We start from the raw sequence: 56,030 nt of genomic DNA, 5'->3' as shown, positions 1-56,030 counted from the left end.
CACTCCGGCAACTCCTGGAGGGGAGGGCGCTGGAGCAGTCGTTCCGGGCTGGCGACATGGAATGGGAGGGCCGCGTCGTTGCTGCCCACCATCGGCTTGCCCGAATGGAAGAGCGGATGGCTCAAGGGGACAGATCCCAGACCGAGAAATGGAAGCGCTATGACTGGCAGTTCCATCAGGCGCTCATCTCCGCCTGCGGATCCAAGATGCTGATCGACAACCACGCGGCGGTCTTCGACAAGTACCTGCGCTACCAGATGATCGCCCTGAGCTATCGCGGCGACATCGCGGCCAATGAACATGCCGAGCTTCTGGAGTGCGCCTTGAAGCGGGACGCCGCGCGCGCCTGCGAGGCGTTGACGCGCCACGTGGCCGGGGGTGTCGAGCATGCGCTGGCAACCGGAACCATCAGCTGACACGAGAAGGAGCCGGCCGGTTCGGCACAGGCTCCCGACCGCAACCGAAGAAATGGACCGACGAGCATGCGCACCGCCATCGCCACCGTCTGCCTGAGCGGCACCCTGACCGAGAAAATCGAGGCCATCGCGGCCGCTCAGTTCAAGGGTGTGGAGATCTTCGAGAACGATCTTCTCTCCTTCAATGGCACGCCTGCCGATGCCCGGCGCATGATCGAGGGACTCGGGCTTGAGACGATCACCTTTCAGCCGTTCCGCGATTTCGAGGGCATGCCCGAGCCGCAGCGCTCGAAGGTGTTCGCCCGGGCCGAGCGCAAGTTCGACGTCATGCAGGAACTCGGCTGCGATCTCCTGATGGTGTGCAGCAACGTCTCACTGGACTCGCTCGGCGGGATCGAGCGAGCGGCGGCGGACTTTTATGAACTCGGCGAACGCGCTGCCCGACGCGGCCTGCGGGTTGCCTTCGAGGCGCTCTCCTGGGGACGGCACATCCACGATTATCGTGATTCCTGGGAGGTCGTGCGGCGCGCGAACCATCCGGCGGTCGGTCTGGTGCTCGATTCCTTTCATGTGCTGGCGCGAGGAACGGACCTGTCGGCGATCCGATCCGTCCCGTCGGACAAGATCTTCCTGGTGCAGATGGCCGATGCACCGATGCTTGACATGGATTACCTGTCCTGGAGCCGGCATTACCGCTGCTTCCCGGGGCAGGGCGATCTGCCCATCGATGACTTCATGGATGCGCTTCATGCGACGGGATTCGACGGGCTCCTGTCCCTCGAGATCTTCAACGACCGCTTCCGGGCGGGCTCCACGCGCAGCGTCGCCATCGACGGTCAACGCTCCCTGATCGTCATGCTCGATGAACTCCGCCGGCGCACGGGCGCGGCCCTTTCCGATGTCGAGGCTATTCCGCCCAAACCCGTATGCTCCGGTGTCGAGTTCGTGGAATTCGCCGTAGACGAGCGGAGCGCGGTTGGACTGGAGCATACCTTACACGGTCTCGGCTTTCAGAAAGCAGGCCTCCACCGCTCCAAGGCTGTAACCCGCTGGCGGCAGGGTGACATCAACATCGTCGTGAATGCGGACAAGGAAGGCTTCGCCCATTCCTTCAACATCACACATGGCACCGCCATCTGCGCTCTGGCTCTTCGCGTCGACGATGCGCCAGGCACGGTCGACCGCGCCGGGACGCTCCTCGATCAACCCTTTCAGCAGCCGGTGGGGCCGGGCGAGATGAACATACCGGCGGTTCGCGGTCTTGGCGGTAGTCTTCTGTACTTCGTCGATCAGAAGTCGGGATTGGATCGATTGTGGGAGGTCGATTTCGAGCCGGTCGCTGCAGACGACACGATTGGATGCGGATTGAAATCCGTCGACCACGTTTCGCAGTCGATGCATTACGAGGAGATGCTGACCTGGCTGTTGTTCTATACGTCGCTTCTCGACGTCCGTAAAACTCCGGTTCAGGCAGTGATCGATCCCGGCGGTGTGGTGCAAAGTCAGGCGATCGAGACCCATGACGGCGCGCTCCGCCTGATCCTCAATTCCTCCCAAAGCCAGCGCACCCTGTCTTCGCGGTTCCTGAATGAGCTCTTCGGGTCGGGCATCCAGCACATCGCGCTCGCGACCGACGACATCTTCGGCACCGTCGAGCGCTTCAAGGAACGCGGCGTCGATCTCCTGCCGATTCCGGAGAATTATTACGACGACCTGGAGGTGAGAACCGACCTGTCGGCTGAGGATATGGAGCGGCTGCGCGCCAGCAACATCCTGTATGACCGGGAGGGCGGCGCCGAGTATTTCCAGGTCTATACGAAGACCCTGGAGAGCGGGTTCTTCTTCGAAATCGTTGAACGACGGGACTATCAGGGTTATGGCGCCGCGAATGCTCCGATCCGCCTCGCATCCCAGACGCGTCTAGCCGTGGACGCTGCGGGCTCTGGGCTCTGAACGGACGACAGATTATTGGGGTATCGAAGTATCGGCCAGAGGATGGCTTATCATCCCAATCCGTAAAAGCGTTGTGCCGTGCCTCCGAAAACGGCGCTCTTCTGCTCCGGAGCTAGATGAGCGGTGAGTTCCTGCGCCCACTGCCACCATTGAACATAGGTGCTGCGCAAGGTGCAAACCGGCCAGTCGCTGCCGAACATGAGCCGTTCTGGTCCGAACAGACCCAGAAGAGCCTGGGAGACGGGTTCGAGGGCAGTTCTTGAGGTTTGCTCCCGGCACTCGGTGACGAGGCCTGAGAACTTGCAATGCACATGGGGGATATCGGCCAACTGGGCCAGATCCCTGTGCCAGGCGTGCAGGGGCTCCCCGATCGCCGGCTTGGCACCATGATCGACGACAACCTTCAGGTCCGGGTGGCGCTCGATCAGGCGCAGGACATTGGGCAGGTGTCGGGGGAGAACAAGCGCGTCGAAACGCAACCCGAGATCGACCACAGCCCTGTAGACCGGCGTCAGCTCGGCGTTGAGCATCCAGCCATCGTCCGGGATGTCCTGCAGCATGGGGCGGATACCCCGGAGCAGCCTGTTGGAGGCCAAGCGTTCAAGCTGGTCCACGGCATCAGGCGCCAGCATGTCGATCCAGCCCACAACGCCCCTGACTTTAGGCTCGACTTCCGCGACCGAGAGAAGATAGCGGGTCTCCTCAAGGGTGGGTGCCGCCTGAACCAGGATCGCGTAATCGATGCCTGCCTGCTCCCAGGACGCCCGGACGTCCTCAAAGGTGAAGTCGCGATAGATGGCGGTAAGGTCGGGGGTGAGCCAGCCGTAATCCCCACGCGATAAATGCCAGACATGCATGTGCGCGTCGATGCGTGGTGGATGGCTCATCTTTTACCTACGATTGGCGGCAGGCTACTGCACAGGAAAGCGGGAGAGGAGCAGCCCCTCTCCCGGGAGCGTGATCTCAATCGTAGAGAACGGAAGCGATCTTCGGATCGCTCATGTTCGACTTGTCATAGTAGAAGAAGCCGGTGTCGATCACCTTCTCGAGCTTCTCGCCTTTGAGGGCCTTCACGGCCGCTTCGACCGTCTTGTAGCCGATGCCAACCGGGTTCTGGGTGATGGCTCCCGCCATGAGACCGTCCTGGATCGCCTGCTTCTGCTGCTTTCCGGAATCGTAGCCGATGATGACGATCTTGCGGTTCATCTCCTTGGCGCCGTTGACGACGCCGATGGCCGAACCTTCATTGGCGCCGAAAATGCCCTTGAGGCGAGGATTTGCCTGAAGGATCGATTTCGTGATCTCCGTCGACTTGAGGTGATCGCCGGAGCCGTACTGGACGCTCACGATCTTGATCTTCGGGTACTTCTCCTTGACCCGGTTCACGAAGCCGTCGCGCCGGTCGATGCCCGTGCGGCTGGTCTGGTCGTGGACCACGAGCGCGATGTCGCCTTCCCCGCCGATCAGTTCCGCCATCTTGTCGGCAGCCAGAGCCGCGGCTGCGAGATTGTTCGTGGTGGCTGTTGTCACCGGCACATCGCTGTCGACGCCGGAGTCGAAGGCCACGACCGGGATCTTGGCGGCCTGAGCCTTGCGCAGGAGCGGGATTGCCGCCTGGCTGTCCAGCGCCGCCAAGCCGATCGCTTTCGGGTTCTTGGCGAGTGCAGCCGAGAGCATGTCGATCTGCTTGTCGACCATGGTCTCGCTGTCAGGGCCTTCGAACGTGATGCGCACGTTATGCTCTTTGGCAGCCTGTTCGGCTCCGGCCTTGACGGCCTGCCAGAATTGATGCTGGAAGCCCTTCGAAACGAGGGGAATATAGATCTCCTGGGCCGTTGCCGGACCCGAAAAGCCGATGAGCGCTGCGATGCCGACGGCACCGATCAGATTGCGTCTGCTCCACATCTGTTCCTCCTGGATATCGTTCGTTGTCGGCCCCGATTGTCCGGGGCAGCATTATGACGGTGGACGGGTGCTGTTGCGGGTTCGTCTGCTCCTTCATGATGGTGAGAGGTGAGGGGCTTTAGCTCCTTCGCCGCAGGATGTCGGCATAGACGGCGAGGATGATGATGATCCCCGTCACGACGGTCTGCCATTCCTGGGCGACCGAGAGGATCCGCAGGCCGTTCGTGAGCACGCTGATGATCAGCGCGCCGATGATCGTGCCGAGAATGGTGCCGCGACCTCCGCTGAGCGATGTGCCGCCGATGACCACGGCCGCAATGGCATCGAGCTCATATCCTTGGCCGAGAGCAGGCTGAGCGGAGTTGAGCCGGGAGGCGATGATGAGGCCGGCAATGCCGCAGATCCCGCCCGAAACCGTGTAGACGATGATCTTCCAGAAGTCCGTGTTCACGCCCGAAAGGCGCACCGCCTCCTCGTTGGAGCCGAGGGCGAAGGTATAGCGGCCGAAAGCCGTGCGCGTGAGAACGAGGCTGGAGACGACCGCGACGATGAACAGGATCAGCACCCCGTTGGGAATCGGCAGGAAGGGCAGGACGGCCCCGATCAGGGATTCCTGCGAGATCATCGAGAAATTAGGCGTATCGTTGAAGTAGATCGGCCGGGTTCCCGAGATCACCAGGGCCAGGCCCTTCAGCAGCATCATCATGCCGAGGGTTGCGATGAATGGCGGGATCTTCATTTTAGCGATAAGGGTACCGGAGACCGCCCCGCTGAGGGCGCCCGCAGCAATTGCCGCGAGGATGCCCAAAGGCATGGGCAGTCCCCAGTAGGTCAGGACGACCCCTGCGATGACGGCGCAGAACGTCATCAGGGTGCCGACGGAAAGATCGATGCCACCCGTGATGATGACGAAGGTCGCAGCGACCGCGAGAACGCCGTTTACGGCCGTGGCCTGCAGGATGCCGATGAGGTTGTCGCTCCGCAGGAAGTTTTCCGACGCGATGCTGAAGACGGCCATCAGGGCGATCAGGCTGGCGAAGGCTAGGATCTTCTGCCAAGCCCCCTGGCTCAGCATTGCGGACCTGGCGATGGTCGGGCTATCTTTTTCTACGATGGTCGTCACGTGGTTGCTTCCCCAATCGCCGCGTTCGGGCCGTCTGCTGTCAGGCTGTGTCGTTGTGTTGCCAGGCGCATGATATCCTCCTGGGTCGCTCCGTCGGCCGGGAGCTCACCTGTGAGCCGCCCCTCGCACATCACGGCGATCCGGTGACTCATGCGCAGGATCTCGGGCAGTTCGGATGAAATCATCACGATGGCCCGGCCTTGAGCGGCGAGGGTGTTCAGCAGCTTGTAGATCTCATTCTTCGCGCCGACATCGATGCCGCGGGTCGGCTCGTCGAAGAACAGGATTTCGCAATCCCGCGCCAGCCACTTCGCAATCACGATCTTCTGCTGGTTGCCGCCTGAAAGGAACCGCACCTCCTGAGCATCCGAGGGCGTCTTGATGCGCAACTGCTTGATGTAGGACCGGGCCGTCTCGCGGATCGCCCGCGCCTTGATGATCATGTTCAGGGAAAGGAACTTGCTCAGGCACGGCATGACGATGTTCGCCGCCACATCCATCCCCGTTGCGAGGCCGAAACGCTTTCGGTCTTCGGACAGGTAGCCGATGCCAAGCCGCACAGCATCCTTGGGAGACCGTATCGTCACTGGCCGGCCCCTGACGATGATGTCGCCGCCATCGAGAGGGTCGGCTCCGAATATCGCCCGTGCCACCTCGGTGCGACCGGCTCCCATCAGACCGGCGAAACCGAGGATCTCGCCCTTTCTCAGTTTGAAACTGACGTCCTGAATGGCGTTGCTTCGGCGGAGATTGCGGACCTCCAGCACCACGTCGTGGCTCGACAGGTCCGGAACATCCGTCTTGGTTTCGGTCAGGCTGCGCCCAACCATCATTGAGATGATCGTGTCGACACTCGTGGAGTCGGTTGGGACGGTGCCGACATATTCACCGTCGCGCATGACGGTGACCCGATCCGAAATTTCCTTCAGCTCATCCATTTTGTGGGAGATGTAGACGATGCCCACGCCCTCAGATTTCAGCTGGCGGATGATGCCGAACAGCTCTGCAATCTCCGCCTTGTTCAGGGCGGCCGTGGGCTCATCCATGATCAGGACCCTGGACCTGAAGGACAGAGCTTTGGCGATCTCGACCATCTGCTGCATGGCGACCGTGAGATCGCCGACCTCCGCTCGAGGATCGAGCGCGAGATTCATGCGCGAGAAGATCTCGGCGGTCGCCCGGTTCAGAGCTCCCTCGTCAAGCAGAAATCCCATGGCCTGCTTGGGTTCGCGGCCAATGAAGATATTCTGCGCGGCCGTGAGTTCGTTCATCAGGTTCAGCTCCTGATGAATGATGCTGATTCCGAGGTCCTGAGCAGCCCGGGGCGAAGCGATGTCAGCAGGCTTGCCTTCAATGAGAATCTCGCCTGCGTCCTTCTGATAAATGCCGGCGAGCACCTTCATCAATGTGGATTTGCCGGCTCCGTTCTCTCCCATAAGGGCGTGGACCTCGCCCGGAAGCAGCTCAAAACGGGCTTTCCTGAGAGCCTTCACGCCGGGAAATGACTTGTCGAGATCCCTGATCGTGACGAGCGGCGTCATGCGCAACGCACCAGTAAAGATGAGGCAGCAGGAGAAGAGACAATGCCCGCGAGGTTCGAAGCCTCCGTGCGCAGCCATGCGACGGTGGTTGGGCAGTCCAATTCCCAACTCGTTGCGGACGCCAACAGGACTTCGTCCTGCATCTGCTCCTCCCGACCGCCCCCTGTGACGGCCCGCACCCACGGAGCCATTCTGCGGCGCTCCTTTGGGTCTCGGCTCGGATCGAAAGCTCAAAAGGCTTTTCTTGGGAGGATGATATTCATGAACATCAGGGGCAGGCAACTAAAATGTTAGTGGGAGGAAACGGGCCAATATCGGTATTGCAACAGAGTTTTATTCCTTCTGAAGCGGAGCTCCTGATGTCTCGTCGCTTGCCTGCCCGGGGGCACCGCCATAGGCTTGAACCTATTCCTCGCTGGACTCAAATCGAAGCTGTCGAGAGAACGAAGGGAGTCATCATATGCCCATGGAACCGATTCAGAACACCCCGCTCGGACGCACAGGTCTCTCGGTATCGAGAATCTGCTTCGGCACCTCGTCCTTGGGGGACATGCCCGGCACCTACGGCTATGATGTCAGCGAGGATCGCGCGCGGGAGACCGTGCGGGCCATCTTCTCTGGCCCGGTGAATTTTCTCGATACGTCACGCATTTATGGTTTCGGTCGCAGCGAAGAGCGGATTGGCGATGCCATTCGCGAGCGCGGGGGATTGCCGGACGGATTTGTCCTCTCGACCAAGCTGGATCGCGACCCGGAGACGAACCGGTTCGATGCTTCCCAGGCGCGGCGATCCCTGGAGGAAAGCCTCAAGGCCCTCGGACTCGACCGCCTCGACCTTCTTCATCTCCATGATCCGGAGCACGCCGACTCGCTGGAAGCGACAACAGGCCCTCGGGGAGCTCTCGCTGAATTGTTCAGGATGAAAGAGGAAGGCTTGGTCAAAGCGGTTGGTCTGGCAGCCGGACTGGTGGATGTCATGATGCCGCTCCTGCGTGACTGGGACTTCGACGCGATGATCACGCATAACCGCTTCACGCTGGCCAACCGGAATGCGGACGCCATGATCAGCTTCGCGCACTCGAAAGGCATTGCCGTTCTCAACGCAGCACCCTACGCCGGAGGCGTCCTGGCGAAGGGTTCCGAGTCCTACCCACGGTACGTTTATCAGGAGGCCTCTGAAGACGTTCTAAACCCGATCCGACGGATCGAGGCCATCTGCGCCAGGCACGGTGTTCCGCCCGGGGCAGTCGCCCTGCAATTCTCGATGCGGGACAAGCGGATCACCTCGACGATCTGCGGCGTCAGCAAACCCGAGCGGGTTGCTCAGACGATCGAGTGGGCAAGCTGTTCCATCCCGCAAGCCGTCTGGGACGAACTGGCTTCTCTCTCCTATTCAACCGATGATCCCGAGGCGAGTCGCCAGTACAATCCAGGATAACCTGCCATGCTCAAGAACATCGATCCTCTCCTGTCCCCGGATCTGTTGATGGTGCTGCGCTCGATGGGGCATGGCGACGACATTGCCATTGTCGACGCCAACTTCCCGGCGACCGCCATGGCCCGGCGTCTCGTGCGGCTTGACGGGCTGGCGGCGACGGAGGTCACCCATGCGATCCTGTCGGTGATGCCCCTCGACGATTTCGTCCCGGAGGCGGCTTGGCGCATGGAGGTGGTGGGTGATCCTCAGGCGGAGCAGCCGATCTTCGACGAGTTCCGCGCCATCATTGCGCGTCATGAAGGCGCGAACTTCCGCCTCGCAAGCCTCGAGCGCTTCGCCTTTTATGAGCAGGCCAAAGCTGCCTATGCGATCGTTTCAACGGGTGAAAGAAGGCTCTACGGCAATATCATCTTGAGGAAGGGTGTTGTCCGCGATCGATGATGTCGGCTGCTCTCCCACCAAGCACCTGAGTAGGCAAATGAGCAGGTGAAAGCGCTATCAGCCGATCTTCTCGAATTCCATCGTGGCAATCTGCCGGACAGCCCTGTCGGCATAAAGCTGAAGTTCCGCCTTATCGCCGCGGGAGAAGGAGCGGGGTTTCGTATCGATCAGGCACAAGGCGCCCAGCCGTATGTTCTTCAGGAAGATCAACGGAGCCCCGGCATAGAACCGGATGAAGGGTGCTCCCGTCACTAAAGGGTTGTCCCTGACACGGTCGTCCACCGAGGCGTCCTCGATGACGAAGACCTCGTCGCTCAGGATCGTATAGTTGCAGAAGGCCACGTCCCGCGGCGTCTCGCCGGGTTCCAGGCCTTGCGCCGCCTTGATGCGCTGCCGGGCTTTGTCCAGCAGGGTGAGCGCGCAGATGGAGACTTCGAAATGCTGTCGGGCCTCCTCGCAGATCATGTCGAGCACGGGATCCGCCGTGGCATCCAGAGCGCCCGTTTCGAGAAGAGTTCTTAAGCGCTCCTCCTCATGAGGACCTGTAGGGAAGGACATTGCTGTGGATACCAAGTGCTTCTTTCCGGAAGCGAAGTCGAGCGAGAGGTTACTGGAGGGTTGGAATTCCGGTGTTCAGTTAGTGTAAAGGCCGCCCTATGGTGGACGGGAATTGCCGGCATTGACAGTAACCCATTGGTGTTAATCAGTTCCTATGCGGTGACCGGAGGAACGTGCGCCATCTTGGCGCGCGTTCAGGAGGACACCTCTGACCTCATGCCAAGCCGGCTTTCTGCGGATTGCGCGATCGAAGAGAAGCGGCCGCTGAGGGGCACCGTCGGTCCGGGGCCTGAAGCCGTTCAGCCAAGTCCGGTCGTCGGACAGCCCCCATGTGCTCACGGCAAGGACCTCCGCCTCCTCGAGGACGAGATCGAGATAGGTCCGGTAGGTCTCGGCCACGATGGCGTCGCGCTGCCTCCGGTCTCGGGGGCAAAGGTGATCCGACACGTCCATTTCGGTGATCATGACGCTCAATCCCATGGCCCGGACCTCCCGAAGAAAAGCTCGAAGCTCCGGATGATCCCGGGGTTGCTCCAGGGCAGTGAGGTGAGACTGGAGCCCTAAGCAGGCGATCGGGGTGCCCCTGGCTTTTTCCCGTTCGAGCAGGGTGAGCATCTGCCGGCGCTTTCGCTCAGCCGCAGGTGAGTCGTATTCGAGCCCCATCTCGTTGAGAACCAGAAGCGCCTTAGGATCCCAGAGCGCTGCCTCCCGGAAGGCGGTCTCGATGTAATCGGGGCCGAAGGCCGCGAGAAAGCGCGTCTCGCGCAAGCCGTCACTTCGGCCATGGTCAGGCTCCACGGGTTCGTTCACCACATCCCAGGAACGCAGCTGTCCATCATAGCGGGCCACCGTGCGCGTCAGATGGTCGAGCGCAGCATCCCGAAACTGCTGATCCGAACTCTTATCGAAGCTTGGCGGAACAGCCTCATGCCACCAGAGAGTGTGCCCATGAACCGCCAGAGCATGGTCGGACGCAAAAGCGATCAGCTTGTCGGCGGCCGAATAATCAAGGTTGCCTTGGCTCCGGCAGACAGCATCCCATTTCAGCTCGAACTCTGGCGTAATAATAGAACAATCTCTCAGGATTGCTCTGGTCGAACGCTGCGACAGAAGGTCGGAGGTGCAAAGAGCCGTGCCGAAAAGCACACCGTTTTGAGCCGCGGCGCTCGACAAGCTGCTGTTCTTCGGCTCATGGTGCATTCTTCATTCCTTACCTCGAATGATATCACAGGCAACTTCCCGTCCAACGCGATCCGCTGTAGTCCCCATCTATGAAGATCCGCCACATCCTGTTGATCCTGACGGCATTCCTCGGTGCTGCCTTGCTGGTCGCCGTCGCGTTCCAGATTCGTGACGAGCTGCTCGAATACCAGACGGCGGAAAGGATGGTGGCATCGAACACGGTACGGGAACGGCTTCTGCTCGGGACGGACGCCCTCGCGAACGAACGCAGTCAGACATACGTGCTGTTGATCGGGCAGAAGAACGAAGCCAGCGGCCTCATGGAGTTGCGCGATGTCCGGCGTCAGGTGGACGATCTGCTGAATACGGCCGAGCGTGAGATCACGGTCACCCAGGCATCCTTGAGCAACACCAACAGCAGCCTGGCGACAGTGTCGCGCATCCGCCGGGAAATCGGGACCTTGCGGCAGCAGGCAGATAGGTTGCTCGGACCCGCAGAGGGCGTAAGAGGCGAACAGTTCGCTCCGCGCTGGTTCCAGGAGGCCACCCGCCTTGTGGAGGAGTTGCAATCATCCCGGATGACCATTCTGCAGCGGGAAAGGCCGCTCGACCCGGTCCTCAGAACCGAGGCCAATCTGAGAGCATTTGGGGCCATTCTCAGTGAGAGCATCGCGCGGAACCAAGCTTTGATGAGCCGGGCCCTTGAGAACTCATCCGAAATCGGAGGGCTTGAGACTGACGCGATCAGTCAAAATGCTGGCCGCGCGGCACTGGCCTGGGAGCTCATCGACGGCCAAATGGTCGTGCCGCTGAGCGAGAGCGTCAAGGCGGCCGTCTCAAAAACCCATGAGAACTACAGCTCGACCTTCGCGCCGCTGCAAAGGTCTCTGCTCGCGGCACTCTTTGGGAAGGTGCCGCCCACCCTGGGCCCCGAGGAATGGTACGACTTGACCGGGAGGACGTTGAGCAACATCGCTGTGATGCAGCGGGAACTCCTGCGCAGCACGCGGGAGCGGCTTGAGGCGGAGCTCAGCCGTGCTCGCCGGTCAGTTGCCCTGTGGTCGGCCCTGCTCCTGCTGGGGGCTACCGCCGTTCTCGCCAGCATCCTGGTCGTGCGCCGGAGGGTGGTCCGCCCTCTGGAAGGGCTGAGCCAGGCCATGCTCAGGCTGGCGGACAACGACCTGGAAATTTCCTTGCCGCGCCTGACCCGGGGTGACGAGATCGGCGCTATGAACGATGCGCTGCGAGTCTTCAAGGCGAACGCCATTCAGCGGCAGAGAACCCAGAACGAGAAGCAGGTCCTGCATGCCCGTCTCCGGGATGCCTATAGCCAGCTCCGCAAGGATCTCGAGGCCGCCGCCGTCATCCAGAGGACGATGCTGCCGCCGTCCGCGCGGATCGACGGAGTGGAGTATCACGGTCTGTTCCGGCCCTCGAGCCTCATTGCCGGCGACACCTATAACGTGGTGCGGCGTACCGATGGCGCGGTCGGCTTCTTCCAGGTCGACGTTGCGGGCCATGGAGCGGCGGCCGCCCTGGTGTCTGTCGCCTGCCACCATGCTCTTTCGCAGGCGATCCTGACCAGAACTCAAGGGACGCCGCTGGAGGAGATCGTCGTGCAGATCAACGATGATTGGCCGGAGGATCTGCCGTACTTCACGATGATTCTCGGCGAGATCGACTCCCGCTCCCAGCGCGCCAGCATCATCCAGGCCGGTCATCCGTCACCGCTGGTGATCCGCTCCGATGGCACCGTCGAGATGATCGGCGAGGGGGGCTTTCCCGTCGGCATGCTGCCTGCCGCCTCTTACGAAAGGTTGGAGTTCGACCTCGGCCCGGGCGATCGCCTCTTCATCTACTCCGATGGGCTGGTCGAGGCCGAGGACCAGGCTGGCGAGCAGTTCACCGAAGACCGGCTGTGCGCGCTTGTGCGCGAGGCCGCCGCAGAACCAAGTGCCGCTCTGCTTGACAAGCTTGACGACGTCTTGCGGAACTGGCGAGGCTCTGAAACCCTGGATGATGACTTGAGCGTTCTTATGCTGGAGCGCTCAGCCGAAAGGATGCCTGCGAATGCTGTCCACTGATCTACGCAATAATATTCTCGTCGTCCGAGTGGAAGAGAAGCGGATCGATGCCAGCAAGGCTCCGGCCTTCAAGGATCAGATGTCACAGTGCATCGAGGCCGGGCAGAATCAGATCGTTCTCGACCTGAGCCAAGTCGACTTCATCGACAGCTCCGGCCTGGGCGCTCTCGTTTCCTGCCTCAAGCGTCTCGGGCCGAGGGGCAGCCTCGCTGTTGCGGGAGCCACGGGAGCCGTCAGCCGCCTTTTCACTCTTACCCGAATGGACCGCGTCTTCGCCCTTCATCAGAGCGTTGACTCCGCGGTCGAACAGCTATCCGCCTGATCCCCCGCCGCCAGAGCGCAGAAAGAGCCACGATGGTTTCCTCCATCAGCCTCTCAATCGACAGTGACCTCGACAAGGTGTCGCTCCTCGCCCGCGCCGTTCGGGCCCTGTGCGCGGATCTGCTGAGCCCGGAGGACCAGGATGCGGTGGAACTCAGCCTCGTCGAGGCCATCAACAACGTCATCAAGCACGGTTATCATGGGGAACGGGGAAAAGACGTGCAGGTGGCGGTCGGGCTTCAGGCCGATCAGGTGGTGATCGAGATCATCGACCATGCGCCGCCCATGCCGGCTCAGGTGCTGGAGAATGTCCCGGAGGACACATTCGCGTTCGACGAAACCGATCTGGCCGATATCCCGGAGGGGGGCATGGGCTTGGCGCTCATCCGCATGAACATGGATGAGGTCCAGTACCATTCGAGCGAAGCCGAGAACCGCCTTCGCATGATCAAACGGATCGGCGGCCCCGGCTCACGGGGCTGAAGCCAAGCCTGCGATCCTATCCTGCAAAGTCGGAAACGCCACCGCTGCGGCTCCCAACGCGGAGACGAGCACGGGGGTGACCTCGCCCGTCTGGCGCTCCATGTCGGCAATGACCCTCTGCGCCCGCGCGAACCCGTCCTCAGGCCTCAGGATGCTGAGCTGAACGGCAGATGCGAGGGATGTCAGCAAAGCCGCTCGCGAAGCCGAAACATTCGGATCCCTGGAATAAGCCTCTTCCGACCGCTGAAGGTTGGCTTTCACCTTTGCCTCGACCGCAGGCGCAATGCTCGGGGGAGCATTGCGCTGGCGTGCGAGTTCGGTCGCAACGCGGCCCTGAATCCGCGCCTCCGTATCGAGTGTCTCGAGATAGATGATGATTCCCGTCGAGATCGTCAGTGCCGCAATGAAGGTGATCTGCCCTCGGGCCTTGAGGAGGCCTTCTCTGAAAGTCAACGTTGAGCCTCCGGTAAGCTTGGTACGCGATACGACACGGCTTTGCCGTGGGAAGAGGTTGGAAACCTAATCGTCCTCAGCCCGACAAAGCAAGAGAGATGCGCAGGAGGAGCGAGAGAGAGTCCCTTGTCTTTTTGAAGCATAGTAACATTTACCGTTCGGTCAAAATATCATCATCTGCATCTGCATTCTGGTGCCATCCTCCCAAATCGGGTTAATCCGTCCGGGACGATTCGTCTGTCGGGCCGGTGGGGAAGCTCCCCGAGTTCAGCTTCGGCAGAAGGGTCGGACGAATTGAGTGAAGTAGGCCTGTGAACGTTCCTGTGTTTGGACCATCCCTTTTCATCCAGCCGCATTACGATGATGTTCCGTTGTCGTGTGGCGGGACCTTGGCGCTCCTGGCGGAGGGCGGGCATGAGCCGCGCATGGTCACGGTGTTCGCCAGCGAGCTGGTCGACGAGATGGTCGGTGAGTTCGCTGCCTGGAAGCATGAGCGGTGGAAGGTCAAGGATGCGGAGCAGGTCCTTGCGGTTCGCCGTCAGGAGGATGCGGAGGCTGCCCAGGCTCTTGGCTCCTCTGTTCGCTGGCTCGGGTTGCCGGATGCCATCTACCGTGGGGAGCGCTACAAGTTCGATCCCGAGCTTTTCGGGGCATTGAAGCCCGAGGAACTGGAACTCGCCGCTCATCTTGCAGAGGAAGTGCGCCAGCTGCCGGAATGGCGCGACGACATGCAGGTCTTCGTTCCGTTGGGCATTGGCTCTCATGTGGATCATCAACTCGTCTTCGAGACCGGCCGCCACCTCGCGGCTGCGGGCGTCAGGGTCTACGCCTATGAAGATTGCCCTTATGCGATCCACACGCCTGCCGGTGTCGAAGCGCGCCTGACGGCTCTCGGAAATGCGGTCGGAAAGCCCGTGATTGTGCCCATTGCGAAGACCCTCCAGAGGCGCCTCGACTCGATTGCCTGCTACCGATCCCAGGTTCCCGTGATCTTCCGCTTCACATCTGATTTCAGGAAGACCGTCACAGATTTTGCGCTAAAGACGGGCGGGGGTGCCGGGCCCGCTGAGCGGTTCTGGCCTGTTCATGCGTATGGTGGTGCAAGATGATTGTTGAGATGGAACAAACGGCCCAGGGGTTTGCTCTTGTCCGCCTGTCCGGACGACTGGACGCCGCTGCCGCTCCCCAGATCCTGGCCCGTCTGAAGGACGCTGTCGCTGACGGGAAAAGCCGGCTTGCCGTTGATCTGTCCGAGGTCTCCTTTATCGACAGCACCGGGCTCGGCACCCTGGTGTCAGGCCTCAAGGCCGCCCGCAAAGCCGAGGGCGATCTGCGCCTGATCGCGCCGAGCCCTCAGGCGCAGCGTCTGCTGCGCCTCACGACACTTGATCGGGTGTTCGTCACGTCCGATACCCCTGACGATGTTTGGGCTTAAGCCGCCTGCGACGGCAGGGCACCTTCCACGATGGCAGTCTCGAACTCAGGATCGGGTTGCCAGTAGGCCGCCCGGATTACCGGGAGCATCGACAGGGCATTGCTGAACCCCCAGAGGGTGTTGGCGATCATCGCTCCGAGCGTATAGCCCTCACGTCCCATGCCATAGGCCGCCCAGCCCCAGGCCAGACCCGTCATGGTAACCGCGACCAGGGCGATCTGCCATCTGACGAGACGGCCATAGGTTCCAATCTGACGATCCTTGGGCGTGACGGGGAACGAGATCTTTTTCCCTCGCACGACGGCCCAGAGCGCCTGCATATTCAGCGGGAACATGGCGAGGTACCAGGCACGGCCCTTGGTGTTCGAATTGCCCCACATGGCAACGAGCTGCGACAGCTCGTTGAGCAGCAGGAACGGCGCGATATGCACGAAGAAGTCGAGGGAATAGCCTGAAACCGGAGCGACGCCTGAGAACAGGAACACGATGGGCGAGATGAGGAAGACGATGTTCCAGATCGGGGACAGGTACGAATAGAAGGTCGATCCGTACATGAGCTTCTGCGGCAGCGTCAGCCCGCGCCGGAACAGCGGATTGTCGTGGGCCAGAATATCCAGGGTGCCGCCCGCATATTTGAACCGCTGGATCGTCCAGCTGAGGAGATCGTTCGGCGACAGCATCCTTGCCTGGACCACCGGGTGGAGAACCGACTTCCACCCGCGTTCCCGATCGCTGTGCAGGACGATGGACGTGTAGATGTCCTCGGAGACGTGGAACTTGTAGGGCTGGAACTCCTCTTCCAGCGCACTCTGCCAGCGCATCACATCGCTGATCGAATCGGTGATGGCCTGCTCGCCGGTGAGCTGGCGGGCCGCCTTCTCATTGCGCCCCGCTGCTGCCGCGACCTGATCGGACCATTGTCGAAGAGCCGCCTCCATGACGGCTTCACGCCGGTGGATCGAACCCGCGCCGCAGCAGAAACTCGCATTCGCCCAATTGCGGCGGCGCAGAATGACGTCGAAGAAAAGCTGTGGATCGTTGGCGAACGGATCCTCGCCGATCTGAACCGGCCCGAAAGCGCGCTCGAGCGCCCTGCCGATTCCTCTGCCCACTGCTCCAAGACGCCGTCCGAGCGCAGCCGGCAGCGGTATGCCCGGAGGGATGTCATAGAACCAGTGCGGGGTTTGCACCCATGCCACTTTCGGATCCCGGAAATAGCCGAGCGTCTCTTCCAGGAATGTGGGGAACGGATGCATGTCGGCATCGCAGATCAGGATGAAATCCCCTGATGTGGAGGACATGGCATTCCTGAGATTGCCGGCCTTGAAGCCCACATTGTCCGAGCGGGTGAGGTAATTCACTCCTTCTTCGCGGGCGACAGCTTCCATGGCCGGACGCTTGCCATCGTCAAGGACATGAATCTGCACATTGATCGGATGCGGATAGGTAAGCTTCTTGGCCGCCTGCAGTCCGACGCGCACGAGTTCCGGATCCTCGCTGTAGGTCGCGAAGAAAACATCCACGGAAACCGGCCTGTCGGGCACATCCGCATCAGCGGTGCAGTCGCGGACGCTCACCGGCAGGGGAGCGCGCACCGGCGATTCTGCGCTCCAGAGATTCGCGGTGAACAGGACAAGGCCGATAAAGGAGCCCGTTTCGGCGATCAGGAGAGGGATCGAGAACCAGAGAGCGTCATAGTTGATGGAGTAGAGCCACCGCCAGCCGATATACCACGTTCCAAAGACGAGGCTGGCCACGCACAGAAACTGCCACAACGTTTCGTGCCATGGGGAAAACGGAAGCGGGGTCCAGGGCGTCTGACTCTGAAAGCGGGACATAGGACGTGACAAGAAAGACGTCTCCGGAGATAGGCTGGAGGCAAGATGCCTCTGGTCTGGGGATAAGAATAGGCTATTTTCCAGGAAAGAAAGTTAGGAGCGGCGAGCCTCTCGCCAGATCCGATCTTTACCTGCCATAAGGGTAAAATCCAGATACTGCCCCTCCTGAATTTGTGATTCGAGACTCTGAGACGATGCATAAGCGTAGGCTTGCCCTTCGTATCCGGTTTGCAAGCCTCGTTTTCCTCTGTGGGTTCGGGCTAGCCGCGTCACCGGCTCTGGCCCAATCGGCCCAGGAGGTCGTGGAGCAGGCCCGGCAGGCTGCTGCCACCAACGAAAACCAGGAGGCCGCTCGTCTCTTCGAGCAGGCGATCAATCTCGCACCCGAGCGCCGCACCGAACTCCTGCTCGAATATGCGGATCAGGTTGCCTATTCCGGCCGCCCGGCTGATGCCGTGCCTCTCTATCGCGAGCGTCTGAACGATCCTGCTCTCGATGCCGCCAATCGCGAACGCGCCGACCGTGGGCTGGCCTTCGCGCTGCTGTGGGGCAGCCGGTTCCAGGATGCCATTCCCGCCTGGGAGGCCCGCCTCAGAGCTGACCCTGCTGGCGACGAAGCCAGGAAGGCATTGTCCGACGCTCTGGTCGGAGCGGCCCGACAGGCTGGCGAGCGTTCCCAGAATGCAAACGCCAGGACGTTTTTCGGCCGTGCCATCGAGACGGCGCCGCAGCGCCGCCAGGAGCTGCTGCCGGAATTCGCCGACCAGACAGCCTATGCCGGCCAGCCCGATCAGGCTGTGCCGCTCTATCGTGAGGCTCTGCGGGACGGCAGCCGCCCCGAGGATCAGCAGCGCCGTCTGAGGCGGGGGCTGGCCTTCGCATTGCTGTGGAGCGGCCAGTTTCCGGCTGCCGTCGCGGCCTTGGACGATGTGCTTCGGGCAACTCCGGACGACGCTCAGGTCCGGCAGGGATTGGCAGAGGCCCGAGCCGGTATCGAAAGAGGCCGTGCACAGGCAGCACAGCCTTCGCAGGCTGCTCCATCCCAAGCGCCATCTCAACAAGCACCCGCTGCCGCTCCGGTCTCGCCCGCCGATGCGGCCATTGCGTCCGCCCGCGAAGCTGCCGGTCGCGGCGCCAACAAGGAAGCGGCTTCGCTGTTCGAGAGGGCGATTGCGCTCGATCCGTCCAAGCGAGCACAGATCGGTCGCGAATACGCCGATCAGCTCGCTTTCTCCGGAGAGCCGGGCAGGGCCGTTCCTGTCTACCGCGAGGTTCTAGCCCGCCGGGATCTGCCGCAGGCGGAGCGTCAGCAGGCGACCCGTGCATTGGCCTTCGCGCTTCTGTGGAGCAGCCAGTTCCAGCCCGCGATCGACGCCTGGGGCAAAATCCTGCAGGCCGACCGGAGCGACGCGGAGGCGCGCAAGACGCTTTCCGACGCCTATGTGGGGGCCGCCCGTCAATCGGCGGAGCGCACCCGCAACGCCGATGCTGCGTCCTTCTTCCGCAGGGCCATCGAGACCGCCCCGCAGCGACGGCAGGAACTCTTGCCCGAGTACGCCGATCAGACGGCCTATTCGGGCAATCCCGCGGGCGCGGTGCCCCTTTACCGCGAAGCCCTGCGCGATGGCCAGCGCTCGGAGGCGGAGCGCCGGCGCGTGCGGCGCGGCCTTGCCTTCGCGCTCCTCTGGAGCAACCAGTTCCGCGAGGCCATCGCCGCCTGGCAGCCCCTGTTCCGGGAGAACCCGCGCGACGAGGAGGCCCGCAAGGCGTTCTCTGATGCGCTCGTCGGCGCAGCACGACAGGCCGCCGGGCAAACCCGCAACGCCGAAGCGGTAAACCTCTTCGAGCGCGCATTGGCCGTCATGCCGGGGCGCCGCCGGGAGCTGCTGCGGGAATATGCCGAGCAGGTGCTTTACGCAGGCCAGCCATTGAGAGCCATCCCGCTGTTCCAGGAGGTGCTTCAGCGCGCCGACCTGAACGCGCAGGAGAGGCGAGATGCCCGGCTCGGGCTCGCCCGTGCCCTGGCCTGGAGCGGACAGCAGAAGCTCGCGATTCCGGTTTTCAGCGAAATCCTGGCGTCGAACGCCAACGACGTCGATGCCCTCATCGGGCGCGGCAACGCCCTCAACGACATCACGGACCACAGGGCGGCCCTGGCCGACTTCGAGGTGGTGCTCTCGCTCCAACCCAGCAATGTGGAGGCAATCCGCGGAGCTGCGACGGCCGAGAGGTCCATGGGGTTGCCCCAGGCAGCCTTGGCCCGGCTCGAACCTCTTCTCGCCAGCGGCGACCGGAATCCCGCCACTCTGTTCATCGTCGCCCAGGCGCGGCGGGAAATGGGGCGGCCGGATCTGTCCGAGGATTACGCTAAGGCTGTTCTGGCGCAGAAGCCCGGTGACCCCGGCGCCCTGGCGCTGCTCGATCAGCTCTATCAAGAACGCCGGCCTCTGACCCGCATCGAGAGCTGGTATGCCCGCCGCTCCGACGATCTCGCGATCTGGTCGCTGCAGGCCTCCCACGAGCTGACCTTCAACGATGGCCTGACGAAGTTCGGGCCTCAGGCCCGGTTCATGCGCTATCGAGGCGACGATTTCCCGAGCGTCGACATGTCGAGCATCGGCATCGCGGGGCAGCACAGGTTCGGTGACCACGTCGAATTCAAGTCATCGCTGTTCCTGAACCTGGAGGACGAATCGCGGCGCATTCGTCCCGACGGAGAAGATGATCAGGACGTCACGCTCACGCACGACACGACTTTGAGTGTCATCCCGTCCGATCTGCTCCGATTCGACCTGAACTTGGTGCGGCGCTACGCGGACGAGAACACCCGCTCGATCGTGAACGACGTGCTGGCGAACGATTTTGGCCTCAAGCTTCTCGTGACGCCGGACAATGCGACGCGCTTCGCCGCTCAGGCGATCTACAGCCACTACTCCGATGGCAATGAGCGCGTCTGGGGGCAGGTCGAGTTCGCCAAGCGTTTCACCGCCAACCCGTATTTCTGGCTGGGCGCGCGCTATACGGCTTTCGAGTTCGAGGAGGTGGTCGACAACGGCTACTGGAATCCTGAGCGCTACCAGTCCCTGGAGGCGAGCGTCCATTTCTATGGGCCGCTGGCCGAGAGATGGTGGTTCGATCTCCAGGGGGCTGCCGGATATGGCTGGAGCGAGCCCGGCGAAGGGGGCTTCGTCTCCTATGCCTCCGCGCGCCTGAACTACGATTTCACCTCGCAGGCGACCTTTGCCCTCTATGCAAGCCACCTCGTCTCCTACGCCCGCTCGTCGGAGGACGACGGCAACTTCGATGCCGGAGGGGACGACGAGCCATTCAGCCGCTGGTCCTTGGGCGGGGAGCTGAGGATCCGGTGGTAGGCGGGTTGCGCGCCACCCCTCAGGAATTTTCGCGGCATCCCTCGCAGAGAGCGAGGGGAGCGACTATTTTCGCCCCATGACAGACTCACGCGACTGGTTCCCCTCAGCCGAGGAACCCAACCCCATGCGGGCCGCCCAGGCCGGCATGAAGCCCACCCTGCCGAAGCGCTTCTACAAGGAGGCCGGCGTCGAGGAGCGGGACGGCCTGTTCCACCTCACCCTCGACGGCCGTACGGCGAAAACGCCGAGCAAGCAGGCCTTGGCCGTGCCGACACGGGCGCTGGCCGAAGCCGTGGCCGAGGAATGGCAGGGGCAGGGGGGTGAGATCGATCCCTCCACCATGCCGGTCACCCGCATCGTCAACTCCGCCATCGATGGGGTCGCGCCTCGAAAGGCCGAGGTGATCGACGACCTCGTCCGCTACGCCGGGTCGGACCTCGTCTATTACCGGGCCGGGGAGCCCGAGCGCCTGGCCAAGTCCCAGGATGACGCCTGGAGCCCCGTGCTCGAGTGGATGAAGGAGACCCACGGCGCCCGCTTTGCCCTCGGTGAGGGCGTGATGCATGTGACGCAGCCGGACGAGGCGGTCGCGGCGATCCGCCGGGCCATCGAGCAGATCGGATCGCCCTTCGCGCTTGCCGCACTGCATGTGATGACGACCCTGTCCGGCTCTGTGCTGATCGCGCTCGCCCATGCGGCAGGTCAACTCGATGTGGATCAGGCCTGGGCCGCCGCCCATGTGGACGAGCTTTACCAGGAGAGCGTCTGGGGCGAGGATTACGAGGCCATGGAGCGCCGCCGTCGGCGCGAGGCCGATTTCAGGGCCGCGTCCCTGGTCTATCGCCTGACGCAGGCATGAAAAAGCCGCCGGTGCTCTGGGCACCGGCGGCTTCTGAACCTCACACCCTTAGGCGCGCTGGAAGGTGATCCCGCACTTCTTCTGGATCGAAGCAGCCTCGATGGCCTGCATCTGGCCCTTAAGGTTGGCGAGTTCCGCGGTCTTGGCATTGTCGCCGCCCACGAGGAAGGCTGCCGGCCAGAAGATGACGACGGCGGCCGTCGTGGCGACCGCATCCTTGGTCCGCTGGGAGTCCTGAGCGCCGGCAGCGGCGGCAGCCGCGCTGCTGACCCGCTGAGCCTCAAGGCTCAATTCCTTGCAGTTGTAGCTCTGGTAGGTAACCGGCGACACATAAGCCGCTCCCACGTCCTCAGAGCGGCTGGCGCAGCCGGCCGCCAGGAGCGAGAGGGACACGGCGACAGCCGCAAGCTTGGTCTTGTTCATGTTCAGCCCCGTTGTAACGTAACAGTGCTTCAGTCCTAAACGGCTCCGCCCGGTCTGTGAAGTGCTGTGGAGCACACACCCATAGTGGGATTTTGACACAGCCACGGCTGTGCTAAGCGGGGGATCATTTTCCCCGGGAGTCAGGGTCCAGCCATGAAAGACATGCTCGAACGGCTTGAGGAGCGGCGCGCACAGGCCCGCCTCGGCGGCGGCGCAAAGCGCATCGAAGCGCAGCACGCCCGTGGCAAGCTCACCGCCCGCGAGCGCATCGAGCTCCTGCTCGACAAGGGTTCCTTCGAGGAGTTCGACATGTTCGTGGAGCACCGCTCCACCGATTTCGGCATGGACAAGGCCAAGATCCCGGGCGATGGCGTCGTGACCGGCTGGGGCACGGTCAACGGGCGGACCGTCTTCGTCTTCGCCAAGGATTTCACCGTCTTCGGCGGCTCGCTCTCCGAGGCCCATGCCCAGAAGATCACCAAGATCCAGGACATGGCGCTGAAGATGCGCGCGCCCATCGTCGGCCTGTTCGATGCGGGCGGCGCCCGCATCCAGGAGGGCGTCGCGGCGCTCGGCGGCTATGGCGAGGTGTTCAAGCGCAACGTGATCGCCTCGGGCGTGATCCCGCAAATCTCGGTGATCATGGGCCCGTGCGCGGGCGGCGACGTCTACTCGCCGGCCATGACCGACTTCATCTTCATGGTGCGCGACCGCTCCTACATGTTCGTCACCGGCCCCGACGTGGTGAAGACCGTCACCAACGAGACCGTGACCTCGGAGGAGCTCGGCGGCGCCAAGGTCCACACCACCAAGTCGTCGGTGGCCGACGGCGCCTATGACAACGACGTGGAGGCGCTGCTTCAGGTGCGCCGCCTCATCGACTTCCTGCCCGCCAACAACATGGACGGCGTGCCGGAGATCCCGAGCTTCGACGATCCGGCTCGCGTCGACGACAGCCTCGACACCCTGATCCCGGACAACCCGAACAAGCCCTACGACATGAAGGAGCTGATCCTGAAGGTCGTGGACGAGGCCGACTTCTTCGAGATCCAGGAAGCTTACGCCAAGAACATCATCACCGGCTTCGGTCGCGTCGAGGGCCGCACGGTGGGGATCGTGGCCAACCAGCCCATGGTTCTGGCCGGCGTGCTCGACGCGGATGCCTCCCGCAAGGCGGCCCGCTTCGTGCGCTTCTGCGATGCCTTCAACATCCCGATCGTCACCTTCGAGGACGTGCCGGGCTTCCTGCCGGGCACGGCTCAGGAATACGGCGGCCTGATCAAGCACGGCGCCAAGCTGCTCTTCGCCTATTCCGAAGCCACCGTGCCGCTGGTCACCGTGATCACGCGAAAAGCCTTCGGCGGCGCCTATGACGTGATGGCGTCAAAGCACATCGGCGGCGACGTGAACTACGCCTGGCCCACCGCGCAGATCGCCGTGATGGGCGCCAAGGGCGCGGTGGAGATCATCTTCCGGCAGGACATCGGCGATGCGGAGAAGATCGCGGCCCGCACCAAGGAATACGAGGACCGCTTCATGTCACCCTTCGTGGCGGCCGAGCGGGGTTACATCGACGAGGTGATCATGCCGCATTCGACCCGGCGGCGTATCGCGCGGGCCTTGGCGATGCTGCGGCACAAGGAGACCGAGCGGCCCTGGAAGAAGCACGACAACATTCCGCTCTAACGCACTAAAAAGCCCCGGCTTTTAACCGGGGCTTCTTTGCAGAGGTGTCCTAACACCTCTTACTGCGATGCCCCGTTCACGAGTTCAGGCCGCCTGACCGTCTGAAACACGTAGCGCATCGCATCAGGCAGGAGCTGCTTGAACGTATCCCAGTTGTGCGCACCGTCGATCACCCGGAGTTCGGCAGGAATCTTGTTGTCACGCCAGACCTTATAGAGGTTGGTGGCGTGATACTCGATCTGGAACTCGTCATGGTCGCCTGAGCTGAAATGCACCGGCATGCTGATCTTCTTCGCCAGGAAGGCATCGATCAGCGTCGGGTAGTTCAAGGACTTCCAGGTCTCGGGGTCGTATTGCTGCTCACCGAACACGCCGACCCGACGGGCCGAGGACGTTTCCGGCGGTTCCGGAACATAGATGGCGGGGCTCACCAACGCGACGGCCGCGAACATCTCCGGGTTCTTGAGAGCGAAGCGGAGCGAGCCGTAGCCGCCCATGGAGACGCCGCCGATGACGCGGCCCATGCGGTCGTTCATGATGCGGAACTTGCCTTCGACCTCCGGCATCAGGTCCTTCATGAAGGCCGTCTCCATCGGCTCTTTACGATCAACATACCAAGTGGTCGTGGCCGAGGGGAGGATCACGACCGCCGGGGGCATCAAGCCGTCGGCGATGAGCCGGTCGATGGTCTTCTGAGCCTCGCCCTTGGCGACCCATTCGTTTTCATCGCCGCCATTGCCGTGCAGGAGATACATCACCGGATAGCGCAGCCTGCCACTCTCGTAGCCGTCCGGAAGGTAGACGTTGTAGACCCAATCGCGCTTGAGCGTGGGAGACTGGAACTTCTGCGACACGACGGTGCCTGCATCGGCCGTCCAGGCGGCCATCGTCGCGGCCAGCGCAACGGCAATCCTGCTCAGGGCTTGTGGTAGTCTCATGGCGTCCTCACGGCTGGTTTGGTAGGACACTGAAACCTAGCGCCTGATGACGTTGGGGCAATCGTAGCATTCGAATGATGCGTGTTATGGGTCAGTCAGGTCCTTGCGTCGCTGCCCGGTCCCACTTACCAAGCGTTCCATGAACACGTCCTCCACCCGCTCCTGGGTCTCCACCGCCATCCAGATCATCGAGGCGGATTTCAACCGTTCGTCGGATACGCATCTGCTGCGCGTGCCGCTGCCGGCGGTGCCGGGTGTCGAGCTCTATCTCAAGGATGAATCGACCCATCCCTCGGGCAGCCTGAAGCACCGGCTGGCGCGGTCGCTGTTTCTGTATGGGCTGTGCAACGGCTGGATCGGGCCGGAGACGACGATCATCGAGGCGTCGAGCGGGTCAACCGCGGTGTCGGAGGCCTATTTCGCCCGCATGCTGGGCCTGCGCTTTATCGCCGTGATGCCGCGCTCTACTTCCGCCGAGAAGATCGCACAGATCGCCTTCTACGGCGGCGAGAGCCATTTCGTGGATTCACCTGCCGAGATGTATGCGGAGAGCGCGCGGCTGGCCGAGGAACTCGGCGGGCATTACATGGACCAGTTCACCTATGCTGAGCGGGCGACGGACTGGCGCGGCAACAACAACATCGCCGAATCCATCTTCAGCCAGATGGCCCATGAGGAGCATCCGATCCCGAGCTGGATCGTCGTGGGAGCGGGCACCGGCGGCACTTCGGCGACGCTCGGGCGCTACATCCGCTACCGCCGCCTACCGACGCGGCTGTGCCTGGCCGATCCCGAGGCCTCCGTGTTCCACCGGCATCTGGCGGACCGGCAGGTCTGCACCGTGTCAGGCCCTCCTTCTGTGATCGAGGGCATTGGCCGCCCACGGTGCGAGCCCTCCTTCGTGCCGGACCTCATCGACCGCGCTTTTGCAGTGCCTGATGCGGCGAGCATCGCGGCGGCGCGGGTGCTCTCGCGCCGCATCGGCCGCTCCTGCGGCGGCTCCACGGGCACCAATCTCTGGGCCGTGGCGCAGATCGTCGGTGAGATGGTGAAGAACGGCGAGACGGGCTCCGTCGTGACGCTCCTGTGCGATTCCGGCGAGCGCTACCGCAGCACGCATTTCGACGACGCCTGGCTCGAATGCCGTGGCATCTGCATCAAGGCCGCCGAGGAGGCGATGGAACGGTTCTTCGAGACGGGGATTCTTGCCGCGTCCTAAGACGTGGATGGCCGGGACGAGCCCGGCCATGACGGTGGACAGCATGCCTCACTGTCATTCCGGGGCCGCGTAGCGGAGCCCGGGATCCATAACCGCTAACGGTGCAAGGAATAGTGCGACGCTAATCGTCTTTTTCTGACACGTCGTGTTTATGGATTCCGGGCTCGCCTGCGGCGCCCCGGAATGACAGTGGAACTCTAACAGTCGCTATTCGGCAAACCACCTCGCCAGCAGCTGCAGATCCGTCTGCGACAGGTTGTGACCTGAAGGCAGGATCTCGTGCTGGACCTCGGCGCCGCATGCAGACAAAGACGCGGCGAGGCGCTTCGCGTTCTCCGCCGGAATGATCGGGTCCATGGCGCCCGAGATCATCAGCACCCGCTTGCCCGCAAGATCAACGTCGGGAGCCTGGGACAGCGGCACTATGGCCCGCAGCAGCGCCGCGCCGGCCAATGTCTCCGGACGCAGCATCAGCATGGCGGCGGCGATGTTGGCGCCATTGGAGAAGCCGACCGCGATCGGGGCCTCAAGCCCGTAAGCCTTGCGCGCCTCGGCGACGAAATCCGCAAGCTCGTTCGCGCGAAAACGCACGTCCTCTTCGTCGAACACGCCCTCGGCGAGCCGTCGGAAGAAGCGAGGCATGCCGTTCTCCAGGATCTTGCCGCGCGGGGAGAGCAGGGCGGAGCCGGGGGAGATCATGCGGCCGAGACCGAGAAGGTCGTTCTCGTCGCCACCCGTGCCGTGGAGCAGCAGGAGAGGCGGACGGGACGGGTCCGCGGCGGGTTCGTAGCGGTGGATGAAGGACAGTTCGGTCATGGGGTTCTCCTTTCCCTCTCCCCGAAGCGGGAGAGGGTGCCCTGCGCAGCAGGGTGGGAGAGGGGCTGTGTGTTTGTCATCAACTGCCCCTCTCCCGGCTCGCTTTGTTCGCCACCCTCTCCTGCACCCAAGTCGGATGTTTCCGACTTGGGCACTTGGAATGTCCAGATCGGGAACACCCGATCTGGAGTGGGGAGAGGGTTTCTGGCGGCTCACGCCAACTCAGGCAGCCGAGCCTCGATATCGCTCCGGCGCGCTTCCAGGAACGCCGGAAGCTTCAGCTCGGCACCGAGACGCTCCTGCGCCTCGTCTGCGGCGAAGCCCGGCTCGTCGGTGGCGATCTCGAACAGGATGCCGCCCGGCTCGCGGAAATAGACGGACCGGAAATAGTTGCGGTCCTTCTGCTCCGTGGTCTGGAGGCCATGGGCTTCGGCAAGCTTTCTCACCATCTCCTCCTGGTCGGCATCGTCCTTGGCGCGGAAGGCCACGTGATGCACGGAGCCGCCGCCCATCCGGCCCGGCAGGAAGCCGCCGGCCGAGCGGATGTCGACCGTGCTGCCCATGAGCGCATCGGTCTTGTAGCGCACGAGGGAGCCCTCACGGGCTGTCTCGGCAAAGCCGAACACATCCGTCAGGATTGCGCCCGTCCGCTCGCCGTTATCGACGAGGAGAGTGACGCCCTCCAGCCCGCGGATCGCATGCTCGGCCGGGATGCCGTCCACGTTCCAAGCTTCCTCGGTCTCGGCATTCGGAATGCCGACGAGGGAAAGGCTCGTGCCGTGCGGGTCCTTGAAGGTCAGCACGCTCTGGCCGAAGCGCTTCTCCACGGTGCCGTGCTCGACGCCCTGCTCGATGAAACGGTGCATCCAGAACCCCAAAGAACCCTCAGGAACACGGAAAGCCGTCTCCTGCGTGGTGCCGACGCCGTTGCGTCCCGGCGCCACGTGCTCCCAGGGGAAGAAGGTGAGGATCGAGCCGGGCTGGCCGAGGCTGTCGCCGAAATAGAGGTGGTACGTGCCGGGATCGTCGAAGTTGACGGTCTTCTTGACGAGGCGCAGGCCGAGCGCGCGGGTGTAGAAATCGAGGTTGCGACGGGCAGGGCCTGCAATGGCGGTGACGTGATGAATGCCGTGGTGCCGCATAGGTGCGTTCCTTAACGGGCAAGCGCGGATTGCGCTGCGTTGACAGGGAAATATGTACTACCGGGCCGCGATGAAGTGTGGAAAGGGCGACCTTGCGGGAATGCAAAGCTCGGAGGACCCTCCTGGCAAATCCGCGCAAACGTTGAGAAATCCGATCCGTCAAGATTCCGGCAACCAAAGAGTCTCAACAAGGCTTAACCTCAACGGCGATTCAGCATGTCGCGTTAACGGTTTAGCCCTGCCGCCCATGTGAATGTCATCCCGCACAAGCGATCAGCCGGCGTTGTTCAAAAGAAAAGCCGGCGGGAGTCAAAACGGATGTTGAAGGATCAACTTCGCGATTTCATCGACAGCCTCACCGAGAGAGGACATGTCTGCGATGATGACGTGGCGATGCTCCAAGACGAGATCCTGTCCGGGGGAATTACGAGCCGTCTTGAGGTCGAATCCCTGCTGGCCCTCGACCGCATCGTCACCGCCGTCGAGGGTTGGGGTGCGGCGCTGACCAGGCTCGTGGCCGATTTCGTGGTCTGGAAGCGTGCCCCCCACGGCGCGGTCAGCAACGACGATGCTCTCTGGCTCGCGACTCTCCTGGAGGTCAGCGGGCCGTCTCCCAATGCCATGGCCATCGCCTATGCCATCCTGGACGAGGCCGGCCATGTGGACGTGGCGCTCCTCGACTTCATCATGCGCGGACGCCAGCAGGCGAGGCTGTCCCAGATCGCCGCCTGACCTATCTTCTAAAGCTAAATGCTGAACCAGGCCCCGCTTCCCCAAGGCACCGATGTGCAGTAACGGAGGTGGGGCTTAGTTTTTGGGTGGAGCGTTCGAGGGTTCATGTTCGACAAGATCCTGATTGCCAACCGGGGCGAAATCGCGTGCCGGGTCATCAAGACCGCCCGGCGGATGGGCATCAAGACGGTTGCCGTCTATTCCGATGCCGACCGAGATGCGCTGCATGTGGAGATGGCCGACGAGGCCGTGCATATAGGCCCGGCCGCTGCCGCCCAGTCGTACCTGGTGATCGAGAAGATCATCGAGGCTTGCAAGGCCAGGGGCGCCCAAGCGGTCCATCCGGGCTACGGCTTCCTGTCCGAGCGCGAGGCCTTCCCGAAGGCCCTGGCTGAGGCCGGCATCGTGTTCATCGGCCCGAATCCCGGCGCCATCGCGGCCATGGGCGACAAGATCGAATCGAAGAAAGCGGCGGCGGCCGCCAAGGTCTCGACCGTACCCGGCTATCTCGGCGTCATCGAGGGGCCTGAGCAGGCGGTGACCATTGCCGATGAGATCGGCTATCCGGTCATGATCAAGGCGTCTGCCGGCGGCGGCGGCAAGGGCATGCGCATTGCGTACTCCTCCGATGAGGTGGCCGAGGGCTTTGCCCGCGCCACGTCGGAGGCGGCAAGCTCGTTCGGCGACAGCCGCGTGTTCATCGAGAAGTTCATCACCGATCCGCGTCACATCGAGATCCAAGTGCTGGGCGACAAGCACGGCAACGTGATCTATCTCGGCGAGCGCGAATGTTCGATCCAGCGCCGCAACCAGAAGGTCGTCGAGGAGGCGCCGTCGCCGCTCCTCGACGAGGAGACCCGCCGCCTCATGGGCGAGCAGGCCGTCGCGCTCGCCAAAGCCGTGGGCTACGATTCCGCCGGCACGGTGGAGTTCGTGGCAGGCCAGGACAAGTCCTTCTACTTCCTCGAAATGAACACCCGCCTCCAGGTGGAGCACCCCGTCACCGAGATGATCACCGGCATCGACCTCGTGGAGGAGATGATCCGGGTGGCCGCCGGCGAGAAGCTGCGGCTCTCGCAGTCGGACGTGAAGCTCAATGGCTGGTCGGTGGAAAGCCGCATCTATGCGGAAGACCCCGTGCGCAACTTCCTGCCCTCCACGGGTCGTCTCGTCACCTACCGACCGCCGAACGAGGGTGTGCAGGGGGGCGTGACGGTGCGCAACGACACCGGCGTGTATGAGGGCGGCGAGATCTCGATCTACTACGATCCGATGATCGCCAAGCTGGTGACCCATGCTCCGACACGCCTTCAAGCCATCGAGGCCCAGGCGACGGCGCTCGACGCCTTCGCCATCGAGGGCATCCGCCACAACATCCCGTTCCTCACGGCCCTGATGCAGCATCCGCGCTGGCAGTCGGGCAAGCTCTCCACGGGCTTCATCGCCGAAGAGTTCCCGCAAGGGTTCAAGGCACCGGCACCGGAAGGCGAGGTGGCCCTGCGCATGGCGGCGGTGGGTGCCGCCATTGACCACATCCTGAACGAGCGCAAGCGGCACATTTCAGGTCAGATGCGCTCTGCCGCCAGCCTGCGCTTCGAGCGCGAGCGCGTGGTCATGCTGGGCAAGGATCGCCATGAGGTGACGGTTGAGGATATCGACGGCGGCTTCGCTGTCGTGATCGATGGAAAAGCCTGGCCGATCGTCTCGGACTGGGCGCCGGGCCAGCCGGTCTGGACCGGCACAGTAGGCAATGAAGCGATTGCCGTGCAGGTGCGGCCGATCCTCAACGGCGTCGCGCTGTCCCACGCGGGGGCATCCGCCGAGGTCAAGGTTTATACCAGGCGCGAGGCGGAACTCGCCGCCCTGATGCCGGAACGGCTTGAGGCCGATACGGGCAAGCAGCTGCTGTGCCCGATGCCGGGTCTGGTGAAGGCGATCAGCGTCGCCCAGGGCCAGGAGGTCAAGGCCGGCGAGCCGCTGTGCATCGTCGAGGCCATGAAGATGGAGAACGTGTTGCGCGCCGAGCGCGACGGCACCATCTCCAAGATCCACGCCAAGGAAGGCGACAGCCTCGCGGTCGATGCCGTGATCCTGGAATTCGCCTAAGGGTTCAGGCTAAACCGGATGCCTCTCTACTTCGCCTATGGGTCCAATATGGACCAGGCCGCTATGCTCGGGCGCTGCCCGGGCTCGAAGCCGGTCGGCACCGGGCGGCTCATGCGCCACCGGTTCATGATCTTCGACGAGGGCTATGCCACCGTCGTTCGCGACCCGCAGCGGGCGGTCTGGGGCATCGTGTGGAATCTGGCGCTGGCCGACGTGCCGGCCCTCGACCGCTACGAGAGCCTCTCGACCGGCCTCTACACCAAGGTCGTCCAACCCGTCGTGACGGCGCAGGGGCCGCGCCGGGCGATCGTCTATGTGGGCCGCAGCGCCAAGTCCGGCAAACCGCTTCCCGGATACATGGAAGGCGTTGTCGAGGCAGCAGAACATGCAGGCCTGCCCGAAGACTACATCCGGAGCCTGAGCGTGTGGATGCCGAAGACCCAAGCCTCGGCGCCGGCTCCTCAAGAGCCCAAGAAGGTCCGCCCGCTCTGGGGCGCTCCCGGAGGATCAGCTCTGCCCATCCGGCGCCGGTGAGGCATCGTCGTCGAGACGAGGCACGACCGAGATGGTCACATCGTGCAGGCGCCAGTTCATCCCCTTGGCATCATCGATGGCGCTGGCCACACGCTCCGGCAGATTGTCCGTTCGGCTCGGCACGACATAAACCTCGCCGAGCACGATGTGCCCGCTTTCGCGAAGGCGCACCTCGGCCTCCTTCACCCAGTCCAAACCCTCTATCTTGCGCCGCAGGTCTTCCGGCAGGGTCTCATAGCCTGAGCGGTCGGTCTTTTTCGGCCGCCGCTCCATCAGGTCGGCGATGACAACTCCAAGGTTTGAGACACCGTCCTTGAGGATGTCGATGGCGATGATGCCGGCAGCCAGAGGGTCGATCCACCAATAGCCGAAGCCCGCTCCGAGGACGCCGATGGCCGTAGCGCTTTCCGCCATCCAATCGGCCTTCATCATCTTGGCGTCCGCATAGAGGATCTTGTCGTGGATCTTGGGCGCCAGCTTCAGCTTCATGTGCCCGAGGATAACGCTCGGAATGCCCGTATAGGCAATGGCCGCCAGCATGGGCCAGCCGGCCCAGATCGTCTCCCCGAAGATGTGCATGCCGCCGATAGTCGTGCGCTCGCCCGAGAGAAACTTGCTGGCGGACTCGATGATCAGGAACAGGCCCATGCCCACAAGAGCCACCGACGAGATGAGATAGCCGATGGAAACGGCCCCGTGATAGCCATAGGGAAAGTTGCGGTTCGGGGGCCAGAGGGCGATGCGGCTGCAGATGAGGAAGACGATGGCCGGGATGACGCTGATCACATCCTCGAAGAAGCTCGCCCGCATGGCCTGCGACGAGCCCATCGTGATGTACAGGGCCGTTGCCGCCGAGGCGATGTAGAGGACGGTGATCACCTCAAGACGCTTGGCGCGCTTGAACAGGGCTTGCTTCTCCTCGGGAAACTCGAAGTTCTCGATCGGCCTCATCGCAACGCCTCCGTGGCCTTGTCCTTGAGGCTCTCCTTGTCCTGCGCCTGCAGGAACTGGTCGAGCGAGAGAAGCAGGGCGCCCTCGCCTGGAATGACGGCCATGACCCGATTTTCCGTCGAAAGCTCATCCTCCGTCGGCTTAAGGCCGCGCCGTTCAAGCTCGAAGTCGTAGCCAGCCATGATAGGCGCTGGCGGTCCTCCTTCGTCAAGAGGCACGGGCTCGGCTTCCAGTTCCCTGACCTGAGCTACGAGGGTGAGACGCTCCGGATCCACGGCGATGCGTTGCCCGGTCCAATCGGCCAGGGGCGTCTGCCCCGGAGCGACGCCGATGTTGGTTTTAACCTCCAGATAGGGCTGGGAGAGGGCGACCTTGCCGGAATGGGGTGTCTTGTCGGTCATGCCTGTAATCAGGACGTCCAACTCACGCTTGTAGAGCGCCTCCACCAGATCGTCCGCAGGGCCGGTGATGAAGCGGGCTTTCGTCCCGAGGCCCTGGGCCCACTGCGTGACGAGGGCGGGCTCCACACCCTCGGTTTTTCCGTCCGCCACGATGGTCCAGGGCGGGTTGTGGGCCACGCCCACCTTCATCTCCCGGCCTGCCTTGAGTTGCTTCAGGGTCTCCGCATTGTCCTTGGGGAAATCGCTGCAGCCGCTAGCCGCGAGAGCTCCGATCAAGACCGCCGCGATCTTCATACGCATGATGCACCTGAACCAAACCAATCACTGTTGAGCTTGAATTCTGGAACTGCGGATTCGTTCCGGCCTCGCCTGAGAACCTTTGCCGTATGGACGCGTTGAGTCGGCATATCGATGGTTTGCGTAAGAGGACGGTCATGAACACCAAGTCCCGCTCTCTGTGGAAAGCCTATGGTTATGCCTGGGTGACCTTGGGTTTTTTCCTCATCTCCTTGGTCGGCCACTGGCTCTTCGGCTGGTTTGCCTATGTCAGCGAGCAGCAGGCGCATGCTCAGCCGGTCCAGTTCTCCGAATTTCTGGTGGAGATATCCCGGGACACCTTCGAGAACTGGCAATCCGAGTTTTTGCAGCTTCTCTGGCAAGTGGGCGGCCTCGCAATCCTGCTCTATGTCGGCTCGCCCCAATCAAAGGAGGGTGACGACCGGATGGAGGCCAAGATCGAGGAGATCTTGCGCAGGGTGGATCCGCAGAATGCGGAGAGCATTATCAAGACGCTCGATGAGGATTACGCAGGGCGGGGCACGGATGCCCGCCATGCCCATCTCTGAGGGATGATGACAGAGAACAGAACCGTCCATGCCCTGATTCACGGCCGCGTCCAAGGCGTGAGCTTTCGCGCCTGGACGCAGCATCTCGCGGAGCTCCATGGGCTCAAAGGCTGGGTGCGGAACAGACGGGATGGATCGGTCGAGGCCGTGTTTTCAGGCCCGGCCGATCTCGTTCAGGTGATGCTCAAGGCCTGTCGTCAGGGACCTGGCGGCGCACTCGTTGAAAGCATCGATACCCTCGACGGTAACGAGGCGGATCTCGATCTCGCCGAGCGGTTCGAGATCCGCCGGACGGCTTAGGCCTTCTTAGGCTCTACGACCTCGACAGCACCGCCGGCGCTCTTCCAGGCGGTGAAGCCGCCTTCCATATGCGCAACCGGTTGCAGGCCCATGTCCTGGGCCGTCGCTGCGGACAGGGCGGAGCGCCAGCCTGCGGCGCAGAAGAACACAAAGGTCTTGTCCTGAGCGAAGACAGGCTTGTGGTAGGGGCTCTCCGGATCGATCCAGAATTCCAGCATGCCGCGCGGGCAATGCACCGCGCCTGGAATACGCCCTTCACGCTCGAGTTCGCGCGGGTCCCTGAGGTCCACGAACACCACATCCTCGCGGCCGTGCAGGGACACGGCCTCGGCGACCGGCACGGTTCTGATTTTCGCATTGGCTTCGTCGAGCAATGTCTTGTAGCCGCGGGTGATGGTCTGAGGCATAACGGGTTCCGGTGCTCCTATGAGCCTTTGAACAAACTGGGCATGATGGCGGCGGAGTCAACGGGGGATTACGGGTGCTGGGTTTCACCAATCTCGACTACGCGGCGCTGGCGTTCTTCCTGATCGCCTGGTTCGGCTACCATGCCGCCCTCGAGCTCACGCCCGCCGGGCAGAAGAGCCTCAACAAGGTGATGAACCAGTACCGCTATCGCTGGATGGAGCAGATGGTGGTGCGCGAGAACCGCATCGTCGACACCACGATCCTCGCCTCGCTGATGAACGGCACAGCATTCTTCGCGTCCACCTCGCTGATCGCCATCGGCGGCGTGCTGGCGCTCCTGCGCTCCACCGATGCGGTTCTGCCGCTCTTTGCCGATCTGCCCTTCGGCGAGCCGCCGACGCGGATCGCCTGGGACGTGAAGGTCGGCGGCCTTGCCGTGATCTTCGTCTATGCCTTCTTCAAGTTCGCCTGGTCGTACCGGCTCTTCAACTACATGGCGATCATCGTCGGGGCTGTTCCCGTGCTCACGGAGAGCAGCCGCGAGGAGGCGCTCGCTGTCGCCCGTCAGGCGGGCGCCATGAATGCGGTTGCCGGCAAGCACTTCAACCGCGGTCAGCGGGCCTTCTTCTTCTCGCTCGCCTATCTCGGATGGTTCGTGAGCGGCTACCTGTTCATGATCGCGACGGCCGGGGTACTGATCGTGATGTGGCGGCGCCAGTTCCTATCCGACGCTCATGATGCAGCCCTGAGGGAACCTCATGTCTAGAACCGCGACACCGGAAGAACTTGAGGCCACCATGCTGGCGCTCCTTGAGGAGCGGGGACCCGGCAAGACCATCGGACCGGCCGATGTGGCCCAGGCGCTCGGCGGCAACCAACCGGACGGATGGGGGCCGCTCATGCAGCCGGTCCGAAAAGTGGCCGTGCGTCTCATGAAGGAAGGGCGCATCGTCATCCTGCGCAAAGGGCGGCCGGTCGACCCGGACGATTTTCGCGGCACTTACCGGCTGGCGCTGCCGCCGGCGGAGTCCTGAGGGCTGGGGAACAGCCGCGCGGTGCGCCCGGACGCGTAATAGGCGATCAGGCCCGCCCACTCCTTGGTGCCGATGTCGAGCCGCCGCAGGCCCTCCGAGATGAACGCGAAGGGGAGGTGCGTGCGCGATCCTCCGGCCGTGCGGAAATCCACCGGATACGGCGTGACCGGAAATGCGACCTTCTCGAACATGCCGACGGCGCGCGGCATGTGCCAAGCCGATGTCACCAGAAGCCAGCGCTCGCCCTCGCGGGGTTGTGCGAGTTCCTTTGAATAGAGGGCATTCTCGGCCGTTGTCCGCGAGCGGTCCTCGACCAGAATGCGGGCGGGGTCGATCCCGATGGTTCTGAAGTAGTCCGCAACGATCGGCGCCTCGGCAGCGCCGTCGCCGAAGACCGTGCCGCCGCCGCCCGAGATGAGGATTCGGGCAGCCGGGTAGCGGTGGATGAGCTGGATCGTGTCGAGCACCCGCTCGGCCGCTTCATTGGCCACGATACGGCCTCGGGACTTCGAGTCGGATGCCTCGACGGCGCCGCCGAGCAGGATGATCCCGTCGATAGGCCTGCCGTCATCCTGAAAAGTGGGGAAGCGGTTCTCCAGGGGCAGCAGGATATAGCTGGCGATGGGGAGAAGCCCGAAGGCGATGGTCGCCAGCGTGAAGATCAGGCTGAGCGCTAGGCCGAACCGGCGCAGGCGCTTGAACAGGCTAAGGACCAACCCCAGCAGAATGAGGCTGAGCAGCAGATTGGATGGCGTGGTGAAGAACCACGCGATTTTCGAAACGTAGTAGAACACCCGCCATCCCTATTCTCGATGCTACCAGCATTCTCAATCAAAACCTCATCCTGAGGAACCGCTGCAAGCGGCGTCTCGAAGGAGGATCCAGAGAGCACTGGAGACGCCCTGATCCTTCGAGACGGTCACTGACGTGACCTCCTCAGGATGAGGGCTTTGGTTATGGCGTAAGCCTTACGACTTGTTCAACTCGGCCTCGTAGCGGGCCTTGGTCTCGGCATTGGGCGGATACAGGCCGGGGAGGGGAATGCCTTTCTCCACCTCGCGCATCACCCACATCTCGTAGTGCTCCTGGGCCACGGCAGCCTTGGCGACCTCCTCCACCATGGCGGCCGGAATCACCACGACGCCGTCCCGGTCGGCGACGATCACGTCATCCGGGAACACCGCGACGCCGCCGCAGCCGATGGGCTCCTGCCAGCCCACGAAGGTCAGGCCCGCCACGGACGGAGGGGCGGCCACGCCGGCGCACCACACCGGAAGGTTCGTGCCCTCGACGCCGACTGCATCGCGCACTGCGCCGTCGGTCACGAGCGCCGCCACGCCGCGCTTCTTCATGCGAGCGGTGAGGATGTCACCGAAGACACCTGCATCGACCACGCCCATGGAGTCGATCACCGCGATGCAATCCTCCGGCATGTCCTCGATGGCCGCGCGGGTGGAGATCGGGGAGGCCCAGGATTCCGGCGTCGCCAGATCCTCGCGGGCCGGCACGAAGCGCAGGGTGAAGGCGCGGCCCACCATCTTCTCCGACGCGTGGAAGGCCGGCATCGGCCCCTTCATCCAGCACCGGCGAATGCCCTTCTTGAGCAGCACAGTGGTGAGCGTCGCGGTGGAGGCGGCCCGCAGGGCATCGGCGATGGCTTTGTCGAGGGTCATGGGTTCTTCCCTGATATGGATCAGGCTTTCATAGCTGTCGGGAGGCAGGAGCGCCACCGCAACGAGGCCTTCTCGCGCGCAATCCTGCCGTGCGTCAGTCGCGGTCAGGCGCACCGAGTGGGAAGTACGGGCGGTAGGGACGGGCCTCGTCGACCGCCCGGGCGACGGACGGCCGGGCCAAGAGCTTCCGGCGGTAGTCCCGGACGTACGGAAACCTGTCGCCCATCGGATGCGCCCAGTCGGCATAGAACAGGGACGGGGCTGCGGCGCAATCGGCAAGGCTGAACGTGGCCCCAGCGGCCCATTCCCGCCCGGCGAGGGTCGCGTCGAGCCAAGCGTAGGCCTTGTTGAGCATGGCTCGCGCTTCGCTGACGCCATAAGGGTCGCGATGCTGCTCCGAACGGATGCGGTCGGTGACGATCTTCTGCATCGGCGTCATGACATGATTATCGAAGAAGCGATCCGTCAGCCGGACTTCGAGAGCGGCGCGCGGATCCTCCGGGATCAGACGCACTGGCCCCGGATGATGCAGGTCCATATGCTCGATGATGATGCTGGCCTCCAGGATGGTGCGTCCCTCATCGACCAGCACGGGAAACTTCTTGATGGGCCAGATCGCCTCAAGGGCAGCACCGTTCTTCTGATCATCAAGTGTCAGGTATTCGAAGGGCGTGCTGTTCTCATACAGCGCGATCAGAACCTTCTGGCAGTACGAGGAGAAAGGGTGAGCGTAGAGCCTCAAGGTCATCGCCGTCTCTCGGGTATGAATTCGTTCCTCACTGTAAACAGTCCTGCTTGAACGAAAAGGCCTGTTGTGTTCAGGGCAGGCCCAAACAGCAACGGCCGGGACTGTGCCCGGCCGTTCTGGTGAAGTTTTGATTGCAGCTTTAATCAGGCGGTCTTTGCGAACAGCTCGCGGCCGATCAGCATGCGGCGGATTTCGCTGGTGCCGGCGCCGATCTCGTAGAGCTTGGCGTCGCGCAGCAGGCGACCGGTCGGGTAATCGTTGATATAGCCGTTGCCCCCGAGCAGCTGGATCGCATCGAGTGCCATCTTGGTGGCGTTCTCGGCCGCATAAAGGATCGCGCCGGCGGCGTCCTCGCGGGTGGTTTCACCTCGGTCGCAGGCCTTGGCGACCGCATAAACGTAGGCCTTGGCCGCATTCATGGTCACGTACATGTCGGCGACCTTGCCCTGCACGAGCTGGAACTCGCCGATGGCCTGTCCGAACTGCTTGCGCTCGTGGATGTAGGGCAGCACCACGTCCATGCAGGCCTGCATGATGCCCGTCGAGCCCGCCGCCAGCACGGCGCGCTCGTAGTCGAGGCCGGACATGAGCACGTTCACGCCCCGGCCGACCTGACCCAGCACGTTTTCTTCCGGCACCTCGCAATCCTCGAACACCAGCTCACAGGTATCGGAGCCGCGCATGCCGAGCTTGTCGAGCTTCTGGTGGGTGGAGAAGCCCTTGAAACCCTTCTCGATCAGGAAGGCCGTCATGCCGCGCGGGCCCGCGTCCGGGTCGGTCTTGGCATAGACCACCAGAGTCTCGGCGGTGGGGCCGTTGGTGATCCACATCTTGTTGCCGTTGAGCACGTAGCGGTCGCCGCGCTTCTCGGCGCGGGTGCGCATGGAGACCACGTCGGAGCCGGAGCCGGGCTCGGACATGGCGAGAGCGCCCACATGCTCGCCGGAGATCAGCTTCGGCAGATAGCGGCGCTTCTGGTCCTCGTTGCCGTTGCGGCGGATCTGGTTGACGCAGAGGTTGGAATGGGCGCCGTAGGAGAGGCCCACCGACGCGGAGGCGCGTGAGATCTCCTCCATGGCGATCACGTGCTCGAGATAGCCGAGCCCCGCGCCGCCGTATTCCTCCTCCACCGTGATTCCATGGACGCCGAGCTCACCCAGTTGGGGCCAGAGATCGCGCGGGAACTGGTTGGTGCGGTCGATCTCTTCGGCGCGCGGCGCGATCTTTTCCTGGGCGAAGTTGGCAACGGTTTCGCGGATGGCGTCGGCGGTCTCGCCGAGATCGAAATTGAAGCCCTTGGCGGCGTTCGGCAGCATTGATTCCTCCCCGTTCCATTCATGACCCGGAAGGGTACGCGATGGATGGTTTTTGTCGCGGACCATTTTGGTCAGCAATGCTGCCCTTATCAAGGCCGGCGCATGAAGAAAAGTGAGCCATCTCCCGCGCGAGACCCGCAATCGGTACCGGCTGACAAAGAAAAGGCTCCCGCACGATCCGTGGGGAGCCTGAACGTCGATCCGGCCGGGAGCTTACTCGTCGATGCTCGCGGTCTGCACCGCGTCCATGTCGCGGCAGATGCCAGCTGACTTGAGACGGCTGTGGTCGCGGGGGTCGCAGGCGCTGGCGACGAACATGCGCCACTGGTTGTCCGTGCCGTAGAAGGCGTTGCGGTCCACGTCGCCCTTCACGCCGGGCACGCGGCCGGTGGTGGTAAACTGCCAGAAAGTCCAGCGACGGTTGTTGTAGCGCACGTGGGGCTCGGCCGCCGTGCTGCGGATCCAGTAGGGATGGTCGTTGAACTCGCCCTCCAGGATCTCCTTGTGGAAGGTGATGTCGGTGTAGATGATCGGGCGCTTGCCGGTATGGGCTTCCATCTCGCGCAGCATCACGTCGATCATGGCGACCGCCTGCTCGCGCGGAACCTTCTTCGGGCAGTTCACCGACTGGCCGTTCCACTCCACGTCCAGCACCGGGGGGAGGGCGTCCGGATCCGCCGGCACATTCCGCTTGAACCAGGCTGCCTGCTCGTGGGCCGGGCGGCACCAATAGACGAAGTGATAGGCGCCGCGCGGAACGCCCGCGCGCCTGGCCGCCTGCCAGTTCTCGTGAAACTTGCTGTCGATGTGGTCGCCGCCTTCGGTCGCCTTGATGAAGGCGAACTTGGTGCCGGCCTGGCGCAGGGACGCCCAGTCTACGTCGCCCTGCCATTTGGAGATGTCGACGCCGTGGATCGGCAGCCGGTGCGCAGTGGCCACACCCTCATGCGGACGGGCATCGCTCTTGGCCGGGTAGCGGCTGGACGAGGAGGGTGCGATGGCGCAGGAGGCAAGGCCTAAGGCCATGGCGGCAAGCGCGCTGAACCGTGCGACCCGAACGAACGTCGTCAGGCCAGAGTTCTTGGAACGGCTGGGGGAGCGGCGGCGAGTCTTCATCGGTTCAACTGTATTGGACGTGAGGCGGGATTACACCAGGGATGACGCAAGAGCGTTAACAGGCCCTTACGATACAGGCGCGAAACAAGCTTACAGGTTAAACCAAGCGGTGGCGATCCCCAAAAAGGCAAAGAATCCCACGATATCCGTGATGCTGGTGACGAAGGGACCCGACGAGACGGCGGGATCGACGCCCATCCGGTTGAGGGTGAGAGGCACGAAGATGCCGCCGAGTGCCGCGAAGAATAGGACCGTGATCAGGGCAAGGCCGATGACGAGCCCGAGTTCCGGTGACCCGAACCAGAGACCTGCCAGAACGCCCATGATGATGGCGAAAACCATGCCGTTGAGCAGGCCGACCACCCCCTCGCGGCGGATGATGCGCCAAGCATTGGAGCGCCCAAGCTCGCGGGTAGCAAGCGCCCGCACGGCAACCGTCATGGTCTGCGTGCCGGCATTGCCTCCCATTGAGGCCACGATGGGCATGAGGATGGCGAGCGCGACCATCTTCTCCAGCGAACCCTCGAAGAGGCGTATGATGCTGGAGGCGACCAGCGCCGTGCACATGTTGGCAAAAAGCCAGGGGAAGCGGCTTCTCTGGATGTAGAGGATCGTGTCGGATAGCTCTTCGTCCGATTTCACGCCGCCGAGCTGCTTGATGTCCGCATCGGCCTCTTCCTCCAGCACGTCCACGATGTCATCGACCAGGATGGTGCCGACAAGCCGCCCGCCTTCGTCCACCACGGCGGCCGAGACGAGGTTGTAGCGCTCGAACAGGCGCGCCACCTCCTCCTGATTCTGGGTGGCCTCCACCCGGTCCGGCTCGTCGTTCATGATCTCCTGGATCGTGATCGGGCGCTTGGAGCGCAGGAGCTTGTCCAGGGGCACGGCTCCGAGCAGGTGGGCCGCGGGATCGATGACGAAGATCTCGTAGAAGGTCTCCGGCAGGTCGTCCGTTTCGCGCATGAAGTCGATCGTCTGCCCCACCGTCCAGAACGGCGGCACGGCGATGAACTCGGTCTGCATGCGCCGGCCGGCGCTGTCTTCCGGGTAGTCGAGGGAGCGCTGGAGCGCCACGCGCTCGATGGCGGGAAGCTGGTCGAGAACCTCCGCCTGCTCGTCTTCCGGCAGGCTCTCCAGAATGGTGATGGCGTCGTCGGAGTCGAGCTCGCGCACGCCCTCAGCGACAGTCGCGGTCTCGAGCTCCTCGAGGATTTCCTCGCGGACGGCCTCGTCCACCTCGGTCAGCGCCGCGAAATCGAAGGAGGAGCCGAGAAGCTCGATCAGGCGGTGGCGGTGCTCGGGCGCTAGTGCTTCGAGAAGGTCGCCCATCTCGGATTCGTGGAAGTCCTCCACGAGCCGATGCAGGAGATCAGCATCCGAGGCGTCGATGGCATCGGCGGCGGCGGCCAGGAATTCCGGATTGAGCTCGCCTTCCTCATCCCGAAACGCCGGTATAACCGGGTCGGACCCATCGGGGTTCGGAAGCAGCGTCTTGTCGTCGACTTCCTGCATGAGCCGTCCTCGGAAGGTGGGTTGCCGGCCTTTTAGGTGCCTGCGCCAGCCAGCGCAATGCGCCCAAAGGCTTTCTCGGAAAATCGCTTGCTGGCCGTTCCTGACATCGGGAGCCGGATCAGGCGTGGTCAACAAAAAAGGCCCCGGTGAGGGGCCTTTTCGTCTTCGGCACGCGAAGCGCCGAAAGTTGGTGCGGTCAAGAGGACTCGAACCTCCACGGGTCTCCCCGCTACCACCTCAAGGTAGTGCGTCTACCAATTCCGCCATGACCGCGAACTCGGTTCCAGGAAAGGTTTTCCTGAAGAGGTGGTCGCTCTAGCAGAACGATCGGACCGCTGCAACCCCCTCCATCGAGCTTCCGGCGATTGAACGGTGCGAATGCCCCGGCTGATAGCGGGGGATAGGCGATAAGCCTCTGGAGTGACTATATAAGCGCAGAGTTCATGGGAGCGCAGGATTGAACCCTCGCTCTCTCAAGGTTCAGGGCGCCTGCGTTCTGGATTCTAGAATATTCAAGGTGAATCGGTGTCGAACCTGCGAGACAGCTTGGCCGTTCAGTTTCATGCCGCGCCCGGCGCGGCACCGGTGGAGTGGCTCATTACGGACAGCCTCGTCGGCTACGAGGAGGCGGTGGCCTTCATGGAAGCCAGGGCCGAGGCGATCGCGGCCGGCCAGGCTCGCGAGCTGGTCTGGTTGCTGGAGCACCCGCCGCTCTATACGGCCGGCACCTCGTCCAATGCGGCGGATCTCGTGGATCCCGACCGTTTTCCGGTTCACCAGACGGGCCGGGGAGGGCAGTACACCTATCATGGACCGGGCCAGCGGGTCGCTTATGTGATGCTCGACCTCAAGCGTCGCGCACCGGACCTTCGCCGCTACGTGGCCGCCCTTGAGGCCTGGATCATCGCGACACTGGACGCCTTCAACATCCGCGGCGAGCGGCGGGAGGATCGGGTCGGGGTTTGGGTGCGTCGGCCTGATAAGGGCGAGACAGCCGAGGACAAGATCGCCGCCATCGGCATCCGGGTGCGTCGCTGGGCGACCTTCCACGGCATCAGCCTCAATGTTGAGCCGGATCTTTCCCATTTCTCCGGCATCGTTCCCTGCGGCGTGACCGAGCATGGGGTCACGAGCCTCGTCGATCTCGGCATCCCGGTCACCCTGCCGGAGGTCGACGCGGTGATGCGAACGGCTTTCGAGGAGATCTTCGGGCCAACCATGCGGGTGGAGGCACCGTTGCTCCCGAGCCACGCCGCCTAGGATTTTGACCTCAGATACGGCAAGGCTTCTCCTCAACACTGCTTCATGCTCTAAGCTGGGGCAAACGGCTGATCATTGGCGGAACTTTCATGCAACGTGCCCTCCTTGCCTCCCTCATCGCCCTGGCCGCTTCGGCTTGCGCCTACCGGCCAGAGCCGACGGAACTCGTGAAGATCGTCGACTCGCCGGCCGATGTGCGGGCCTGCACGCGGCTGGGCGAGGTGAGCCCGGTCACCCCGACGACGCCCGGCACCCATACGCAGGTCAATGTCGGGTTCGGCGTGACGCTCGGAAGATCCACCTTCGGCCGCGCAACAGAGGACATGCTGCAGGCGGCCGTCGCTCTTGGCGCAACCCATCTCTACCTGCAGCAGGTCTCGCAGGATTGGTCGCTCGTGCGCGGCATCGCCTATCGCTGCGGATCGGGGGTCATCCGGCGGGAAGCGGTCATTCAGGCCAAGGGCTGAGGCCTGAGCCTCCCAAATCCCAGTTGCGCAGGCTCCCTGGTTCCAAAGCATCGGACCCAAAAGTGGAATGCACTTTTGGGATTTATTCCGATGCTTCTTTTTCCTGGTGAGCGCATCGTTTGGCGCGGAAAACCGGGGTCACTTTTCCGCACGATGCGCTAGTACTGAGCGGTGAAGCCCTCCGGCTTATGCCGGAGGGAGCCAAGACCCAAGAACAAGGGAGACCGACGCCGTGCCCGTCATCGCCACCTCTGCCGACCTGACCTCGGACGCCGCGCGGGAAAACCGCGCCGCCTGGGCCGAGCTTGCCCTGGATCTCCAGGCCAAGCGGCAGTCTGTGTCGGAAGGCGGCCCCGCGAAGGCGCGGGAGCGGCATCTCGCCCGCGGCAAGCTGCTGCCGCGCGAGCGCGTGATGCGCCTGCTCGATCCCGGCGCTCCCTTCCTGGAACTTGGCTCCCTCGCAGCCCACGGCATGTATGAGGACGCGATCCACGGGGCCGGCATCATTACCGGCATCGGCCGGGTCGAAGGCCGCGAGGTCATGATCGTCTGCAACGATTCGACCATCAAGGGCGGCACCTACTACCCGATGACGGTGAAGAAGCATCTGCGGGCCCAGGAAGTGGCGCGCGAGAACCGTCTGCCCTGCATCTACCTGGTCGATTCCGGCGGCGCGAACCTGCCGCACCAGACGGAGGTCTTTCCGGACCGGGACCATTTCGGCCGCATCTTCTACAACCAGGCGACCCTGTCCTCGCTCGGCATCCCGCAGATCGCCTGCGTGATGGGCTCCTGCACGGCCGGCGGCGCCTATGTGCCGGCCATGTCCGACGAGACCGTGATCGTACGCCGCCAAGGCACCATCTTCCTCGGCGGACCGCCGCTGGTGAAGGCTGCCACCGGCGAGGTGGTCTCGGCCGAGGATCTCGGCGGCGCCGACGTGCATGCCCGTCAGTCCGGGGTGGCGGATCATTACGCCACCGACGATGTCCATGCGCTCGCCATCGTGCGCCGCATCGTCGGCACGCTGAACACTCGCAAGAGCATCGACATCGACATCGCCGATCCGGTGGAGCCCAAATATTCTATCGACGATCTCGACGCGATCGTGCCGACCGACCTGAAGAAGCAGTACGACATCCGCGAGGTGATCGCCCGCCTCGTCGACAGCTCGGAGTTCGACGAGTTCAAGCGCCTCTACGGCACCACCCTGGTGACGGGCTTTGCCCGGCTCTGGGGCATGCCGGTGGGGATCATCGCCAACAACGGCATCCTGTTCTCGGAGAGCGCCCAGAAGGGCGCGCATTTCATCGAGCTGTGCTGCCAGCGCCGCATCCCGCTCCTGTTTCTGCAGAACATCTCCGGCTTCATGGTGGGCCGCCAGTACGAGGCCGGCGGCATCGCCAAGGACGGCGCCAAGCTCGTCACAGCCGTGGCCTGCGCGCAGGTGCCGAAGATCACCCTGCTGGTCGGCGGCTCGTTCGGCGCCGGCAATTACGGTATGTGCGGCCGCGCCTATTCTCCGCGCTTCCTGTTCACCTGGCCGAACTCGCGCATCTCCGTCATGGGCGGCGAGCAGGCGGCGAGCGTGCTCGCAACCGTGCGACGCGACAACATCGAGGCCGAAGGCAAGTCCTGGAGTGCCGACGAGGAGGAGGCCTTCAAGGCTCCCATCCGCAACAAGTACGAGCAGGAGGGCTCGCCCTATCACGCCACCGCCCGCCTGTGGGACGACGGCATCATCCTGCCCTCGGAAACCCGCCGCGTTCTGGCGCTGGCCTTCTCGGCGGCCCTGAACGCGCCTGTGCCGGAGACGAAGTTCGGCGTGTTCCGGATGTAGGATCTACGCATCACCCGAGGTGGGGCTCTTCCGGATCGGGTGAGCTTCCTATTCGGGGAGGGAAAGCACAGTGACAACACCAGCTGAGGGAACGCACTGAGTTGCCGTTGGCGGCTTCCTGAAAAGCGCCATTTACTTAACATAGACGAGATTCCTGATGTCCTCCCGAACCGGGAGGAAAGTGACGGTAAGTCATGAAAATCTACGTCAATCAGGACGAATCCTCCCGAGCGCGGATGTCATATGCGTCTGAAATCATGCGTTTGGCTGGCGTTGAGAATGCCCGGATTGAGGAGGCTTTCGCGCTGATTTCCCGGGAGACCTTCCTTCCGTCCCCTCCCTGGACGGTGATCAGCATGGGGATCGGGACGCAAACACGTCAGGTCTACGATCTCTATGGCAACGTCCTTGTCGCCATCGACCGGGAGCGCGGCATCAACAATGGCGAGCCTGCGCTTCACGTAGCGTGGATCCATGCTGTCAGCCTCCAGCCGGGCGAGACAGTGATCCATGTCGGAGCTGGGCTGGGTTACTACACGGCCATCCTGTCTCGGCTCGTCGAGCCTCACGGCCACGTGGAGGCCTTCGAATACGAGGCCGATCTGGCGGCGCAAGCTCGGCGGAATCTACAAGGCTGTTCAAATGTGACCGTGCATTCAGGATCGGCCTTCGGACGTGTGCTGCCCAATGCCGATGTTGTCTATGTGAATGCAGGTGTGTTGTCCCCGGACGTGGAGTGGCTGCGGGCCCTCAATCCCGGCGGGCGCCTGATCTTTCCGTGGCAGCCGCACGAGAACTGGGGACCGGCGGTGTTGGTCAAACGGCAGGCCAATGGCTTCAGCGCCCATTCCTTGATGAGGGTAGGGTTCATCTCCTGCAGCGGCACGACGGAGACCGTCCCAGCAAGGAACTTGCCGAGCGAGTCTGACCTTGCCGCCGTTCGATCTCTGTGGATCAGGAGCGAGCGGGAGCCCGATGCCAGCGCCGTCGCCGTCTATGACCAAGTCTGGTTCTCGTCGGAGGAGGTGCGCGCATAAGCAACTGAAAACCACACGTCCGCACAGGAGACATCCCATAGAGTGATGACTCGGGCATCACTCGATTGCTTGACGCGGCAGGCGTGATCGAGGGGTGAATCGCCAAAGAACAGGCAAGGGCACACCTTCGGTATGAGGTTCTTGTGAAGCGGCTCGGTAAACTAGTCAGAAGGAATCCCCTCCCAAGAATGTTGCGGCCGAGCAACACCCTCAAACCTTCAACATCTTGCCTCCCTTGGCCCAAGCTCCGCCGCGATGCCGCCATAAACCGGGAGCACTTCATGGAGCTGGCAAAAGTGCTTCTAAACCAAGGCTTTACAGCAAAGCACCCTGGGGCAAATTCAGGTTAAGGCTGCTGTAACGATCCTTCCTAAGGGTCATTGCATGGGTGGCGGGGCACATGGCAGATCACGGGAGTTCCATCACCCTTGGGATTCCGGTGAAACCCGGGTGAGATGAAGAGTTTCGGTCCATGGATGCGCGCCTGATCGACAAGTCGAAGCTGCCGAGCCGTCACGTCACGGTGGGGCCGGCTCGTGCGCCGCATCGCTCCTACCTCTATGCCATGGGGCTGACCCGGGAGCAGATCGCCCAGCCACTCGTGGGCGTGGCCACCTGCTGGAACGAGGCGGCTCCCTGCAACATCTCCCTCATGCGCCAGGCCCAGGCCGTGAAGAAGGGCGTGGCGGCGGCCAGGGGCACCCCGCGCGAGTTCTGCACCATCACGGTGACCGACGGCATCGCCATGGGCCACCGGGGCATGAAGGCATCGCTCCCGTCCCGCGAGGTGATCGCGGATTCGGTCGAGCTGACCATCCGCGGCCATTCCTACGACGCGCTCGTCGGCATGGCGGGCTGCGACAAGTCTCTGCCGGGCATGATGATGGCCATGGTGCGCCTCAACGTGCCGTCGATCTTCATCTATGGCGGCTCGATCCTGCCGGGCTCCTTCCGCGGCCGGCAGGTGACCGTGCAGGATCTCTTCGAGGCAGTCGGCAAACATTCCGTCGGCGAGATGTCGGATGAGGACCTGACCGAGCTGGAGCAGGTGGCCTGTCCGTCCGCCGGCGCCTGCGGGGCGCAGTTCACCGCCAACACCATGGCGACGGTCTCCGAGGCCATTGGGCTGGCTCTCCCGTACTCGGCCGGCGCTCCGGCACCTTACGAGATCCGCGACCGGTTCTGCGCTGCGGCCGGCGAGCAGATCATGGACCTGATCGCCAGGAACATCCGCCCGCGCGATATCGTGACGCTCAAGTCCCTAGAGAACGCAGCTGTCGTGGTGGCGGCCTCCGGCGGCTCGACCAATGCGGCCCTGCACCTGCCGGCCATCGCCCATGAGGCCGGCATCAAGTTCGACCTGTTCGACGTGGCCGAGATCTTCAAGCGCACGCCCTATATCGCGGACCTGAAGCCCGGCGGGCGCTATGTGGCCAAAGACCTGTTCGAGGTCGGCGGCATCCCGCTGCTCATGAAGACGCTCCTCGACCACGGCTTCATGCATGGCGACTGCATGACGATCACCGGCCGCACCATGGCCGAGAACCTCGCATTCGTGAAATGGAACGACGACCAGGACGTGGTCTATCCGGCGAACACCCCGATCACCGTGACTGGCGGCGTCGTGGGTCTCAAGGGCAATCTCGCGCCTGAGGGCGCCATCGTGAAGGTGGCCGGCATGGCCGCCGACAATCAGGTGTTCCGCGGTCCGGCCCGCTGCTTCGACGGCGAGGAGGCCTGCTTCGAGGCCGTGTCCAAGCGCCAGTACAACGAGGGCGAGGTTCTGGTGATCCGCTACGAGGGGCCGCGCGGCGGTCCTGGTATGCGCGAGATGCTCTCCACGACGGCTGCGCTCTACGGCCAGGGCATGGGCGACAAGGTGGCGCTCATCACCGACGGACGCTTCTCAGGCGCGACCCGCGGCTTCTGTATCGGCCATGTCGGCCCCGAGGCTGCCGTGGGCGGGCCGATCGGGCTCATTAAGGACGGCGACATCATCGCCATCGATGCCATCGAGGGCACCATCGACGTGGAGCTTTCCGACGAGGAGCTGGCGAAGCGTCGGGCTGAATGGGCGCCCCGCGAGACGACCGCCACCTCGGGCTATCTCTGGAAATACGCACAAACCGTTGGTCCCGCACGGGATGGGGCAGTCACCCATCCGGGCGGTGCCGCAGAAAAAGAAACCTATGCGGACGTCTAATTTCATCCTGGCCACATTGGGGGTGGCTTTCCTCGGGGTGGCAGCCGCGCATGCGCTCGATGCCGCGCCGCGTCCGCAGCCGCTCACGCCTGCTCTGGCACCTGCCTTGGCGCCCGCCACCAAGTACGGCTCGGCGCGCGATGCCCTGCGCAGCGGCATGCGCGACTACAATTCCGGCGACAAGGTCGCGGCCGTGCACGCGCTTGAATATGCGGCCGGGCAGGGGCACTCGCTGGCCCTGTGGAAGCTCGGACGCATGTATGCCGATGGCGACGGCGTGGCGCACGACGACCTGAAGGCGTTCGAGTATTTCTCCAAGCTCGCCGACCAGCATGCGGACGAGAGCCCGGATTCGCCGAATGCCGGCGCGGTCTCCAGCGCCTTCGTGGCGCTGGGAAGCTATTTCCTGGACGGCATCCAGGGCACCTATGTCGCGTCCAATCCGGCGCGTGCCGTCGAGATGTTCAGCTATGCGGCGTCTTATTTCAGCGACTCCAATGCGCAGTACAATCTCGCGCGGCTCTATCTGGAAGGCACCGGCGTCCGCAAGGATGCCCGCCATGCAGCCCGCTGGTTCAACCTGGCGGCGGAAAAGGGCCACACGGCCTCCCAGGCGCTCCTGGGCCATCTCTTGATGACAGGGCAGGGTGTTCCGCGGCAGCGCGCGAAGGGGCTGATGTGGCTGACATTGGCTCGCGAGGCGTCGACGGATGCTGCCAAGGATCAATGGATCGTGGATCTCTACCAGGATGCCTTCACGGCAGCGGACGACAGCGATCGCAAGCTCGCGCTCGCTCTGCTGGAGCAGTACATCCAGGCGCGCCGGTAAAGCGGATTGCTGAACATCTCTGACGTCATGGCCGTCCCCGGACTTGATCCGGGGATCAGTCCCGGCCATCTCTGTTTGAGAAGCGCTACGCTTTTCGGGTCGAGATCACCGGCACAAGGCCGGTGATGACAGAGATGTTTTGACGATCAATCGATATCGAGGTCGACGATCACCGGCACGTGGTCGGAGGGCTTGTCCCAGCCGCGCACTTCCTTGCGGATCGAGGTTGTTCTCAGCTTATCCTGCGCCTGCGACGAGAGCAGCAGGTGATCGATGCGGATGCCGTTGTTCCGCTGGAACGCGCCGGCCTGATAATCCCAGAACGAATAAAGCCCCGGCTGGTCGCTGCAGGCGCGCACGGCGTCAGCCAGCCCGAGGTTGAGCATTTCCCGGAACTTCGCGCGGCTCTCCGGCTGGAACAGGGCATCCCTGGTCCAAGCCGCCGGATCGTAGGCATCCTCGGGCTCCGGGATCACGTTGTAATCGCCGCACAGGACCAGGGGCTCCTCCAGCACCAGCAGGCTGCGGGCATGGGCGCGCAGGCGGTCCATCCAGGCGAGCTTGTAGTCGAATTTCGGCGTGCCGATGGGGTTGCCGTTCGGCAGGTAGATGGAGGCGATCCGGACCGCCCCCGTGGAGGTCGAGATCACGCCTTCCAGGTAACGGGCCTGCTCGTCGCTCTCGTCGCCCGGGAGACCGCGGCGAACGTCTTCGAGAGGGCGCTTGGACAGGATGGCGACACCGTTATAGGCCTTCTGGCCATGGGTGACGACGTTGTAGCCCATGGCCTCGACCTCGGAGCGGGGAAAAGCCTCGTCCACGCATTTCAGCTCCTGCAGGCAGACGACATCCGGGTCGGCGCTCTTCACGAAGGTGCCGAGGTGTTCCAGCCGCTGCTTGATGGAGTTCACATTCCACGTGGCAATCCGCATTCCGGCACTCCCGTTGTCCTGCTGCATGTGCTTCATCGGATTTTCGCCCTTGGCTGGCAAGCTGGAACTTCGCCATCGTCCCCATGGTTGCAACGCATGCCCGAATCCTGGCTTACGCCCTGGGATAGCTTCGGCAGCCTCATGAAGGCCGAGATTGTTCATGCATTCCGTAGAAAGCCCATCCATGTCCCAGGTTGAGATCCACGGCTATGCCATCGTGTCGGACAACGATTGCATCGCCGATGCGTCAGGCCACACCCCTGAGGTCCTGCGCAACGACGCGGACTGGGCCTACTTCCAGGCCGAGCTCAACATGTCCGCCGTGACCGTGCTCGGCCGTTTTGGGCACGAAGCCAATCCGAATTCCAAGGGCCGCCTGCGGATGATCCTGTCCTCATCATCCCCCGGCCTCGAGCGGCGTGCCGACGGCTGGTGGTGGGACCCTGCGAAGGTGCCATGGGGCGAAGCGATCCGCATCGTTCTCCCGGCCGGCGGGCGGGTCGCCGTCCCAGGCGGGCGTCAGGTCTTCGATCTCTTTCTTAAGATAGGATACGATGCTTTCCATCTCACCCGCGCGGAGGGCACCCATGTACCCGATGGTGTTCCGGTCTTTTCGGAATGCCGCGCCGGGAGGAGTGCCGAGACGATTCTGTCTGAGCGGGAGCTTAGGCCTGGAGAGCCTAGGGTCTTGGATGCGGCGGGCAGGATCACGCTGGCCATTTGGCGGCCAAGCACCGGAAACCGATGACTCTGCCTGGAGTTGACGTTCGACAGCACCTCGAAAGGAGGCGCCTATGCGTCATCTCACCATTTCGACTGCCCTGGTCGCGGGCTGCCTGATCGCAGGAGCCGCATGGGCGCAAGGATCCTCAGGAGGTTCGAGCAGCAGCGGCGGGAGCGCCGGCGGCTCGTCCTCTTCGGCATCGCCGTCGACCGGCTCAGGCACAGCCGCGCAGCCAGGCAACTCCACCATCCGCCCTCCCGGGCAGGCTGCTGCCGGTCAGGATGTCAGGGGAACGCCTGATACCCTGACCGGGAACGGAACGAACCAAGGCAGCAGCGCAGTTGGGAATGCCGCTACAGACAACACGGGATCGCCCCCTGGCAACGAAGCAAGCACGGGTGGGGCGGCCACCAGCGCAAACCGCTCCTCGACCGATTCCAACACCACGGGAGGCGTTGGGGGCGTCAACCGGCTTCAGCCGGGCGAACGCTCTGCGGTCGCTCCGACAGCTCGGGAAGAGGAGTTGTTCCGCCAGGGTGAGGAGTTGGAGCAGAAAGCACGCGAGGGTGTCTGCTCCACCTGCTGATCGTTACGCAGCCTCGTTGAGGGCCGTATAGTCCGTGTAGCCTTCCGTGCCGCCGCCATAGAAGGTGGCGCGGTCCGGCTGGTTGAGCGGGGCGTTGAGGCGGAAGCGCTCGACAAGATCCGGGTTGGCGATGAAGAGCCGGCCAAAGGCCACGAGGTCGGCACGTCCGCTCGTGATTGCCTCAGACGCCATATCACGGTCATAGCCGTTGTTGGCGATGTAGGCGCCGCGGAAGGAGCCGCGCAGGCCCGTATAGTCCACATCGACCGCGTTGCGGTCGCCCTGCGTGGCGCCCTCGATCATGTGGATATAGGCGAGCCCGAGCTTGTCGAGCCGCTCCACCACATGGCCGAACAGGGCCTGCGGGTTTGAGTCCGCCGTGTCGTTGACCTTTGCCGGCGAGAGGCGGATGCCGACGCGTCCCTTGTCCCACACCTTCAGCACAGCCTCGGCCGCTTGAATCGTGAGGCGGGCGCGGTTCTCGATGGATCCGCCATAGGCGTCCGTGCGGTGATTGGAGCCGTCTTTCATGAACTGGTCGAGCAGGTAGCCGTTGGCTGCATGGATCTCGACGCCGTCGAAGCCTGCCTCTTTGGCGCTGCGGGCAGCATTCTCATACTCGCGCAGGATGCCTGGGATCTCGGAGAGTTCGAGCGCGCGAGGTTCCGACACGTCCACGAAGCCGTCTGTAACAAACGTTTTCGTCTGAGCCCTGAGGGCCGAGGGTGCCACCGGTGCAGTTCCGCCTGGCAGGAGCGAGGTATGAGACACGCGGCCCACATGCCATAGCTGAATGAAGATGCGACCGCCGGCCTTGTGGACCGCATCCGTCACCTTGCGCCAGTGTGCGACCTGCTCAGGGGTGTAGATGCCCGGCGTACGCAGATAACCCTGCCCCTGATGGGAGATCTGGGATCCTTCCGAGATCAGGAGGCCCGCGCTGGCACGCTGGGTGTAATAGGTAGCGGTAATGTCACGCGCAACGTCACCCTCCGCAGCCCGGTTGCGGGTGAGGGGAGCCATGACCAGGCGGTTCGGCAAGGTCAGGCTGCCCAACGTGAAGGGTTGGAACAATGCATTGGCATCGGCGCTCATAGAAAACCTCGTTTCATCCTGTGGAATTATCTGAAGCACAGGTCGTCACGAGATAAGAGGCCAACCGTTTGTTGCAACGGAAGGCTGCCATGCAAAAAACGGATGTCTCAGGCTGGCGCGCTGGCTCTGTCGAGTTCCGTGATATCGGCTTCATCGAGGCGCAACTTAGTTGCCCCCGCGATGTCCTGCAACTGTTCCACGTTCGTGGCGCTGGCAATGGGAGCGGTGAGGCCAGGCCGGGCCATCAACCAGGCAAGAGCCACCTGAGCCGGCGTCGCATTCCTGCGGGCAGCCACATCATCCAAGGCCGAGAGGATGCGCTTGCCCCTGTCATTGAGATAAGCTGCCATGCGCCCGCCGCGCACGCTCTTCCCGAAATCCGCCTCCGACCGGTACTTGCCCGTCAGGAACCCGCTGGCGAGGCCGTAATAGGGAATGACGCCGATTTCTTCCCTCCGGCAAAGCGGCTCCAGTTCCGCCTCGTATTCGGAGCGGTCATAGAGATTATACTTCGGCTGCAGGCTCTCGTAGCGCGGGAGGCCCTGTTCGGCGCTGATCGCTAGCGCCTCTCGCATCCGCGCGGCGGTGAAATTGGAAGCCCCAATGGCCCGCACCTTCCCCTCACGGATCAACTCGGCATAGGCCTCCAGCGTCTCCTGCTGCGGCGTATCGGGATCATCGCGATGAGACTGGTAGAGGTCGATGACATCGGTCTGAAGCCGCCGAAGGGAGGCTTCCACCGCAGAGCGGATGTAGCGCTTCGACAGGCCCTTCCGATCAGGCGACATCTCGGAACCGACCTTGGTGGCGATCACGACCCGGTCGCGGTTGCCGCGCGCCTTCATCCACTTGCCGATGATGGTTTCCGATTCGCCGCCGGCGTTACCAGGAGCCCACGTGGAGTAGACATCCGCCGTGTCGATGAAGTTGAGGCCTGCATCCACGTAAGCATCGAGAAGCTTAAAGGATGTTGCCTCGTCGGCCGTCCATCCGAAAACGTTGCCGCCGAGGCAAAGCGGCGAAACCATCAAGTCCGAGCGGCCGAGCCTGCGCTTGTCCATCATCATCTCCCTACCCGTAGCCGATGTGGGGCGGATAAGGGCACTGGCAAGACAACAAATCAAGCAGGAGCGTCCGACATGATGCCGAGATGCCGGACGCTGCAGGGATTTCAATTCAGGCCGCGGCACTCATTGTGATGCCGCGGGCTTCTGCAAAAGCCATCAGATCGGATTCGCTGGCAATGCGGTGACGTTGGTCGACCGTCCAACCCGTCTCGTCGCGCACGACGATGTAGCCGCGTGCCTGAAGACGGGAGACGACGGACTGGACTCCGCCCGACTCGGTGCGCGTCACGCCACGTTCCGCGATGAAGCGCTCAATGGCGGCCTGTGCCGCCTGCGCGAGATCGACGGCATCAGCACGGTTGGCCGGCTTGGCCTTGGCTTTTGCCTGCGCCATAACGCGCGCGGGATCACGACGAACGGATTTCCAGCCGCCGCGACCGGACGTTTGTGTTTCAGACTGATCGACCTCAATCGGACGCGCCGCCGCAGGAGCTTCCATGACGACAATCTTGGCAACGGCAGGCACGACGGGAGCCGGAGCAACGCGCGGGGCAGCGTCGCGCGATAGGCCCTGCACGGTGGGCAGTATGGCGTTCTTTCTGACAGGCTTCGACGCCTCGGCCGGTGCGGAGGCAGCAACCTGTGACTTCTTACGAAGGTTCTCCTCGCGGGCCTTCTGCTCACGGGTTATGCGAGCTGCCTCATTGGTCCGCCGTTTGGCCTCAGCCAGGGTCCTTTTGGATTCAGCTTCCTGACGCTTAGCCTCTGCGGCAGCCTCCTTCGCCTCAGACTCGGCCTGCCGCCCAGCCGCCAAGCGGCGAGCTTCCGCATCGGCTACACGCTTGACCCGGATGACGAGCCGCTGGTCGATCCGTGCCTTTTCGGCAATGGCAGCGCGAGCCGCCCTGATCATGCCAGCCTCGGTCTCCGCGATCGAACTCTTCAGGAGATCGGCCATGGAGGCCACAAGTGCTTTGATCGCGCGCTCCAGCTCTGCCTGAGGATCCCTCATGGGAGATCTGCCGGGCGCAGCCATGGCGGATGGAGCCGAACTTGCAGAATGATCAGGAGCCAGCTCTCGCGCAGATTTGCGGCGAGATGGAGTGATATGCGGCAACGGCTCCGCGGGTGAGTCGTTGATGACCTTCGGACGAGACGACTCGGCAGCGGTGATTTTCGCCAGCTTCGAGAGATCGCGCACGCCTATGAGCCCGAGATCCTGCATCTTCCAGCGGATCTGAGTTACGCTTCTTCCAAGTTCAGCGGCAATCCGCTTGTCCGTCATCGGCGGGTCGGCGCAAACGAGTTCGCGCAGGCGTGCAATGCCGGCTTCATCCCAGGGCTGATGAGGCTGAACGAGCGTGCCGATCAGCCTGGCTCTTGCATAGGTGGCCGGAACAGGCCGTCCCAATTTTGCAGCGGTTACGGGAACAGGCACCTTGGCCTCCCGGTCGCGACGCAGGATGTCGAGTTCTTCTTCAGTCCAGACCCTGTTCATTGCAGGGCTTCTCCTTTTCTCAGCAAGCTGGGATCCGGCGAACCTGCATTGCAATGGAAGCGAATGCGGGGGGAAGGAAGATCGCCGGATCAAGCCGGCGACGGGTCACGTCAAACCGGCATCAATGTGGGAAGTCCGCCCGCTTGGGCGTCGGCTCTGACGGGCTGACCGCCTGAACATCCCACATGGGACTGGGTTCAGGTCGCAGCTCATGCTCATGCATGAAGCAGGGCCTGCCTGCGAAGCGCCGGCTTCGCAGGACATACCTTTGCGGTTGTTCAAGGCCGTTCAGCTTCGACATGATGGACGTTCAAATCACGAATGAAGTGCTGATGTAGACGGCTTCCGAGGAAATCTCAATGCATGAAGAATGCCGCACGGGAAAGGGTTCATATCCGACTGTGCAAGGCTTGCAAAACCCCGCAAAAGCTTGGACTTCGGCGGCATCGTAAGAATTATTTAACCATGAATCCGCATCATGGATCCCGTGAGTTCCAGGGAATCTCACATAAGGCCTACAGGGGAAGGCTCATGACCGACAGCGCTCTACCACAAACAATCAAAGACAGAATCGAGGCGGTCAAGAAGGTCGTCAATCTGCTTGCGCAGGCGGGCAGGGGGGATGATCTGCACGATCTGCGCGTGCTCCTCATCAACACGATGGGTCTGCTCAAGCGCGACCCCGGCACGGAAGCTGCCGTCGACGATCTTTATGCGGCCGCTGCGGTGCTCGTGAAGGATGCTTCCTCCGGCATTCCGCCATCGGCACGATCGTTGCGCATTCTGCTCGCTGCATCCGATCGGTTCTGCGCTCGTCTTGCGGCGGCTGTCGAGCGGATCGAGCCGGAGCCGGAACCCCGCTTCAAGGGACTGGAGGCTGCCTACGCGGTTCAACTGGAGCGGTTTTCGTTGACCGCCGATCTTGATCCAGTCGGGCAGGTTGCCTGATCCCTGTTTTCCCGCTTCCAAGCTCGAATGGATGAAGCCTTCCTGCAGCAGCATGGAGGGCTTTTTTCTGTAGCCGCGCTCGCAGTTTCAGGGTTGGCGCTGATTGGATGTTTTGGCATCGAGCGCAGCAAAGCCCCCGTGCATTTCTGCCTGGGGGCTTTGGTGTGTGTTGGTTGCGGGGACAGGATTTGAACCTGTGACCTTCAGGTTATGAGCCTGACGAGCTACCGGGCTGCTCCA

At 63.1% G+C, this 56,030-nt stretch carries 54 protein-coding genes and 1 tRNA gene (1 of these 55 running past the window's edge); 29 read left to right on the top strand and 26 right to left on the bottom strand.

Annotation, left to right across the window (positions count from 1 at the left end; translation table 11 throughout):
* Both IC232_RS20080 and IC232_RS20075 read left to right on the top strand, forming a co-directional pair.
* Positions 1-416: the 3' portion of a GntR family transcriptional regulator gene (locus IC232_RS20080; protein ID WP_190846732.1), read on the top strand. Its footprint begins 265 nt before the window's first position; 416 of the gene's 681 nt are visible here — the last part of the coding sequence; its start codon lies off the left edge, out of view; its stop codon occupies positions 414-416.
* Positions 417-482: 66 nt separating this feature from the next.
* Positions 483-2,369, top strand: a complete 1,887-nt coding sequence (locus tag IC232_RS20075) for a bifunctional sugar phosphate isomerase/epimerase/4-hydroxyphenylpyruvate dioxygenase family protein (RefSeq protein WP_190846731.1) — start codon at positions 483-485, stop codon at positions 2,367-2,369.
* Between the two features lie 50 nt (positions 2,370-2,419).
* On the opposite strand, the gene IC232_RS20070 is transcribed toward IC232_RS20075, so the two are convergent.
* The 4 genes from IC232_RS20070 to IC232_RS20055 form a co-directional block, all read right to left on the bottom strand.
* Positions 2,420-3,256 (bottom strand): amidohydrolase family protein, encoded by an 837-nt coding sequence (locus IC232_RS20070; protein ID WP_190846730.1) that lies wholly within the window; start codon positions 3,254-3,256, stop codon positions 2,420-2,422.
* A gap of 76 nt (positions 3,257-3,332) precedes the next feature.
* A complete protein-coding gene (locus IC232_RS20065) occupies positions 3,333-4,274 on the bottom strand; it encodes an ABC transporter substrate-binding protein (protein WP_190846729.1) in 942 nt (313 codons plus the stop codon).
* A gap of 118 nt (positions 4,275-4,392) precedes the next feature.
* Positions 4,393-5,349 carry an ABC transporter permease gene (locus IC232_RS20060; RefSeq protein ID WP_190846757.1) on the bottom strand — a complete coding sequence of 319 codons (957 nt, stop codon included), beginning with the start codon at positions 5,347-5,349 and terminating at the stop codon, positions 4,393-4,395.
* Between the two features lie 44 nt (positions 5,350-5,393).
* Positions 5,394-6,938, bottom strand: coding sequence for a sugar ABC transporter ATP-binding protein (locus IC232_RS20055; RefSeq protein ID WP_190846728.1), 1,545 nt, complete (start codon positions 6,936-6,938; stop codon positions 5,394-5,396).
* Positions 6,939-7,398: 460 nt separating this feature from the next.
* On the opposite strand from IC232_RS20055, the gene IC232_RS20050 reads away from it, so the two are divergent.
* Complete coding sequence (locus IC232_RS20050) at positions 7,399-8,376, top strand: aldo/keto reductase (RefSeq protein WP_210335433.1); 978 nt, start codon at positions 7,399-7,401, stop codon at positions 8,374-8,376.
* Positions 8,377-8,382: 6 nt separating this feature from the next.
* Positions 8,383-8,817, top strand: coding sequence for an RbsD/FucU family protein (locus tag IC232_RS20045; RefSeq protein WP_190846727.1), 435 nt, complete (start codon positions 8,383-8,385; stop codon positions 8,815-8,817).
* A gap of 57 nt (positions 8,818-8,874) precedes the next feature.
* Here IC232_RS20045 and IC232_RS20040 read toward each other — a convergent pair whose 3' ends face one another.
* Positions 8,875-9,390 (bottom strand): GAF domain-containing protein, encoded by a 516-nt coding sequence (locus tag IC232_RS20040; RefSeq protein ID WP_190846726.1) that lies wholly within the window; start codon positions 9,388-9,390, stop codon positions 8,875-8,877.
* Positions 9,391-9,516: 126 nt separating this feature from the next.
* Positions 9,517-10,575 (bottom strand): endo-1,4-beta-xylanase, encoded by a 1,059-nt coding sequence (locus IC232_RS20035; RefSeq protein ID WP_190846725.1) that lies wholly within the window; start codon positions 10,573-10,575, stop codon positions 9,517-9,519.
* Positions 10,576-10,646: 71 nt separating this feature from the next.
* On the opposite strand from IC232_RS20035, the gene IC232_RS20030 reads away from it, so the two are divergent.
* From IC232_RS20030 to IC232_RS20020, 3 genes are read left to right on the top strand one after another with little or no spacing between them, the layout of a single operon-like run.
* Entirely contained in the window at positions 10,647-12,641 is a 1,995-nt protein-coding gene (locus tag IC232_RS20030; RefSeq protein WP_190846724.1) for a PP2C family protein-serine/threonine phosphatase, read from the top strand.
* On the top strand, positions 12,628-12,963 hold the full coding sequence (locus IC232_RS33305) for an STAS domain-containing protein (protein ID WP_190846723.1): 336 nt from the start codon (positions 12,628-12,630) through the stop codon (positions 12,961-12,963). Before IC232_RS20030 ends, IC232_RS33305 begins: the two co-directional genes overlap by 14 nt.
* Before the next feature lie 32 nt (positions 12,964-12,995).
* On the top strand, positions 12,996-13,445 hold the full coding sequence (locus tag IC232_RS20020) for an ATP-binding protein (protein WP_190846722.1): 450 nt from the start codon (positions 12,996-12,998) through the stop codon (positions 13,443-13,445).
* On the opposite strand, the gene IC232_RS20015 is transcribed toward IC232_RS20020, so the two are convergent.
* On the bottom strand, positions 13,434-13,898 hold the full coding sequence (locus tag IC232_RS20015; protein ID WP_190846721.1) for a hypothetical protein: 465 nt from the start codon (positions 13,896-13,898) through the stop codon (positions 13,434-13,436). The two genes, IC232_RS20020 and IC232_RS20015, sit on opposite strands and share 12 nt — an antisense overlap.
* 311 nt (positions 13,899-14,209) lie before the next feature.
* On the opposite strand from IC232_RS20015, the gene IC232_RS20010 reads away from it, so the two are divergent.
* The gene (locus tag IC232_RS20010; RefSeq protein WP_190846720.1) at positions 14,210-15,007 is read left to right on the top strand and encodes a PIG-L deacetylase family protein; all 798 of its coding nucleotides are present in this window, start codon (positions 14,210-14,212) and stop codon (positions 15,005-15,007) included.
* Positions 15,008-15,015: 8 nt separating this feature from the next.
* Positions 15,016-15,333 carry an STAS domain-containing protein gene (locus tag IC232_RS20005; protein WP_210335432.1) on the top strand — a complete coding sequence of 106 codons (318 nt, stop codon included), beginning with the start codon at positions 15,016-15,018 and terminating at the stop codon, positions 15,331-15,333.
* Here IC232_RS20005 and IC232_RS20000 read toward each other — a convergent pair.
* Positions 15,330-17,090 carry a glycosyltransferase gene (locus tag IC232_RS20000; RefSeq protein ID WP_210335431.1) on the bottom strand — a complete coding sequence of 587 codons (1,761 nt, stop codon included), beginning with the start codon at positions 17,088-17,090 and terminating at the stop codon, positions 15,330-15,332. The two genes, IC232_RS20005 and IC232_RS20000, sit on opposite strands and share 4 nt — an antisense overlap.
* A 275-nt stretch (positions 17,091-17,365) precedes the next feature.
* Here IC232_RS20000 and IC232_RS19995 point away from each other — a divergent pair, with 275 nt between their 5' ends.
* Positions 17,366-20,542, top strand: coding sequence for a tetratricopeptide repeat protein (locus IC232_RS19995; protein ID WP_190846718.1), 3,177 nt, complete (start codon positions 17,366-17,368; stop codon positions 20,540-20,542).
* A gap of 124 nt (positions 20,543-20,666) precedes the next feature.
* Entirely contained in the window at positions 20,667-21,401 is a 735-nt protein-coding gene (locus tag IC232_RS19990) for an ATP12 family chaperone protein (RefSeq protein WP_190846717.1), read from the top strand.
* A gap of 48 nt (positions 21,402-21,449) precedes the next feature.
* On the opposite strand, the gene IC232_RS19985 is transcribed toward IC232_RS19990, so the two are convergent.
* Positions 21,450-21,824 (bottom strand): hypothetical protein, encoded by a 375-nt coding sequence (locus IC232_RS19985; protein WP_190846716.1) that lies wholly within the window; start codon positions 21,822-21,824, stop codon positions 21,450-21,452.
* Positions 21,825-21,977: 153 nt separating this feature from the next.
* Between IC232_RS19985 and IC232_RS19980 the strand changes: the two genes are divergently transcribed.
* A complete protein-coding gene (locus IC232_RS19980; RefSeq protein ID WP_190846715.1) occupies positions 21,978-23,510 on the top strand; it encodes an acyl-CoA carboxylase subunit beta in 1,533 nt (510 codons plus the stop codon).
* 59 nt (positions 23,511-23,569) lie between these two features.
* Here the strand turns inward: IC232_RS19980 and IC232_RS19975 are convergent, their stop codons facing one another.
* On the bottom strand, positions 23,570-24,448 hold the full coding sequence (locus tag IC232_RS19975; protein WP_190846714.1) for an alpha/beta hydrolase: 879 nt from the start codon (positions 24,446-24,448) through the stop codon (positions 23,570-23,572).
* 139 nt (positions 24,449-24,587) lie between these two features.
* Here IC232_RS19975 and IC232_RS19970 point away from each other — a divergent pair, with 139 nt between their 5' ends.
* Complete coding sequence (locus IC232_RS19970; RefSeq protein ID WP_190846713.1) at positions 24,588-25,667, top strand: PLP-dependent cysteine synthase family protein; 1,080 nt, start codon at positions 24,588-24,590, stop codon at positions 25,665-25,667.
* A gap of 207 nt (positions 25,668-25,874) precedes the next feature.
* On the opposite strand, the gene IC232_RS19965 is transcribed toward IC232_RS19970, so the two are convergent.
* Positions 25,875-26,483, bottom strand: a complete 609-nt coding sequence (locus IC232_RS19965; protein WP_190846712.1) for an alpha/beta hydrolase — start codon at positions 26,481-26,483, stop codon at positions 25,875-25,877.
* Between the two features lie 212 nt (positions 26,484-26,695).
* Entirely contained in the window at positions 26,696-27,625 is a 930-nt protein-coding gene (locus IC232_RS19960) for a ring-cleaving dioxygenase (RefSeq protein ID WP_190846711.1), read from the bottom strand.
* A 318-nt stretch (positions 27,626-27,943) separates the two neighbouring features.
* On the opposite strand from IC232_RS19960, the gene IC232_RS19955 reads away from it, so the two are divergent.
* The 3 genes from IC232_RS19955 (at position 27,944) to IC232_RS19945 (ending at position 30,997) form a co-directional block, all read left to right on the top strand.
* The gene (locus IC232_RS19955; protein ID WP_190846710.1) at positions 27,944-28,357 is read left to right on the top strand and encodes a hypothetical protein; all 414 of its coding nucleotides are present in this window, start codon (positions 27,944-27,946) and stop codon (positions 28,355-28,357) included.
* A 105-nt stretch (positions 28,358-28,462) separates the two neighbouring features.
* Positions 28,463-30,463, top strand: coding sequence for an acetyl/propionyl/methylcrotonyl-CoA carboxylase subunit alpha (locus tag IC232_RS19950; RefSeq protein ID WP_190846709.1), 2,001 nt, complete (start codon positions 28,463-28,465; stop codon positions 30,461-30,463).
* Positions 30,464-30,481: 18 nt separating this feature from the next.
* Positions 30,482-30,997, top strand: a complete 516-nt coding sequence (locus IC232_RS19945; RefSeq protein ID WP_190846708.1) for a gamma-glutamylcyclotransferase family protein — start codon at positions 30,482-30,484, stop codon at positions 30,995-30,997.
* Here the strand turns inward: IC232_RS19945 and IC232_RS19940 are convergent.
* Both IC232_RS19940 and IC232_RS19935 read right to left on the bottom strand, forming a co-directional pair.
* Positions 30,971-31,948 carry a cation diffusion facilitator family transporter gene (locus tag IC232_RS19940; protein ID WP_190846707.1) on the bottom strand — a complete coding sequence of 326 codons (978 nt, stop codon included), beginning with the start codon at positions 31,946-31,948 and terminating at the stop codon, positions 30,971-30,973. The two genes, IC232_RS19945 and IC232_RS19940, sit on opposite strands and share 27 nt — an antisense overlap.
* A complete protein-coding gene (locus IC232_RS19935) occupies positions 31,945-32,649 on the bottom strand; it encodes a transporter substrate-binding domain-containing protein (protein WP_190846706.1) in 705 nt (234 codons plus the stop codon). The genes IC232_RS19940 and IC232_RS19935 overlap by 4 nt, the downstream gene beginning before the upstream one ends.
* A gap of 134 nt (positions 32,650-32,783) precedes the next feature.
* Between IC232_RS19935 and IC232_RS19930 the strand changes: the two genes are divergently transcribed.
* Entirely contained in the window at positions 32,784-33,194 is a 411-nt protein-coding gene (locus IC232_RS19930) for a DUF6766 family protein (RefSeq protein ID WP_190846705.1), read from the top strand.
* Between the two features lie 6 nt (positions 33,195-33,200).
* The gene (locus tag IC232_RS19925) at positions 33,201-33,494 is read left to right on the top strand and encodes an acylphosphatase (RefSeq protein WP_409564946.1); all 294 of its coding nucleotides are present in this window, start codon (positions 33,201-33,203) and stop codon (positions 33,492-33,494) included.
* On the opposite strand, the gene IC232_RS19920 is transcribed toward IC232_RS19925, so the two are convergent.
* The gene (locus IC232_RS19920) at positions 33,491-33,901 is read right to left on the bottom strand and encodes a rhodanese-like domain-containing protein (RefSeq protein ID WP_190846703.1); all 411 of its coding nucleotides are present in this window, start codon (positions 33,899-33,901) and stop codon (positions 33,491-33,493) included. The two genes, IC232_RS19925 and IC232_RS19920, sit on opposite strands and share 4 nt — an antisense overlap.
* A gap of 74 nt (positions 33,902-33,975) precedes the next feature.
* Between IC232_RS19920 and IC232_RS19915 the strand changes: the two genes are divergently transcribed.
* Both IC232_RS19915 and IC232_RS19910 read left to right on the top strand, forming a co-directional pair.
* Positions 33,976-34,668: a DUF599 domain-containing protein gene (locus IC232_RS19915; RefSeq protein ID WP_190846702.1), complete on the top strand. Its 693-nt coding sequence runs from the start codon at positions 33,976-33,978 to the stop codon at positions 34,666-34,668.
* Entirely contained in the window at positions 34,661-34,936 is a 276-nt protein-coding gene (locus tag IC232_RS19910) for a DUF3253 domain-containing protein (RefSeq protein ID WP_190846701.1), read from the top strand. Before IC232_RS19915 ends, IC232_RS19910 begins: the two co-directional genes overlap by 8 nt.
* Here the strand turns inward: IC232_RS19910 and IC232_RS19905 are convergent.
* The 7 genes from IC232_RS19905 to IC232_RS19875 all read right to left on the bottom strand — a co-directional run bounded on the left by IC232_RS19905 (position 34,903) and on the right by IC232_RS19875 (position 41,577).
* Entirely contained in the window at positions 34,903-35,730 is an 828-nt protein-coding gene (locus tag IC232_RS19905; protein ID WP_190846700.1) for a YdcF family protein, read from the bottom strand. The two genes, IC232_RS19910 and IC232_RS19905, sit on opposite strands and share 34 nt — an antisense overlap.
* A 174-nt stretch (positions 35,731-35,904) precedes the next feature.
* Entirely contained in the window at positions 35,905-36,609 is a 705-nt protein-coding gene (locus IC232_RS19900) for a ribonuclease activity regulator RraA (protein WP_190846699.1), read from the bottom strand.
* 94 nt (positions 36,610-36,703) lie between these two features.
* Positions 36,704-37,357, bottom strand: a complete 654-nt coding sequence (locus IC232_RS19895) for a glutathione S-transferase family protein (protein ID WP_190846698.1) — start codon at positions 37,355-37,357, stop codon at positions 36,704-36,706.
* 143 nt (positions 37,358-37,500) lie between these two features.
* Positions 37,501-38,673, bottom strand: a complete 1,173-nt coding sequence (locus IC232_RS19890; protein WP_190846697.1) for an isovaleryl-CoA dehydrogenase — start codon at positions 38,671-38,673, stop codon at positions 37,501-37,503.
* A 213-nt stretch (positions 38,674-38,886) separates the two neighbouring features.
* Positions 38,887-39,789, bottom strand: coding sequence for a GH25 family lysozyme (locus IC232_RS19885; protein ID WP_190846696.1), 903 nt, complete (start codon positions 39,787-39,789; stop codon positions 38,887-38,889).
* Positions 39,790-39,879: 90 nt separating this feature from the next.
* Positions 39,880-41,304, bottom strand: coding sequence for a magnesium transporter (gene mgtE / locus IC232_RS19880; protein WP_190846695.1), 1,425 nt, complete (start codon positions 41,302-41,304; stop codon positions 39,880-39,882).
* 188 nt (positions 41,305-41,492) lie between these two features.
* Positions 41,493-41,577, bottom strand: a tRNA-Leu gene (locus IC232_RS19875).
* Between the two features lie 252 nt (positions 41,578-41,829).
* Here IC232_RS19875 and lipB point away from each other — a divergent pair.
* The 6 genes from lipB to IC232_RS19845 all read left to right on the top strand — a co-directional run bounded on the left by lipB (position 41,830) and on the right by IC232_RS19845 (position 48,940).
* Positions 41,830-42,564 carry a lipoyl(octanoyl) transferase LipB gene (gene lipB / locus IC232_RS19870; protein WP_190846694.1) on the top strand — a complete coding sequence of 245 codons (735 nt, stop codon included), beginning with the start codon at positions 41,830-41,832 and terminating at the stop codon, positions 42,562-42,564.
* 89 nt (positions 42,565-42,653) lie between these two features.
* Complete coding sequence (locus IC232_RS19865; RefSeq protein ID WP_190846693.1) at positions 42,654-43,031, top strand: hypothetical protein; 378 nt, start codon at positions 42,654-42,656, stop codon at positions 43,029-43,031.
* A gap of 232 nt (positions 43,032-43,263) precedes the next feature.
* Complete coding sequence (locus IC232_RS19860; protein ID WP_190846692.1) at positions 43,264-44,871, top strand: carboxyl transferase domain-containing protein; 1,608 nt, start codon at positions 43,264-43,266, stop codon at positions 44,869-44,871.
* A gap of 257 nt (positions 44,872-45,128) precedes the next feature.
* A complete protein-coding gene (locus tag IC232_RS19855; RefSeq protein ID WP_246812301.1) occupies positions 45,129-45,908 on the top strand; it encodes a protein-L-isoaspartate O-methyltransferase family protein in 780 nt (259 codons plus the stop codon).
* Between the two features lie 472 nt (positions 45,909-46,380).
* Positions 46,381-48,111, top strand: coding sequence for a dihydroxy-acid dehydratase (gene ilvD, locus IC232_RS19850; protein WP_190846690.1), 1,731 nt, complete (start codon positions 46,381-46,383; stop codon positions 48,109-48,111).
* Positions 48,098-48,940: a tetratricopeptide repeat protein gene (locus IC232_RS19845; protein ID WP_190846689.1), complete on the top strand. Its 843-nt coding sequence runs from the start codon at positions 48,098-48,100 to the stop codon at positions 48,938-48,940. The genes ilvD and IC232_RS19845 overlap by 14 nt, the downstream gene beginning before the upstream one ends.
* A gap of 146 nt (positions 48,941-49,086) precedes the next feature.
* On the opposite strand, the gene xth is transcribed toward IC232_RS19845, so the two are convergent.
* Complete coding sequence (gene xth / locus IC232_RS19840; RefSeq protein ID WP_190846688.1) at positions 49,087-49,872, bottom strand: exodeoxyribonuclease III; 786 nt, start codon at positions 49,870-49,872, stop codon at positions 49,087-49,089.
* Between the two features lie 184 nt (positions 49,873-50,056).
* Between xth and IC232_RS19835 the strand changes: the two genes are divergently transcribed.
* Both IC232_RS19835 and IC232_RS19830 read left to right on the top strand, forming a co-directional pair.
* A complete protein-coding gene (locus tag IC232_RS19835) occupies positions 50,057-50,620 on the top strand; it encodes a hypothetical protein (RefSeq protein ID WP_190846687.1) in 564 nt (187 codons plus the stop codon).
* A gap of 46 nt (positions 50,621-50,666) precedes the next feature.
* Positions 50,667-51,182, top strand: a complete 516-nt coding sequence (locus IC232_RS19830) for a hypothetical protein (protein ID WP_190846686.1) — start codon at positions 50,667-50,669, stop codon at positions 51,180-51,182.
* A 3-nt stretch (positions 51,183-51,185) separates the two neighbouring features.
* Here the strand turns inward: IC232_RS19830 and IC232_RS19825 are convergent, their stop codons facing one another.
* From IC232_RS19825 to IC232_RS19815, 3 genes are all read right to left on the bottom strand, one after another.
* Positions 51,186-52,277 carry an alkene reductase gene (locus IC232_RS19825; protein ID WP_190846685.1) on the bottom strand — a complete coding sequence of 364 codons (1,092 nt, stop codon included), beginning with the start codon at positions 52,275-52,277 and terminating at the stop codon, positions 51,186-51,188.
* Between the two features lie 107 nt (positions 52,278-52,384).
* Positions 52,385-53,338, bottom strand: coding sequence for an aldo/keto reductase (locus tag IC232_RS19820; RefSeq protein ID WP_190846684.1), 954 nt, complete (start codon positions 53,336-53,338; stop codon positions 52,385-52,387).
* 115 nt (positions 53,339-53,453) lie between these two features.
* Positions 53,454-54,842, bottom strand: coding sequence for a hypothetical protein (locus IC232_RS19815; RefSeq protein ID WP_190846683.1), 1,389 nt, complete (start codon positions 54,840-54,842; stop codon positions 53,454-53,456).
* A gap of 363 nt (positions 54,843-55,205) precedes the next feature.
* Between IC232_RS19815 and IC232_RS19810 the strand changes: the two genes are divergently transcribed.
* Positions 55,206-55,790 (top strand): hypothetical protein, encoded by a 585-nt coding sequence (locus IC232_RS19810; RefSeq protein WP_190846682.1) that lies wholly within the window; start codon positions 55,206-55,208, stop codon positions 55,788-55,790.
* Positions 55,791-56,030: the final 240 nt, after the last annotated feature.

It is taken from the genome of Microvirga sp., assembly GCF_014699075.1.
Taxonomy (GTDB): domain Bacteria; phylum Pseudomonadota; class Alphaproteobacteria; order Rhizobiales; family Beijerinckiaceae; genus Microvirga.
Note: the sequence above shows the minus strand (reverse complement) of the source record. Positions and strands in the feature narration are given on the sequence as shown.

Bases quoted from the DNA above. Each gene is read 5' to 3' on its own strand.
- IC232_RS20075 (WP_190846731.1), top strand. From the start codon at position 483: ATGCGCACCGCCATCGCCACCGTCTGCCTGAGCGGCACCCTGACCGAG.
- IC232_RS20070 (WP_190846730.1), bottom strand. From the start codon at position 3,256: ATGAGCCATCCACCACGCATCGACGCGCACATGCATGTCTGGCATTTA.
- IC232_RS20065 (WP_190846729.1), bottom strand. From the start codon at position 4,274: ATGTGGAGCAGACGCAATCTGATCGGTGCCGTCGGCATCGCAGCGCTC.
- IC232_RS20060 (WP_190846757.1), bottom strand. From the start codon at position 5,349: ATGCTGAGCCAGGGGGCTTGGCAGAAGATCCTAGCCTTCGCCAGCCTG.
- IC232_RS20055 (WP_190846728.1), bottom strand. From the start codon at position 6,938: ATGACGCCGCTCGTCACGATCAGGGATCTCGACAAGTCATTTCCCGGC.
- IC232_RS20050 (WP_210335433.1), top strand. From the start codon at position 7,399: ATGCCCATGGAACCGATTCAGAACACCCCGCTCGGACGCACAGGTCTC.
- IC232_RS20045 (WP_190846727.1), top strand. From the start codon at position 8,383: ATGCTCAAGAACATCGATCCTCTCCTGTCCCCGGATCTGTTGATGGTG.
- IC232_RS20035 (WP_190846725.1), bottom strand. From the start codon at position 10,575: ATGCACCATGAGCCGAAGAACAGCAGCTTGTCGAGCGCCGCGGCTCAA.
- IC232_RS20030 (WP_190846724.1), top strand. From the start codon at position 10,647: ATGAAGATCCGCCACATCCTGTTGATCCTGACGGCATTCCTCGGTGCT.
- IC232_RS33305 (WP_190846723.1), top strand. From the start codon at position 12,628: ATGCTGTCCACTGATCTACGCAATAATATTCTCGTCGTCCGAGTGGAA.
- IC232_RS20020 (WP_190846722.1), top strand. From the start codon at position 12,996: ATGGTTTCCTCCATCAGCCTCTCAATCGACAGTGACCTCGACAAGGTG.
- IC232_RS20005 (WP_210335432.1), top strand. From the start codon at position 15,016: ATGGAACAAACGGCCCAGGGGTTTGCTCTTGTCCGCCTGTCCGGACGA.
- IC232_RS19995 (WP_190846718.1), top strand. From the start codon at position 17,366: ATGCATAAGCGTAGGCTTGCCCTTCGTATCCGGTTTGCAAGCCTCGTT.
- IC232_RS19990 (WP_190846717.1), top strand. From the start codon at position 20,667: ATGCGGGCCGCCCAGGCCGGCATGAAGCCCACCCTGCCGAAGCGCTTC.
- IC232_RS19985 (WP_190846716.1), bottom strand. From the start codon at position 21,824: ATGAACAAGACCAAGCTTGCGGCTGTCGCCGTGTCCCTCTCGCTCCTG.
- IC232_RS19980 (WP_190846715.1), top strand. From the start codon at position 21,978: ATGAAAGACATGCTCGAACGGCTTGAGGAGCGGCGCGCACAGGCCCGC.
- IC232_RS19975 (WP_190846714.1), bottom strand. From the start codon at position 24,448: ATGAGACTACCACAAGCCCTGAGCAGGATTGCCGTTGCGCTGGCCGCG.
- IC232_RS19970 (WP_190846713.1), top strand. From the start codon at position 24,588: ATGAACACGTCCTCCACCCGCTCCTGGGTCTCCACCGCCATCCAGATC.
- IC232_RS19965 (WP_190846712.1), bottom strand. From the start codon at position 26,483: ATGACCGAACTGTCCTTCATCCACCGCTACGAACCCGCCGCGGACCCG.
- IC232_RS19960 (WP_190846711.1), bottom strand. From the start codon at position 27,625: ATGCGGCACCACGGCATTCATCACGTCACCGCCATTGCAGGCCCTGCC.
- IC232_RS19955 (WP_190846710.1), top strand. From the start codon at position 27,944: ATGTTGAAGGATCAACTTCGCGATTTCATCGACAGCCTCACCGAGAGA.
- IC232_RS19950 (WP_190846709.1), top strand. From the start codon at position 28,463: ATGTTCGACAAGATCCTGATTGCCAACCGGGGCGAAATCGCGTGCCGG.
- IC232_RS19945 (WP_190846708.1), top strand. From the start codon at position 30,482: ATGCCTCTCTACTTCGCCTATGGGTCCAATATGGACCAGGCCGCTATG.
- IC232_RS19940 (WP_190846707.1), bottom strand. From the start codon at position 31,948: ATGAGGCCGATCGAGAACTTCGAGTTTCCCGAGGAGAAGCAAGCCCTG.
- IC232_RS19935 (WP_190846706.1), bottom strand. From the start codon at position 32,649: ATGCGTATGAAGATCGCGGCGGTCTTGATCGGAGCTCTCGCGGCTAGC.
- IC232_RS19930 (WP_190846705.1), top strand. From the start codon at position 32,784: ATGAACACCAAGTCCCGCTCTCTGTGGAAAGCCTATGGTTATGCCTGG.
- IC232_RS19925 (WP_409564946.1), top strand. From the start codon at position 33,201: ATGACAGAGAACAGAACCGTCCATGCCCTGATTCACGGCCGCGTCCAA.
- IC232_RS19920 (WP_190846703.1), bottom strand. From the start codon at position 33,901: ATGCCTCAGACCATCACCCGCGGCTACAAGACATTGCTCGACGAAGCC.
- IC232_RS19910 (WP_190846701.1), top strand. From the start codon at position 34,661: ATGTCTAGAACCGCGACACCGGAAGAACTTGAGGCCACCATGCTGGCG.
- IC232_RS19900 (WP_190846699.1), bottom strand. From the start codon at position 36,609: ATGACCCTCGACAAAGCCATCGCCGATGCCCTGCGGGCCGCCTCCACC.
- IC232_RS19895 (WP_190846698.1), bottom strand. From the start codon at position 37,357: ATGACCTTGAGGCTCTACGCTCACCCTTTCTCCTCGTACTGCCAGAAG.
- IC232_RS19890 (WP_190846697.1), bottom strand. From the start codon at position 38,673: ATGCTGCCGAACGCCGCCAAGGGCTTCAATTTCGATCTCGGCGAGACC.
- IC232_RS19885 (WP_190846696.1), bottom strand. From the start codon at position 39,789: ATGAAGACTCGCCGCCGCTCCCCCAGCCGTTCCAAGAACTCTGGCCTG.
- mgtE (WP_190846695.1), bottom strand. From the start codon at position 41,304: ATGCAGGAAGTCGACGACAAGACGCTGCTTCCGAACCCCGATGGGTCC.
- IC232_RS19865 (WP_190846693.1), top strand. From the start codon at position 42,654: ATGCAACGTGCCCTCCTTGCCTCCCTCATCGCCCTGGCCGCTTCGGCT.
- IC232_RS19855 (WP_246812301.1), top strand. From the start codon at position 45,129: ATGCGTTTGGCTGGCGTTGAGAATGCCCGGATTGAGGAGGCTTTCGCG.
- ilvD (WP_190846690.1), top strand. From the start codon at position 46,381: ATGGATGCGCGCCTGATCGACAAGTCGAAGCTGCCGAGCCGTCACGTC.
- IC232_RS19845 (WP_190846689.1), top strand. From the start codon at position 48,098: ATGCGGACGTCTAATTTCATCCTGGCCACATTGGGGGTGGCTTTCCTC.
- xth (WP_190846688.1), bottom strand. From the start codon at position 49,872: ATGCGGATTGCCACGTGGAATGTGAACTCCATCAAGCAGCGGCTGGAA.
- IC232_RS19835 (WP_190846687.1), top strand. From the start codon at position 50,057: ATGTCCCAGGTTGAGATCCACGGCTATGCCATCGTGTCGGACAACGAT.
- IC232_RS19830 (WP_190846686.1), top strand. From the start codon at position 50,667: ATGCGTCATCTCACCATTTCGACTGCCCTGGTCGCGGGCTGCCTGATC.
- IC232_RS19825 (WP_190846685.1), bottom strand. From the start codon at position 52,277: ATGAGCGCCGATGCCAATGCATTGTTCCAACCCTTCACGTTGGGCAGC.
- IC232_RS19820 (WP_190846684.1), bottom strand. From the start codon at position 53,338: ATGGACAAGCGCAGGCTCGGCCGCTCGGACTTGATGGTTTCGCCGCTT.
- IC232_RS19815 (WP_190846683.1), bottom strand. From the start codon at position 54,842: ATGAACAGGGTCTGGACTGAAGAAGAACTCGACATCCTGCGTCGCGAC.
- IC232_RS19810 (WP_190846682.1), top strand. From the start codon at position 55,206: ATGAAGAATGCCGCACGGGAAAGGGTTCATATCCGACTGTGCAAGGCT.